General features: G+C 57.4%; 50 protein-coding genes. 16 read left to right on the top strand and 34 right to left on the bottom strand.

Going from position 1 to position 55,017, the window contains the following annotated elements; all coding sequences use genetic code 11:
- Positions 1-235: 235 nt before the first annotated feature.
- Positions 236-796, bottom strand: coding sequence for a D-glycero-beta-D-manno-heptose 1,7-bisphosphate 7-phosphatase (gmhB, locus tag ACUW6V_RS13970; RefSeq protein WP_097649910.1), 561 nt, complete (start codon positions 794-796; stop codon positions 236-238).
- 190 nt (positions 797-986) lie between these two features.
- On the opposite strand from gmhB, the gene metN reads away from it, so the two are divergent.
- From metN to proS, 6 genes are all read left to right on the top strand, one after another.
- Positions 987-2,018 carry a methionine ABC transporter ATP-binding protein MetN gene (metN, locus tag ACUW6V_RS13965; RefSeq protein ID WP_004385436.1) on the top strand — a complete coding sequence of 344 codons (1,032 nt, stop codon included), beginning with the start codon at positions 987-989 and terminating at the stop codon, positions 2,016-2,018.
- On the top strand, positions 2,011-2,664 hold the full coding sequence (locus tag ACUW6V_RS13960; RefSeq protein WP_004385437.1) for a methionine ABC transporter permease MetI: 654 nt from the start codon (positions 2,011-2,013) through the stop codon (positions 2,662-2,664). The genes metN and ACUW6V_RS13960 overlap by 8 nt, the downstream gene beginning before the upstream one ends.
- 42 nt (positions 2,665-2,706) lie before the next feature.
- Complete coding sequence (locus ACUW6V_RS13955) at positions 2,707-3,522, top strand: MetQ/NlpA family lipoprotein (RefSeq protein WP_004385438.1); 816 nt, start codon at positions 2,707-2,709, stop codon at positions 3,520-3,522.
- A 112-nt stretch (positions 3,523-3,634) separates the two neighbouring features.
- Positions 3,635-4,039, top strand: a complete 405-nt coding sequence (gene rcsF / locus ACUW6V_RS13950; RefSeq protein ID WP_004385439.1) for an Rcs stress response system protein RcsF — start codon at positions 3,635-3,637, stop codon at positions 4,037-4,039.
- Positions 4,036-4,743 (top strand): tRNA (N6-threonylcarbamoyladenosine(37)-N6)-methyltransferase TrmO, encoded by a 708-nt coding sequence (tsaA, locus tag ACUW6V_RS13945; RefSeq protein WP_014729547.1) that lies wholly within the window; start codon positions 4,036-4,038, stop codon positions 4,741-4,743. The genes rcsF and tsaA overlap by 4 nt, the downstream gene beginning before the upstream one ends.
- A gap of 110 nt (positions 4,744-4,853) precedes the next feature.
- Positions 4,854-6,572, top strand: coding sequence for a proline--tRNA ligase (gene proS / locus ACUW6V_RS13940; RefSeq protein WP_097569809.1), 1,719 nt, complete (start codon positions 4,854-4,856; stop codon positions 6,570-6,572).
- 69 nt (positions 6,573-6,641) lie between these two features.
- On the opposite strand, the gene nlpE is transcribed toward proS, so the two are convergent.
- From nlpE to ACUW6V_RS13925, 3 genes are read right to left on the bottom strand one after another with little or no spacing between them, the layout of a single operon-like run.
- Positions 6,642-7,340 carry an envelope stress response activation lipoprotein NlpE gene (gene nlpE, locus ACUW6V_RS13935; protein WP_454038498.1) on the bottom strand — a complete coding sequence of 233 codons (699 nt, stop codon included), beginning with the start codon at positions 7,338-7,340 and terminating at the stop codon, positions 6,642-6,644.
- Between the two features lie 27 nt (positions 7,341-7,367).
- Positions 7,368-7,790 (bottom strand): alternative ribosome rescue aminoacyl-tRNA hydrolase ArfB, encoded by a 423-nt coding sequence (gene arfB / locus ACUW6V_RS13930; RefSeq protein WP_004385443.1) that lies wholly within the window; start codon positions 7,788-7,790, stop codon positions 7,368-7,370.
- Positions 7,787-8,332, bottom strand: coding sequence for a YaeQ family protein (locus ACUW6V_RS13925; protein WP_014729551.1), 546 nt, complete (start codon positions 8,330-8,332; stop codon positions 7,787-7,789). Before ACUW6V_RS13925 ends, arfB begins: the two co-directional genes overlap by 4 nt.
- A 206-nt stretch (positions 8,333-8,538) precedes the next feature.
- Between ACUW6V_RS13925 and ACUW6V_RS13920 the strand changes: the two genes are divergently transcribed.
- Both ACUW6V_RS13920 and rof read left to right on the top strand, forming a co-directional pair.
- On the top strand, positions 8,539-8,739 hold the full coding sequence (locus ACUW6V_RS13920; protein ID WP_004385445.1) for a YaeP family protein: 201 nt from the start codon (positions 8,539-8,541) through the stop codon (positions 8,737-8,739).
- Positions 8,726-8,986 carry a Rho-binding antiterminator gene (gene rof / locus ACUW6V_RS13915; protein ID WP_004385446.1) on the top strand — a complete coding sequence of 87 codons (261 nt, stop codon included), beginning with the start codon at positions 8,726-8,728 and terminating at the stop codon, positions 8,984-8,986. Before ACUW6V_RS13920 ends, rof begins: the two co-directional genes overlap by 14 nt.
- Positions 8,987-9,033: 47 nt before the next feature.
- Here the strand turns inward: rof and ACUW6V_RS13910 are convergent, their stop codons facing one another.
- The 22 genes from ACUW6V_RS13910 to rpsB all read right to left on the bottom strand — a co-directional run bounded on the left by ACUW6V_RS13910 (position 9,034) and on the right by rpsB (position 34,968).
- Complete coding sequence (locus ACUW6V_RS13910) at positions 9,034-9,348, bottom strand: c-type cytochrome (protein WP_029039290.1); 315 nt, start codon at positions 9,346-9,348, stop codon at positions 9,034-9,036.
- Entirely contained in the window at positions 9,341-10,645 is a 1,305-nt protein-coding gene (gene tilS, locus ACUW6V_RS13905) for a tRNA lysidine(34) synthetase TilS (protein WP_454038497.1), read from the bottom strand. The genes ACUW6V_RS13910 and tilS overlap by 8 nt, the downstream gene beginning before the upstream one ends.
- Positions 10,646-10,709: 64 nt before the next feature.
- Positions 10,710-11,099 carry a VOC family protein gene (locus tag ACUW6V_RS13900; RefSeq protein ID WP_007790895.1) on the bottom strand — a complete coding sequence of 130 codons (390 nt, stop codon included), beginning with the start codon at positions 11,097-11,099 and terminating at the stop codon, positions 10,710-10,712.
- 57 nt (positions 11,100-11,156) lie between these two features.
- Positions 11,157-13,295: a lysine decarboxylase LdcC gene (locus ACUW6V_RS13895; protein ID WP_104676783.1), complete on the bottom strand. Its 2,139-nt coding sequence runs from the start codon at positions 13,293-13,295 to the stop codon at positions 11,157-11,159.
- Positions 13,296-13,442: 147 nt separating this feature from the next.
- Positions 13,443-15,206, bottom strand: a complete 1,764-nt coding sequence (locus ACUW6V_RS13890) for a chitinase (RefSeq protein WP_085045804.1) — start codon at positions 15,204-15,206, stop codon at positions 13,443-13,445.
- A gap of 163 nt (positions 15,207-15,369) precedes the next feature.
- The gene (accA, locus tag ACUW6V_RS13885) at positions 15,370-16,329 is read right to left on the bottom strand and encodes an acetyl-CoA carboxylase carboxyl transferase subunit alpha (protein ID WP_004386121.1); all 960 of its coding nucleotides are present in this window, start codon (positions 16,327-16,329) and stop codon (positions 15,370-15,372) included.
- 103 nt (positions 16,330-16,432) lie between these two features.
- A complete protein-coding gene (gene dnaE, locus ACUW6V_RS13880) occupies positions 16,433-19,915 on the bottom strand; it encodes a DNA polymerase III subunit alpha (protein WP_004386122.1) in 3,483 nt (1,160 codons plus the stop codon).
- A gap of 29 nt (positions 19,916-19,944) precedes the next feature.
- On the bottom strand, positions 19,945-20,541 hold the full coding sequence (gene rnhB / locus ACUW6V_RS13875; RefSeq protein ID WP_007896690.1) for a ribonuclease HII: 597 nt from the start codon (positions 20,539-20,541) through the stop codon (positions 19,945-19,947).
- Complete coding sequence (gene lpxB, locus ACUW6V_RS13870) at positions 20,538-21,680, bottom strand: lipid-A-disaccharide synthase (protein ID WP_454038496.1); 1,143 nt, start codon at positions 21,678-21,680, stop codon at positions 20,538-20,540. Before lpxB ends, rnhB begins: the two co-directional genes overlap by 4 nt.
- Positions 21,680-22,468, bottom strand: a complete 789-nt coding sequence (lpxA, locus tag ACUW6V_RS13865) for an acyl-ACP--UDP-N-acetylglucosamine O-acyltransferase (RefSeq protein ID WP_007790874.1) — start codon at positions 22,466-22,468, stop codon at positions 21,680-21,682. The genes lpxB and lpxA overlap by 1 nt, the downstream gene beginning before the upstream one ends.
- 3 nt (positions 22,469-22,471) lie before the next feature.
- Entirely contained in the window at positions 22,472-22,927 is a 456-nt protein-coding gene (gene fabZ, locus ACUW6V_RS13860) for a 3-hydroxyacyl-ACP dehydratase FabZ (RefSeq protein ID WP_004386127.1), read from the bottom strand.
- 116 nt (positions 22,928-23,043) lie between these two features.
- Positions 23,044-24,069, bottom strand: coding sequence for a UDP-3-O-(3-hydroxymyristoyl)glucosamine N-acyltransferase (gene lpxD / locus ACUW6V_RS13855; RefSeq protein ID WP_454038495.1), 1,026 nt, complete (start codon positions 24,067-24,069; stop codon positions 23,044-23,046).
- A gap of 3 nt (positions 24,070-24,072) precedes the next feature.
- Complete coding sequence (gene skp, locus ACUW6V_RS13850) at positions 24,073-24,567, bottom strand: molecular chaperone Skp (protein ID WP_004386129.1); 495 nt, start codon at positions 24,565-24,567, stop codon at positions 24,073-24,075.
- 122 nt (positions 24,568-24,689) lie between these two features.
- On the bottom strand, positions 24,690-27,104 hold the full coding sequence (gene bamA, locus ACUW6V_RS13845; protein ID WP_004386130.1) for an outer membrane protein assembly factor BamA: 2,415 nt from the start codon (positions 27,102-27,104) through the stop codon (positions 24,690-24,692).
- A gap of 30 nt (positions 27,105-27,134) precedes the next feature.
- Positions 27,135-28,487 (bottom strand): sigma E protease regulator RseP, encoded by a 1,353-nt coding sequence (rseP, locus tag ACUW6V_RS13840; RefSeq protein WP_454038494.1) that lies wholly within the window; start codon positions 28,485-28,487, stop codon positions 27,135-27,137.
- Positions 28,488-28,498: 11 nt separating this feature from the next.
- Positions 28,499-29,356 carry a phosphatidate cytidylyltransferase gene (gene cdsA, locus ACUW6V_RS13835; protein WP_032988823.1) on the bottom strand — a complete coding sequence of 286 codons (858 nt, stop codon included), beginning with the start codon at positions 29,354-29,356 and terminating at the stop codon, positions 28,499-28,501.
- 12 nt (positions 29,357-29,368) lie between these two features.
- Positions 29,369-30,127 carry a (2E,6E)-farnesyl-diphosphate-specific ditrans,polycis-undecaprenyl-diphosphate synthase gene (gene ispU / locus ACUW6V_RS13830; RefSeq protein WP_004386134.1) on the bottom strand — a complete coding sequence of 253 codons (759 nt, stop codon included), beginning with the start codon at positions 30,125-30,127 and terminating at the stop codon, positions 29,369-29,371.
- A gap of 188 nt (positions 30,128-30,315) precedes the next feature.
- Positions 30,316-31,512: a 1-deoxy-D-xylulose-5-phosphate reductoisomerase gene (gene ispC, locus ACUW6V_RS13825; RefSeq protein WP_032989011.1), complete on the bottom strand. Its 1,197-nt coding sequence runs from the start codon at positions 31,510-31,512 to the stop codon at positions 30,316-30,318.
- A 124-nt stretch (positions 31,513-31,636) separates the two neighbouring features.
- Complete coding sequence (frr, locus tag ACUW6V_RS13820) at positions 31,637-32,194, bottom strand: ribosome recycling factor (RefSeq protein ID WP_004386136.1); 558 nt, start codon at positions 32,192-32,194, stop codon at positions 31,637-31,639.
- A gap of 168 nt (positions 32,195-32,362) precedes the next feature.
- Positions 32,363-33,088, bottom strand: coding sequence for a UMP kinase (pyrH, locus tag ACUW6V_RS13815; RefSeq protein ID WP_004386137.1), 726 nt, complete (start codon positions 33,086-33,088; stop codon positions 32,363-32,365).
- Between the two features lie 146 nt (positions 33,089-33,234).
- Positions 33,235-34,086, bottom strand: coding sequence for a translation elongation factor Ts (tsf, locus tag ACUW6V_RS13810; protein WP_004386138.1), 852 nt, complete (start codon positions 34,084-34,086; stop codon positions 33,235-33,237).
- 156 nt (positions 34,087-34,242) lie between these two features.
- A complete protein-coding gene (rpsB, locus tag ACUW6V_RS13805; protein WP_004386139.1) occupies positions 34,243-34,968 on the bottom strand; it encodes a 30S ribosomal protein S2 in 726 nt (241 codons plus the stop codon).
- A gap of 309 nt (positions 34,969-35,277) precedes the next feature.
- Between rpsB and map the strand changes: the two genes are divergently transcribed.
- The 4 genes from map (at position 35,278) to ACUW6V_RS13785 (ending at position 40,157) form a co-directional block, all read left to right on the top strand.
- A complete protein-coding gene (gene map / locus ACUW6V_RS13800) occupies positions 35,278-36,072 on the top strand; it encodes a type I methionyl aminopeptidase (protein ID WP_007864522.1) in 795 nt (264 codons plus the stop codon).
- A gap of 43 nt (positions 36,073-36,115) precedes the next feature.
- The gene (gene glnD, locus ACUW6V_RS13795; protein WP_041460969.1) at positions 36,116-38,791 is read left to right on the top strand and encodes a bifunctional uridylyltransferase/uridylyl-removing protein GlnD; all 2,676 of its coding nucleotides are present in this window, start codon (positions 36,116-36,118) and stop codon (positions 38,789-38,791) included.
- A gap of 42 nt (positions 38,792-38,833) precedes the next feature.
- On the top strand, positions 38,834-39,658 hold the full coding sequence (gene dapD / locus ACUW6V_RS13790; RefSeq protein WP_004386142.1) for a 2,3,4,5-tetrahydropyridine-2,6-dicarboxylate N-succinyltransferase: 825 nt from the start codon (positions 38,834-38,836) through the stop codon (positions 39,656-39,658).
- Between the two features lie 109 nt (positions 39,659-39,767).
- On the top strand, positions 39,768-40,157 hold the full coding sequence (locus ACUW6V_RS13785; RefSeq protein WP_004386143.1) for a DUF3461 family protein: 390 nt from the start codon (positions 39,768-39,770) through the stop codon (positions 40,155-40,157).
- Positions 40,158-40,235: 78 nt separating this feature from the next.
- Here the strand turns inward: ACUW6V_RS13785 and degP are convergent, their stop codons facing one another.
- Positions 40,236-41,663, bottom strand: coding sequence for a serine endoprotease DegP (gene degP / locus ACUW6V_RS13780; protein ID WP_105623038.1), 1,428 nt, complete (start codon positions 41,661-41,663; stop codon positions 40,236-40,238).
- Between the two features lie 140 nt (positions 41,664-41,803).
- Positions 41,804-43,318, bottom strand: coding sequence for a dGTPase (dgt, locus tag ACUW6V_RS13775; protein WP_454038493.1), 1,515 nt, complete (start codon positions 43,316-43,318; stop codon positions 41,804-41,806).
- 92 nt (positions 43,319-43,410) lie between these two features.
- Here dgt and mtnN point away from each other — a divergent pair, with 92 nt between their 5' ends.
- From mtnN to ACUW6V_RS13760, 3 genes are read left to right on the top strand one after another with little or no spacing between them, the layout of a single operon-like run.
- On the top strand, positions 43,411-44,109 hold the full coding sequence (gene mtnN / locus ACUW6V_RS13770) for a 5'-methylthioadenosine/S-adenosylhomocysteine nucleosidase (protein ID WP_454038492.1): 699 nt from the start codon (positions 43,411-43,413) through the stop codon (positions 44,107-44,109).
- A complete protein-coding gene (btuF, locus tag ACUW6V_RS13765) occupies positions 44,102-44,902 on the top strand; it encodes a vitamin B12 ABC transporter substrate-binding protein BtuF (RefSeq protein ID WP_454038491.1) in 801 nt (266 codons plus the stop codon). Before mtnN ends, btuF begins: the two co-directional genes overlap by 8 nt.
- Before the next feature lie 16 nt (positions 44,903-44,918).
- Positions 44,919-45,539, top strand: a complete 621-nt coding sequence (locus ACUW6V_RS13760) for a TRIC cation channel family protein (protein ID WP_004386148.1) — start codon at positions 44,919-44,921, stop codon at positions 45,537-45,539.
- A gap of 53 nt (positions 45,540-45,592) precedes the next feature.
- Here the strand turns inward: ACUW6V_RS13760 and erpA are convergent, their stop codons facing one another.
- Positions 45,593-45,937, bottom strand: a complete 345-nt coding sequence (gene erpA / locus ACUW6V_RS13755; RefSeq protein WP_004386149.1) for an iron-sulfur cluster insertion protein ErpA — start codon at positions 45,935-45,937, stop codon at positions 45,593-45,595.
- A gap of 81 nt (positions 45,938-46,018) precedes the next feature.
- Positions 46,019-47,422, bottom strand: a complete 1,404-nt coding sequence (gene clcA / locus ACUW6V_RS13750) for a H(+)/Cl(-) exchange transporter ClcA (protein WP_104658540.1) — start codon at positions 47,420-47,422, stop codon at positions 46,019-46,021.
- A gap of 171 nt (positions 47,423-47,593) precedes the next feature.
- Here clcA and hemL point away from each other — a divergent pair, with 171 nt between their 5' ends.
- Positions 47,594-48,874, top strand: coding sequence for a glutamate-1-semialdehyde 2,1-aminomutase (gene hemL / locus ACUW6V_RS13745; protein WP_454038490.1), 1,281 nt, complete (start codon positions 47,594-47,596; stop codon positions 48,872-48,874).
- 210 nt (positions 48,875-49,084) lie between these two features.
- Here the strand turns inward: hemL and fhuB are convergent, their stop codons facing one another.
- Genes fhuB through fhuA form a run of 4 tightly spaced genes read right to left on the bottom strand, consistent with a single transcriptional unit; the run spans position 49,085 to position 55,000 of the window.
- On the bottom strand, positions 49,085-51,070 hold the full coding sequence (fhuB, locus tag ACUW6V_RS13740; protein WP_171964447.1) for a Fe(3+)-hydroxamate ABC transporter permease FhuB: 1,986 nt from the start codon (positions 51,068-51,070) through the stop codon (positions 49,085-49,087).
- Positions 51,067-51,963, bottom strand: coding sequence for a Fe(3+)-hydroxamate ABC transporter substrate-binding protein FhuD (fhuD, locus tag ACUW6V_RS13735; protein WP_454038489.1), 897 nt, complete (start codon positions 51,961-51,963; stop codon positions 51,067-51,069). Before fhuD ends, fhuB begins: the two co-directional genes overlap by 4 nt.
- Entirely contained in the window at positions 51,963-52,760 is a 798-nt protein-coding gene (gene fhuC / locus ACUW6V_RS13730) for a Fe3+-hydroxamate ABC transporter ATP-binding protein FhuC (protein ID WP_007864480.1), read from the bottom strand. Before fhuC ends, fhuD begins: the two co-directional genes overlap by 1 nt.
- Before the next feature lie 47 nt (positions 52,761-52,807).
- Entirely contained in the window at positions 52,808-55,000 is a 2,193-nt protein-coding gene (gene fhuA, locus ACUW6V_RS13725) for a ferrichrome porin FhuA (RefSeq protein WP_004386156.1), read from the bottom strand.
- Positions 55,001-55,017 lie beyond the last annotated feature (17 nt).

Genomic DNA, 55,017 nt, shown 5'->3' with positions numbered 1-55,017 from the left:
AGCGGTGCGACGCGGCATTCAGCCTGCTGTCGCGAGGTGGCGTATATTACGCTTTCCTCTTTCAGAGTCAACCCTTAATTTCAGGATTTTTCTCTTCCCGACTCACCGTCGCTGTGGGATGTTTCTCATCAGCGCCGTGTCGATGGAGGCGCATTATAGGGAGCTCAGAAGTAATGGCAAGCGGAAAACTTAAAAAAAATCACGACCGCTCACCTTTTCATCATAACGCGTATTTTTAGCGCTTTTTGATAGCTTCTGGCAGCGCAGCGAGGCTATTTAACACCCAATCGGCCGCCGCTTCGGCTTCTGGCGTCACAGGTTTGCCGGTTCGCACCAGCACTTTGGTGCCTACACCCGCAGCGGAACCCGCCTGCATATCTTCTAATTTATCGCCCACCATATAAGAAGCCGCCATATCGATGTGCAGAAAATCGCGCGCGGAGATTAACATGCCCGGCTGCGGCTTGCGGCAGTCACAGTTCTGGCGAAACTCCTCCACTGCCCCTTCCGGGTGATGCGGGCAATAATAGATGCCGTCGAGGTCGACGCCGCGGTCCGCCAGCGACCAGTCCATCCATTCGGTCAGTTGCTCAAACTGCGCTTCGGTAAACTTACCCCGCGCGATGCCGGACTGATTGGTCACCAGCACCAGCGCAAAGCCCATGGCTTTAAGCTCGCGCATCGCATCGATAACGCCATCGATAAACTCGAAGCGGTCAATCTCAGAGACATAACCGTGATCGATATTAATAGTGCCGTCACGGTCGAGAAAAATTGCCGGTACAGATTTAGCCACCTGAAAAACTCCTGCCTTAAATAATGCCGCCTAGTATCGCATGATTCCTGGACTGAGAAAGTGCTCATTGCAGACAGCCAGATTGATTTAGACGTCTGGATGCCTTAACATCCATTCTGTTTACGGCCAACACCCGTATAAGGCAGAACAAAATGCCACGGCTAACTCCTATAAGATAATAAATAACCAGATGATCAAACTGTCGAATATCACCAAAGTGTTCCAGCAGGGAAACCGCACCATTCAGGCACTGAATAATGTCAGCCTGCATGTCCCGGCAGGACAGATTTATGGCGTGATTGGTGCCTCAGGCGCCGGTAAAAGTACGCTCATCCGCTGCGTCAATCTACTTGAACGCCCGACTCAGGGCAGCGTGCTGGTCGGCGGCCAGGAGCTGACCGCGCTTTCTGAATCAGAACTGACCAAAGCCCGTCGCCAGATTGGCATGATTTTCCAGCATTTTAATCTGCTGGCATCACGAACTGTTTTTGGCAACATCGCGCTTCCGCTGGAGCTCGATAACACGCCGCGTGACGAAATCAAACGCCGCGTAACCGAGCTGCTGGATCTGGTTGGCCTGAGTGAAAAGCAGGACGCCTATCCGGCAAACCTCTCTGGCGGTCAGAAGCAGCGCGTGGCGATTGCCCGAGCGCTTGCCAGCAACCCGAAAGTGCTGCTGTGCGATGAAGCCACCAGCGCGCTGGACCCGGCCACTACCCGCTCGATTCTGGAATTGCTAAAAGACATCAACCGCCGTCTGGGCCTGACTATTCTGCTCATCACGCATGAAATGGATGTCGTGAAGCGTATCTGCGACTGCGTTGCGGTGATCAGCAACGGAGAGCTTATTGAACAGGACAGCGTCAGCGAAGTGTTCTCGCACCCGAAAACGCCGCTGGCCCAGCAGTTTATTCAGTCCACGCTGCATCTGGATATCCCGGAAGATTACGCCGAGCGTCTTAACGCGCAATCTGATGATAACCGCGTACCGCTGCTGCGCCTTGAATTCACCGGCCAGTCGGTTGATGCACCGCTCCTCTCCGAAACCGCGCGTCGCTATAACGTGAACAACAACATTATCAGCGCGCAGATGGATTACGCCGGCGGCGTGAAATTCGGCATCATGCTGACGGAAATGCACGGCACACAGGAAGAAACGCAAGCGGCCATCGCTTACCTGCAACAACATCATGTAAAAGTAGAGGTTCTGGGTTATGTCTGAAGCAATGATGTGGTTACTGGTGCGCGGCATCTGGGAAACGCTGGCGATGACTTTTGTTTCCGGCTTTTTTGGTTTTGTGATTGGCCTGCCGGTTGGCGTATTGCTGTACGTAACGCGTCCGGGCCAGATTATCGAAAACGCGAAGCTCTATCGCATTCTTTCTGCGCTGGTGAATATCTTCCGTTCCATTCCTTTTATTATCTTACTGGTATGGATGATCCCGTTTACCCGCGCCATCGTTGGTACTTCCATTGGTCTGCAGGCGGCTATCGTCCCGCTGACCGTGGGTGCCGCGCCGTTTATCGCCCGTATGGTGGAAAACGCCCTGCTGGAGATCCCGTCAGGTCTTATTGAAGCTTCACGCGCGATGGGTGCCACGCCGATGCAGATTGTTCGCAAGGTGCTGCTGCCTGAAGCGCTGCCGGGCCTGGTGAATGCCGCAACCATTACGCTGATTACACTTGTCGGCTATTCCGCTATGGGCGGCGCGGTCGGCGCAGGCGGTCTGGGACAGATCGGTTATCAGTATGGCTACATTGGCTACAACGCGACCGTGATGAACACCGTATTAGTCTTACTGGTCGTACTGGTGTATTTAATTCAGTTCTCAGGCGATCGCATCGTCCGGGCTGTCACTCACAAGTAACGTTACACACAACATCAATATACTTTCAGTTAAGGAATGGTTATGTCTTTCAAGTTTAAAACCTTTGCGGCAGTAGGGGCCCTTCTCGGCACACTGGCTCTGGCAGGTTGCGGTCAGGAAGAAAAAGATCCGAACCATATTAAAGTGGGCGTGATTGTGGGTGCGGAACAGCAGGTTGCTGAAGTCGCCAAAAAAGTCGCCAAAGAGAAATATGGTCTCGATGTCGAGCTGGTGACTTTTAACGACTACGTTCTGCCGAACGAAGCGCTGAGCAAAGGCGATATTGACGCGAACGCGTTCCAGCACAAACCGTATCTGGATCAGCAGATCAAAGACCGCGGCTACAAGCTGGTTTCCGTCGGCAACACTTTCGTGTACCCGATCGCTGGTTACTCCCGCAAAATCAAATCACTGGATGAGCTGCAGCCGGGCGCGCAGGTTGCCGTGCCGAACGATCCGACCAATCTTGGCCGTTCCCTGCTGCTGCTGCAGAAAGTCGGTCTTATCAAGCTGAAAGACGATATCGGCCTGCTGCCGACCGTGCTGGATATCACCGAAAACCCGAAAAACCTGAAGATTGTCGAACTGGAAGCGCCGCAGCTGCCGCGCTCGCTGGATGACGACCAGATTGCACTGGCGGTAATCAACACTACTTACGCCAGCCAGATCAACCTGACGCCAGCGAAAGACGGCATCTTTGTGGAAGACAAAGATTCCCCGTACGTGAACATGATTGTGACCCGCGAAGATAACAAAGACGCGGAAAACGTGAAGAAATTCGTCAAGGCTTATCAGTCTGACGAAGTAAATGAAGCCGCGAACAAAGTCTTCAATGGCGGTGCCGTCAAAGGCTGGTAAGCCGTTTTGATTGCCAGTGGTTATAATTTCAGGACGGGCTTAAGCCCGTCTTGTTATTTCTGCAAGCTCCTGATTCAATAAGCCACGTTTTTATCACCGACGAGGAATTATTATGCGTGCTTTACCGATCTGTCTTTTAGCATTCATCCTGAGCGGCTGCTCCGTGCTAAGCAGATCCCCCGTAGAACCTGTTCAAAGCACCGCGTCGCCGCAAAAATCCGAGCCAGTTCGCCAGAAGACGGTTCGCCCTGCTCCGGTAAAAATCTACACCAACGCAGCCGATCTGGTTGGTAAACCCTTCCGCGATCTGGGCGAAGTGAGTGGCGAATCCTGCCAGGCTTCTAACCAGGATTCTCCGCCGAATATCCCGACGGCCCGTAAGCGCCTGCAGATTAACGCCTCTAAAATGAAAGCGAACGCCGTTCTGCTGCACAGCTGTGAAGTGACCAGCGGCACGCCGGGCTGCTACCGCCAGGCAGTTTGCTTAGGGTCAGCCCTTAGCGTTCCGACCAAATGACGACTTTTGCGTTTGAGCAAATCGGCGTCATCCGCTCGCCTTATAAAGAAAAATTCGCCGTGCCGCGCCAGCCAGGACTGGTTAACAGCGCGCACGGCGAGCTGCATTTAATCGCGCCTTATAACCAGCCTGACGCCGTGCGCGGGCTGGACGCGTTTAGCCATATCTGGATCGTGTTTGTTTTTCATCAGACGATGGAAGGCGGCTGGCGGCCTACCGTGCGTCCGCCACGGCTTGGCGGCAACGCCAGAATGGGCGTTTTCGCCACGCGCTCTACCTTTCGCCCGAACCCCGTTGGCATGTCGCTGGTGGAACTTCAGGGCATCCGCTGCGAAAAAGACCGCGTGATCCTGACGCTCGGCGGGCTGGATCTGGTGGACGGCACGCCGGTCATCGATATCAAACCGTATTTGCCCTTTGCCGAAGCGCTGCCCGATGCGCGCGCGGGCTATGCACGGGAAGCACCGGAGGCGGCGATATCCGTCTTTTTTACCGATGAGATTGCGAAGGCCCTGCCGCCGCTTGAGAAACGCTACCCACGGCTTGGCCAGTTTATTTGTGAAGTGCTCGCCCAGGATCCGCGTCCGGCTTATCGTAAAGAGGAAGAAACCGGCAAGAGCTACGCCGTCTGGTTGCTTGATTTCAACGTCCGCTGGCGCGTAACGCCGCAGGGCTTTGAGGTCTATGCCCTGGAGCCGCGTTAATTTCCATAGCCTCTCTTTTGGCGGCCCATTCTCACTGGTACACTAAACCACTTTTTTGTGTCAGGCTTTAGCGTGCCTGAATTCACACGTTCAAACGGAACCGTAACAACATGCGTACTAGCCAATATCTGCTCTCCACTCTGAAGGAGACACCTGCCGACGCGGAGGTTATCAGCCACCAACTGATGCTGCGCGCCGGGATGATCCGCAAGCTGGCCTCCGGGTTATACACCTGGCTGCCAACCGGCCTGCGCGTCCTGAAAAAAGTCGAAAATATCGTGCGTGAAGAGATGAACAACGCCGGTGCTATCGAGGTGTCGATGCCAGTGGTTCAGCCTGCTGAACTGTGGCAGGAGAGTGGCCGCTGGGAGCAGTACGGTCCGGAACTGCTGCGTTTTGTCGATCGCGGCGATCGCGCGTTTGTGCTCGGCCCGACGCACGAAGAAGTCATCACCGATCTGATCCGCAATGAGCTGAGCTCTTATAAACAGCTGCCGCTCAACTTCTATCAGATCCAGACCAAATTCCGTGACGAAGTGCGCCCGCGTTTCGGCGTGATGCGCTCGCGCGAGTTCCTGATGAAAGACGCCTACTCTTTCCATACCACGCAGGAATCGCTGCAGCAGACCTACGACGCGATGTATGAGGCCTACAGCAAAATCTTCACCCGCATGGGGCTCGATTTCCGCCCGGTGCAGGCAGATACCGGCTCAATTGGCGGCAGCGCATCGCATGAATTCCAGGTGCTGGCGCAGAGCGGCGAAGACGATATCGTCTTCTCTGACTCTTCTGACTTCGCGGCCAACATTGAGCTTGCAGAAGCGGTCGCCCCGCTGACCCCGCGCGCGGCAGCAACCCAGGAGATGACGCTGGTCGATACGCCGAACGCCAAAACCATCGCCGAGCTGGTTGAGCAGTTCAACCTGCCAATTGAAAAAACCGTGAAAACCCTGCTGGTGAAAGCGGCTGAAGGCAGCGAGTTCCCGCTGGTGGCGCTGCTGGTGCGCGGCGATCATGAACTGAACGAAGTAAAAGCCGAGAAACTGGCGCAGGTCGCCAACCCGCTGACGTTCGCGACCGAAGCCGAAATCCGCGCCGCGGTTAACGCCGGTCCGGGTTCGCTTGGCCCGGTGAATATGCCAGTGCCGGTTGTGATTGACCGCAGCGTGGCCGCGATGAGCGATTTCGCCGCAGGTGCGAACATCGACGGTAAACACTATTTCGGCATCAACTGGGATCGCGACGTGGCGACCCCGCAGGTTGCGGATATCCGTAACGTGGTAGCCGGCGATCCAAGCCCGGATGGTCAGGGCACGCTGCTTATCAAACGCGGTATCGAAGTGGGTCACATTTTCCAGCTTGGCACCAAATACTCCGACGCGCTGAAAGCTTCCGTACAGGGCGAAGATGGCCGTAACCAGGTGCTGACGATGGGCTGCTACGGCATCGGCGTTACGCGCGTGGTGGCGGCGGCGATTGAGCAGAACCACGACGAACGCGGCATCGTCTGGCCGGACGCCATTGCGCCGTTCCAGGTCGCGATTCTACCGATGAACATGCACAAATCCTTCCGCGTGCAGGAACTGGCGGAGAAACTCTACGCTGAGCTGCGCGCCAAAGGCATCGACGTGCTGATGGATGACCGTAAAGAGCGTCCGGGCGTGATGTTTGCGGATATGGAGCTTATCGGCATTCCGCACACTGTGGTGATTGGCGATCGCAACCTCGACAACGACGAAATTGAATACAAATACCGTCGCGACGGCGAGAAGAAGATGATCAAAACCGGTGACATCCTCGATTACCTGGTCGCGAATGTGAAGCGCTAAGCGCTCTCCACATTGCATTAAAAAGGCCCTCAGTAGAGGGCCTTTTTCTTATTGGCTTACCTGTCACCGTTACGGATGATCGCAATCTTTACCGGGCCTGAACGCCACTTTCCGATCGGCGACCAGACGCTTTTGCACCGCGCCGCTCGCCGGATCGACCGTCATGGTAAAGTGCGCTTCCACCACCAGCAGCACCGGTTTCTGGCTCACGCCACCCGCGCTCTGATAGTCATGCGCCAGCACGGCATGGTTTTCTACGTTCGTCTCGCGCCCGGTGGCGCAGTCGGTAAAGGTGGCGGCGCTTGCATTGTGCTGGTACATCCCCGTCATGGTCATCGGCGTTTTCGGCAGCGGATCGCTGACCGGATCCAGCCGGTAATTCAGCGACGACTCAATCGGGTTACCTTCCCGGTCAAGCATCTCCAGCGCCTCACCGCGCGCGCGGAAATAGGTTTTCTCGCCCGCGCTGTCAGTGAGCACCAGCTTATCGGCGGTGCGCGCCCAAGTGCCGTAAGCCGCAAACACCGCCTGCCCCTTCGCCCCCAGATAGCGTTGATTCATCACCCAGGTGCCGTCTTTTTCTAAAAACAGCGCGGTCTCGATGCCTTCGCAATCGGCGCAGGGCAGCACGCCCTTCCAGCTCTGCTGCATCGGCTTCAGCTCCGCGGCGCTGGTCGGCGCTAAGGTCTGCATTTCTGCCCGGTTGTTACAGCCAAACAGCGTAAACAGGCTTAACGCCGCCGCTGCGCAAAATATGATTTTTTTCACCGTATTTCCTTATTGTTCGTGGTGCTTTTAATCCGGCATACCGCGCACTTTCCCCCGCAGGGCTTTGGTGGCGGACTTATGGGTTTTCGCCTCCAGGCGGCGCACTTTCGAAGCGCGCGTCGGGCGTGTCTCCTTTCGACGCTTTTGGGTGGCGGTAAGTTCCCGCACCAGCATCACAAGACGCGCCAGCGCCGCCTCGCGGTTCATCTCCTGGCTGCGATACTCCTGCGCCTTGATAACCACCACACCCTCGGCGGTGATCAGATGATGACTCGCCGCCAGCAGGCGCGCTTTCCACTCATCCGGCAGGCTGGAGGCGTTGATATCAAACCGCAGGTGAATGGCCGTCGAGCTTTTATTCACATGCTGCCCGCCCGCGCCCTGCGCCCGGATTGCGCTGAACGTCACCTCGTCATCGGGCACCGCCACGCTTCGTGAAAACGTAATCATGCCTGAGCTTGCCAGACGGTCGGGAGAAGCTCCAGGTTTTGCTCTGCACCGGACAGCCAGATAACGCCTTCCTGCAACGTGGCCTGTAACGTCATGGTTCTCTGTGCCAGCGCGCTCAGCTGGGCGAGCTGTTCATCATTGATATACCAGATAGTCAGGTTTTTATACTGCCGCAGTTTGTCCTGATTCTGCTGCCACCAGATCTGCGCGGCGCGATCATTATAGGTAAACAGCGCCACCTGCTGCGACTGGCTCACCGCCTTCTTAAGGCGTCGCTCTTCCGGCAGCCCGAGCTCAATCCAGAGATCGATGCCGAGATGATCGTTGCGCAGCCAGATCTCCGGCTCGTCATCGGCGCACAGGCCACGGGTAAACTGCAACCGCTCGTCGGCGTACATCATCCAGGCCAGCAGGCGCAGCATCATCCGCTCCTGCGTTTCCGAAGGATGGCGCGCCAGCGTCAGGTTGATGTCGAGAAACTGCTGCCGGTCGAGGTCGGCCACATTGACCGCCGCTTTATAAATGGTTGCTTTTAACGCCATAGGGCCCCCTGAAAAGTTGGGGGGTATTGTAGCGTAATACGTGTCGGCTGGCTGCCGCTTCAAGCGCAGCGCGGTAACGCTGCGAGAGCCTGCGCTATGGCTCTGATGACTATGGTATAGTCACCTTGCTAAACAGAGTTTAACTACGTAGGCTTAGACTTGCATCCCGCGGTGAAGTCTGTCGTCAGGCTCTGACAGGAGGGCATGTGGATAAATATTGTGAATTAATACGACAGCGCTATTCGCAGATAGCCAGCGGCGAACTGGGGTACATTCCCGACGCGCTGGGCTGCGTATTAAGGGCTCTGAATGAGGTGGCCTCTGACGAAGCCCTCTCGGAGTCGGTCAGGGAACAGGCGGCGTATGCTGCCGCGAACTTACTGGTGAGCGATTATGTCAATGAATGATGCCTATCAACCCATCAACTGCGATGACTATGACAACCTTGAGCTCGCCTGCCAGCATCACTTATTACTGACGCTGGAACTCAAAAACGGCGAGGTCATGAAGGCCAAAGCGCAGGATCTGGTTACGCGCAAAAACGTCGAATATTTGATTGCCGATGAAGCCGGTGCCGTACGCGAAGTACGTCTCGACAAAATTGCGAGCTTCAGCCATCCACAAATCGGTACGGTGGTCGTCAGCGAATCCTGACGCGCACGTCACCCTGACGGGCAGCCCTGGCGGCTGCCCGTTTTTTTTCAGGGCTTCTGCCCGGCGTAGTAAGCCGCCAGATTCGCGATATCCTCATCCGACAGCCCACTGACATACGCCTTCATGATTTCCGCCTGCCCGCCGCTGCGCTCGCCTTTTTTGTACGCCTGAAGCGCATGTTCAAGATACGCCTCATTTTGCCCCGCGAGATTCGGGTAAATGGGCGCGCTGGCTTTGCCGGACGCGCCGTGACACGCGACGCACATGACTGCTTTCTCTTCGCCTGCCGCCGCGTCGCCTTTGGCCTGCGCCGTCACGCTTAACGCCATCAGGCTCGCCAGCCATACGCCATGTTTAATCATCGTTGTGCTCCTTGTGCCAGACCAGACTCAAGCCCGGTTCGTTCTGCGCCTGGCCTTCACGGGTAATGAACAGGCCGGGGGCGCAAATGGGTTGCTTATCATAAAACAGGATTGGCGTTATCTCTCGCTGCCAGGGCGGCACCTGCAGTTCCTGCCAGAGTTTTTTCAGCGTTCGTCCGCGATCGCGCCCGACGATATACAACATCCCTGGCGCGCTGAAGCGCACCGAGACCGTTTCGCCGGGGCGCGGCGGTCGCACCGTGTCGCCTGCCTCACCGAAACGCAGGCAGCCCAGCGATTCCGGCAGGGGCAATGCCTCATGCGGATCGGGCCAGGCAAGCACCGTCTGGCGCTGCCCCTGCCGCGCTCTCACCCACCACAACCGCCCCTGATAACGCCGTGCTTCATAGTCGCCGCATTTCAGGCGCGGCGCGGCATCCTCACGGCTTTGAGCCACTTCATCCCAGATCCGTTGCAGCGTGGCGCGCGAAGGCATCGCCGCGTTCAGCGCGGCCAGCCAGCGGCGCAACAGCGCGGCGCGTTTCAGCGCGCTCATGGTTTCAAGCGGCGCAATCGCGAGCGTTTTGCCATCCATCAGCGCGGCAAGCTCCGGCGTCAGCAGTTCATCCAGCAGTTGCTCCTGCTCGCCACAAAGCTGCGCGCTGCGCGCCGCCGCCTGGGTGAAGTGCGGCCAGCGCGCTTCCAGCTCAGGCAGAATGCGCAAGCGTAAAAAGTTGCGATCGAAGCGATCGTCCTCGTTGCTTTCATCGTCGATCCACACAAGCTGGTGGCGAGAGGCCCACGCCTCCAGCTGCGTGCGCGGCGTGTTCAGCAGCGGGCGCAGAAGAACGCTGCCCGCAAACGGCAGTTCGGCAGGCATCGCCGCCAGCCCCGCCGGGCCGCTGCCGCGCTTGAGCGCCAGCAGCAGGGTTTCGCACTGGTCGTCGAGATGCTGCGCCGTCACCAGCGCTTCGCCCGGCAGAAGTGCAGCTTCAAACGCCTGATAGCGCGCCTTGCGGGCCTGCGCCTCAAGACCGAGACCGTCCTGCGCCAGCTCCACATACGCCAGCTCAAATGGCACCTGCCAGCGGTGACAGAGCGCCTGACAATGCGCCGCCCAGCGGTCGGCATTCGGGCTGATACCGTGATGAACGTGAATGGCGCGCAGACGCATTTCAGGGTGCGCCTCGCGCAGCCGCACCAGTTGATGGAGTAACACCGTCGAATCGAGCCCGCCGCTGTATGCCACCAGCAGCTGGCGTCGGCCCCGCAGGGCTGAGAGCAGAGAAGTGTCCATTGCATCGCAAGAAAGAAGAGCCATTGCCGGGCAACTTACCGGGCAATGGCGTCGGGAGCAAGCGTTACTGCTGGTAGAGCTCCAGCGGCAGGCCATCCGGATCGTTGAAGAACGTAAAGCGCTTGCCGGTGAGCGGATCCACACGTACCGCCTCGCACGTCACGCCGCGGCTTTCCAGAAACGCCACCGCCGTGTCGACATCGTCCACGCTGAATGCGAGATGGCGCAAACCGCAGGCTTCCGGGCGGCTCGGCCGCGCGGGCGGAAACGGAAAAGAAAAGAGCTCGATCACGTACTGTCCGTTCAGCGCCAGATCGCCCTTCCAGGAATCGCGCGCCTCACGATAAACCTCTGACTGCAGGGTAAAGCCCAGCGTATCGCAGTAGAACGCTTTGCTGCGGTGGTAATCCGTCGCGATAATGGCGATATGGTGAATCTGTTTTAAACCCAGCATAATCCCTCCTTATGATTGTCTGGCACGTTACTGAGCCTCATGCGGCAAAACAAGGGGTTACTCGCTTTTTAGGACACGTACCCTATAGACGCCGTCTTCGCCGCACTTCGCGCCGTGGATATCCGTTTCAAAACCGGGATAGTGCCTGCCGATGGAGCAGAGCATAAGCAGGAAATCGAGCACCGCGCGCGAATCTTCGGTGATCATCTCGCCAGGCATCACCAGCGGCACGCCGGGCGGATATGGCAGGATCATATTGGCAGACACCCGCCCGATCAGCTTTTCGATCTCCACCGTTTCCACATTGCCCTTCACCTGCTGCTGATACATTTCATGCGGCGTCATTTTCATCTCCGGCAGCACGTCAAACGCCCGCAGCATCAGATCCGGCAGATCGTGCTGCTGGATAAGCTTGTGGATCCCCTGCGCCAGCTCCTGCACGCGCATATTGCGGTAGAAATCGGGATCTTCCGCCCAGAGATCGGGCAGCATGTTTTTCACCCGCAGGTTGAGATCGTAGGCGCGCTTAAACTCCGTCAGGCCGCGCAGCAGGCCCATCGCGCGGGTTTTATCGATGCCAATGCTAAACAGGAACAGCAGATTGTACGGGCCGGTTTTCTCGACCACCACGCCGCGCTCGTCAAGAAACTTCGCGACCAGCGCCGCAGGAATACCCTCTTTCTCCATATTGCCCTGCGCGTCCATGCCCGGCGTCAGGATCGTGACCTTCACCGGATCGAGATACATATGATCGCGGTCGGCATGGGTAAAACCGTGCCAGTCGTCGCCGGGCGTAATCGGCCAGCAGTCCGCTTCGTCAATCTCCTCTGGCTGCCAGATATTAAAGAACCAGCTGTCACTCTCCTCGCGAAGACGCTGCACCTCTTTGCGAAAATGCAGCGCGCGCTCCACCGAGCGGTTAATCAAGCGGCGGCCCGGATTACCGCGCAGCATCGCCGCGGCGGTTTCAATCGACGCCACCAGCGGATAACTCGGCGAGGTGGTGGTGTGCATCATATACGCTTCGTTGAACGTCTCTTCGTCATAGTCGCCCTTAATATGGATAAGCGACGCCTGCGACAGCGCCGCCAGCATTTTGTGGGTCGACTGAGTTTCAAAGAACACTTTCCCGGGCACACGTTCGCCGCTCATGCCGCTCTTGCCCTTGTAGATCGGGTGAAAATGGGTGTAAGGCACCCAGGCGGAGTCGAAATGGATCGAGGGAACGTCCAGCGTCTGCTTGATCCAGTTGGTGTTATACAGCAGCCCGTCGTAGGTGGAGTTGGTGATGACCGCATGGACCGGCCAGCTCGCGTCCGGCGTCTGCGCCACTTTTTGGGCGATCGACTCGCGGGTAAATTCCCGCTTCGGAATGCCGCCGAGAATACCGAGCGCATTACGCGTGGGCTTGAGCCATAGCGGCACAATATCGCTCATCATCAGCAGATGCGTCAGCGATTTATGGCAGTTGCGATCGATAAGCACCGTGCTGCCGGCGTGCGCGGCGTACATCCCGATGATTTTATTCGACGTGGATGTGCCGTTGGTCACCATATAACTTTGCTCGGCCCCGAAAGTGCGGGCGATATACTCTTCCGCCTCCAGATGCGGCCCGGTGTGATCGAGCAGCGATCCAAGCTCGGTGACGGAGATAGACACATCTGCCTTTAACGTGTTGCCGCCAAAAAAATCGTAAAACAGGCAGCCGACCGGGCTTTTCTGATAGGCCGTGCCGCCCATATGCCCTGGCGTGCAGAACGTATATTTGCCCTCTTTCACATAGGTAAACAGCGCTTTGGTAAACGGCGGCGTGATGTTGTCGAGATATTCCTGGGTGTACTGGCGAATGCGCGTCGCGATGTCGTCGGCAATGCCCAGCGAATACTCGAAAAACCAGAGCGCCATGCGCATCTCGTTGGCGCTGACATCCAGCGTCGAGTGCGTATTGATAAACGCGTACAGCGGCAAATATTCGTTGAGCTGATTGATTTCACAGCATAAATCGAGACTGTACTCATCCCAGTCGAAAATGACCCCGCAAATACGCGGATTGTGCTCGATAAACTTCAGCAGATCGTTGCTGTTTTTCGGCCAGATTAGCTGAAAGCCCTGCTGCTGGAGCGCCGCCTGCAACTCTTTCATCGGCTCGTCTTTATAAAAAACGCCGTGCGGCCCCATGATGGCGATGATATTCACTGCTTACCCCCTGGCAAAAAAAACCGTCTGGTAAGCATAGTTGAGCGAAGCGGAACGACGGGCGAGAAGGCAAAAAACCTGCAATCCGCCGTTTGCCTTCTCGCGGTAATAATCCAAAAAGCCAGCCCGCAGGCTGGCTTTTTACGCTTACAGCGCGTTCCAGGCATCCTGCCAGTTAAGGCCCGCGCCTGGCTCATAGTAAGCAGGCGCCACACTGCACCAGCCGCCAGCCGGGAACGGCTTGCACTGATAAAGCGCGCCCTTGTTGAGCACGATGTCGCCCGGCTTCCAGCTATGGCCCGCGGTCCATGACGGGTAGCTCACGGGGCCAGCATCCGGCGTTTTCGCTTTCGCTTTCACGTTGAGGATATAGCTGGTGGTGTCGCTCAGTTTACCGTCGTCCACTTTCAGGCTGATGGTGTACTGCGCGTCGCTGGTGCTCTCTGGCGCGTTAAAGGTCACTACGCTCTTGTCTTTACCGCTCAGCGTCTGCCCGTTTTGCGCCATCCAGGTGTAGGTCAACGCGTCGCCGTTCGCATCGCTGGAGCCCGTCGCGCTCAGCGAGACTTTGCTGCCCGACTCAACCGCGCCCACCGGACCGCTGATACGCGCAACCGGCGCGACATTCCCTGAAGGCGTCGGAGACGGTTGTGGTTGCGGCTCAGGCTGCGGCGCGGGCGTGCTACCGCCGGAGGCGTCGTTAACGATATTCACGTTAAAGTGGTTCTGCACACATTTGGCATAATCCCCCTCTTTGAACGCGCTGAACGGCGTCTGGTAGCCCACCAGCTGACAGGCATAAGCCTGACCATCCGGCGTGGTGGTGCTCCAGCTCCAGTCCATTTCCCAGTAAATTGGCAGCGCGCCTGCCCCGCCTGCGTCAAACTGCTTCATTTTCTTACAGCCGAGCACTTCATCCGCCGGCACCGGCACTTTCAGGTATTTGGCAAACTCTTTGTAATACGCGATACGGTTCAGCGACTGGGCATTTTCCGCGTCACCGCCACACTCAACGCCGCCGTTGATTATCTGGATGGTCACGCCAAAGCCGGGCACCAGCCCGTTCTCTTTATCGTGTTCGTTCGGCACCCAGGTGCCATCAATCACATGCAGCATGCCAGGCTTAGGCGGTTGCGGATAAACAAAGAAAAAGATCGCGCTGGCGAGATTCAGCCAGGTATCGGCGACCATTTCTGGTTTATCGAGTAGCGGACGGACATCGCCGTACATCGCGTCGGAGAACGGCCCGTAGTTGTAGTTATAGGAGAGCTGCTTGGCGCCACGCCCGAAATAACTCACATAATCGCCGTCTTTATCCTTGCCGCAGGGCCAGGTCTGCCCCTGCCAGGTATCCGGATTACATTCGCCGTTATAACCGCCCTTCTGCCCTTCGCTCCAGCCCATTTCGCGCAGATAGACCAGCGCCTGCCGCCACTCCGGCTGCTCGCGCCAGCTCTCATGGCCGCCGGTCTCCTGTGCGAAGTGCGCAAACATGGTGGCGAGCGATTTCCGGCAAATAGCGTCAGCGTCGCGTCCGTCGCTGTAGCTGCCGCACACCGCCGGGAATTTGCCGACGGCTTTCAGAAAGTTGATGTAGGTGTATTCCGGCGCACGCAGCGGAAAGAGATATTCCCAGTCCTGCGCGCTCAGGATTTTCTCGACCCGCTTAACGTTGTCCGGGTTCGCGGCGCGCCCCGGCGCTATCTGCTCGACCTGCGCGTTATCCAGCGTGCGGATAGCGCTTTTTACCGACTGCATCAGTGGAAAATTGGTCAGCTCCTGCTCTTTTTTAGTGAGGTCGCTGGCGTTAAGGGTGTAAGGCGTGCTGCTGGTGAGCAGCGGCGCGGCCAGCGCCTGAGCGCCTGCAAGAACCCCTGCGGCACCAATCGCCGCGATTTTTGCTATTTCCATTCCGGTGTCCCCTTGTGGTTGTGGTTCACAAGCGAGTGTAGGAAGGGAGAAAGACGCGTCACCTCACGTTAACTCATTGCAAAAATCACATTTCATCAGCGACGAGCGACCATAAAAAAGGGCCGCTATCGCGACCCTCATTGAGATTTTTATCTGCCGTTTATCAGGCGTAACCGTAGCTCATCAGACGCTGATAACGGCGGTTGAGCAGATCGTCTTTGCTCAGCACGTCGAGATCGGCGAGATCGGCAAGCAGCTGGGTTTTCAGCGACTGCGCCATGGCTTCCGGATTGCGGTGCGCGCCGCCCAGCGGTTCCGGGATAACGCTGTCGATAAGCTTCAGCTCTTTCAGGCGCGGCGCGATGATGCCCATCGCTTCTGCCGCAAGCGGCGCTTTATCGGCGCTTTTCCAGAGAATGGAAGCACAGCCTTCCGGCGAGATAACGGAATAGGTGCTGTATTGCAGCATATTCACTTTGTCGCCAACACCGATGGCCAGCGCGCCGCCGGAGCCGCCTTCACCGATAACGGTGCAGATAACCGGCACCTTCAGGCGAGACATTTCACGCAGGTTGCGGGCGATAGCCTCTGACTGACCGCGCTCTTCCGCGCCCACGCCCGGATACGCGCCAGGGGTGTCGATGAAAGTAATGATGGGCATGTTGAAACGCTCAGCCATTTCCATCAGGCGCAGCGCCTTACGGTAACCTTCCGGGGCGGGCATACCAAAGTTACGACGGATTTTCTCTTTGGTTTCACGGCCTTTCTGGTGGCCGATGATCATCACCGGACGCCCATCCAGACGCGCGATGCCGCCGACGATTGCTTTGTCGTCAGCGTAAGCGCGATCGCCTGCCAGTTCGTCAAATTCGTCAAACGCCAGGCGGACATAATCCAGGGTGTACGGACGCTGTGGATGACGCGCCAGTTGGGCAATCTGCCATGCGCCGAGATCGGCAAAGATTTTGCGCGTCAGTTCTACGCTTTTTTCACGCAGACGATGCACTTCTTCGTCGATGTTAATATCCAGTTTCTCATCCTGACGGCTAACCGCAGTCAGGGAATCGATTTTCGCTTCCAGCTCTGCAATCGGCTGTTCAAAATCAAGGAAATTCAGACTCATAGTATTCCTGTATTAGTCAAACTCCAGTTCCACCTGCTCCGAACCTGGCAGGCCACGCGGATTGAATCCAGCGATTCAGGGGCCTGGCACCTGATGCAACGCATCAGTCAAACTCCAGTTCCACCTGCTCTGAACCAATCAGGCCACGCAGATCGTTGAGTAAACGATCGTTCGGAGAGACACGCCACGTCGCGCCAAAGCGCAGCCGGGCGCGTGCATCCGCCCTCTGATAGTAGAGATGCACTGGAATGGTTCCCGAACGGTGGGGTTCCAGAGACTGACGGAGTCGGTTTAAAAGCTGGTCATCAATTTGCCTGTCCGTCAGCGAGATAGCAAGCCCACGCGCATACTTTTCGCGGGCTTCGTCAATGTCCATGACTTCGCGGGCGGTCATTTTAAGGCCACCGCTGAAGTCATCAAAGCTGACCTGTCCGCTGACGATAAGGATTCGGTCTTTTTCCAGCAGATGCTGGTATTTTTCCAGAGCGTCGGTGAACAACATCACTTCAAGACGCCCGGAACGGTCATCCAGCGTACAGATGCCGATACGATTGCCGCGCTTGGTGACCATAACCCGCGCGGCAATTATCAAACCCGCCGCCGTGGTCACTTTGCCACGTTCGGTAGGATGCATATCCTTTAAGCGCATGCCGCCGACATAACGCTCGATCTCTTTCAGGTACTGGTTGATGGGGTGACCGGTGAGATACAGCCCCAGCGTTTCGCGCTCGCCATCCAGCACCACCTGCTCCGGCCACGGCTGACAGCTGGCGTAGGATTGCTCGATTTGCTCCGGCTCTTCCGCCAGCACGCCGAACATATCCGCCTGGCCGATGGCCTCGGCTTTCGCATGTTGATCCGCCGCTTTCAGCGCGTCGCCGAGCGAATTCATCAGCGCGGCGCGGTGCGGCCCGAGGCGGTCAAACGCCCCGGACATGATCAGTTTTTCCAGCACGCGGCGGTTAAGCTTTTTGGTGTCGGTACGGGCGCAGAGATCGAACAGCTCGCGGAAGTAGCCGTCTTTATTACGCGCCTCGATGATGGCCTCGATAGGGCCTTCGCCAACGCCTTTGATCGCGCCAATACCGTAGACAATCTCCCCGTCGTCGTTGACGTGGAAATGGTACAGCCCGGAGTTGATATCCGGCGGCAGGATCTTAAGCCCCATGCGCCAGCACTCATCCACCAGCCCCACCACTTTATCGGTGTTGTCCATATCGGCGGTCATAACCGCTGCCATAAACTCCGCCGGATAGTGGGCTTTGAGCCACAGCGTCTGGTATGACACCAAAGCATAGGCGGCAGAGTGCGATTTGTTAAATCCGTACCCGGCGAATTTTTCCACCAGGTCGAAGATTTTCATCGCCAGTTCGCCGTCGATGCCGTTGTTTTTCGCGCCGTCTTCAAAGATGGAGCGCTGCTTGGCCATCTCTTCGGGTTTCTTTTTACCCATCGCACGACGGAGCATATCCGCGCCGCCAAGGGTATAACCCGAGAGCACCTGGGCTATTTGCATCACCTGTTCCTGATACAGAATGATGCCGTAGGTCGGCTCCAGCACCGGCTTCAGGCTCTCGTGCTGCCACTGAATATCCGGGTAAGAGATAGCTTCGCGTCCGTGTTTACGGTCGATAAAGTTATCCACCATGCCCGACTGCAGCGGCCCCGGACGGAACAGCGCCACCAGGGCTATCATATCTTCGAAGCAGTCTGGCTGCAGACGCTTGATGAGATCTTTCATGCCGCGCGATTCAAGCTGGAAGACCGCAGTGGTTTCCGAGCGCTGAAGCATGTCGAAGCTTTTCTTGTCATCCAGCGGAATGGCCGCGATGTCGATAGGCTCAAGCCCCTGCTTCGCGCGGCGGGCGTTAATCATCTCCAGCGCCCAGTTGATAATGGTGAGCGTGCGCAGGCCTAAGAAGTCGAACTTCACCAGGCCCGCGTATTCCACGTCGTTTTTATCAAACTGGGTGACCGGATGGTGGCCCATCTCATCACAATAGAGCGGCGCGAAATCGGTAATTTTCGTCGGCGCGATCACCACGCCACCGGCGTGTTTACCGGCGTTACGCGTTACGCCTTCGAGCTTGCGCGCCATGTCGATGAGGGCTTTGACCTCTTCATCGGCATCGTAAATTTCCTGCAGCTGCGGTTCGGCTTCAAACGCTTTGGCAAGCGTCATGCCCGGATCGGGTGGCACCAGTTTAGAGATGCGATCGACAAATCCGTAAGGATGCCCGAGCACGCGGCCTACGTCGCGGATCACCGCTTTCGCCGCCATGGTGCCGAAGGTAATAATCTGGGAAACCGCGTCGCGACCGTACATGTCGGCCACGTGCTCAATCACCTGGTCGCGTTTTTCCATGCAGAAGTCGACGTCGAAGTCGGGCATGGAGACACGTTCCGGGTTAAGGAAACGTTCGAACAGCAGGTCGAATTCCAGCGGATCGAGATCGGTGATTTTCAGCGCATACGCCACCAGCGACCCCGCGCCCGAACCACGGCCTGGCCCTACCGGAATACCGTTATCCTTCGACCACTGGATAAACTCCATAACGATCAGGAAGTAACCAGGAAAGCCCATCTGGTTAATCACCTGGAGTTCAATATCCAGGCGCTCATCATATTCCGGGCGTTTCTGCGCGCGGACTTCCGGATCGGGAAACAGGAACTCAAGACGCTCTTCCAGACCCTCTTTCGATTTCATGACCAGGAAATCTTCGGTGGTCATATCGCCAGTCGGGAATTTCGGCAGGAAATATTCGCCAAGACGAACCGTCACGTTACAGCGACGGGCGATCTCCACGCTGTTTTCCAGCGCCTCCGGGAGATCGGAGAACAGCTCGCACATCTCCTCTTCGGTACGCAGGTATTGCTGCGGCGAATAGTGGCGCGGCCTTTTCGGATCATCGAGCGTGAAGCCATCGTGGATGGCGACGCGGATTTCATGCGCGTCAAAATCGCCAGGCTCGATAAAGCGCACGTCGTTGGTGGCGACGACCGGTATACCTTTTTCTTCCGCCAGCGCGACGGCAGCATGCAAATACCGCTCTTCATCCGGACGGCCGGTACGCACCAGCTCCAGATAGTAGCGGTCCGGGAAATGCTCCTGATAAAACGCCAGCGCCTGCTCGGCCATAACGTTATTACCACGAAGTAAACACTTACCAACATCACCCTGACGACCGCCGGAGAGCAGGATCAGCCCTTCGCCCAGCTCCGCCAGCCATTGCTGGTCTATCCACGGGCCAGCCGCGCCGTAACCGCGCTGGTAGGCGCGTGAGATAAGCAGCGTCAGGTTCTGATAGCCGGTATTGTTCGCCGCCAGCACGGTGATATGCGAGAAATCGTCGCCCAGCAGCTCGCACTGCATGTTAAAGTCGGCGCCGATAATCGGCTTGATGCCGACGCCATGCGCGCCGCCGTAGAATTTGACCAGCCCGCACAGGTTGGTGAAGTCAGTAATGGCAAAGGCAGGCATGCCAAGCGCGGCCGCCTTTTTTACCAGCGGCCCCGTTTTTGCCAGTCCATCAATCATGGAATAGTCACTGTGCACTCGCAGGTGCACAAAACGCGGTTCAGCCATTTCTGTTTCCGGTTAACTCTGTTTCGTCGTTAAGAGGCAATGCCCAGCGCGCGTCTGACCGGCGCAAAGCTACGCCGATGATGCGCCGTCGCGCCGTGCTCGGCAAGCCGCTCAAGGTGAAAGGCGGTCGGATAGCCCTTGTGCTGAGCAAATCCATATTGAGGAAAGGTGAGGTCCAGTTCAGCCATTTCCGCATCGCGCGTTACTTTAGCCAGTATCGACGCGGCGCTGATTTCCGCAACGCGGCTGTCGCCTTTGACGACGGCCATGCTCGGCATCGGCAGGGCCGGGCAGCGGTTACCGTCTACCAGCACATATTCCGGCGTAACGGCAAGCCCCGCCACGGCGCGCTGCATGGCGAGCATCGTGGCGTGAAGAATATTGAGCTCGTCAATCTCGTGCGGTTCCGCGCGCCCGAGACTCCAGGCGATCGCTTTCTCTTTGATTTCATCAAACAGCGCGAGGCGACGTTTTTCAGACAGCTTTTTGGAATCCGCCAGCCCGACGATGGGCTTGAGCGGATCGAGGATCACCGCTGCGGTGACTACGGCACCGACCAGCGGGCCGCGGCCCACTTCATCAACGCCCGCCACCAGGTGCGTGTGGGGATAGATAAATTCCATCATTGCGCCAGTTCCAGCACCGCGTCCGCCGCCTGTTCATCGGCATTGCAGCGGATCTGCTGATGCAGTTTACGGAAAGTGTCGTGCATCTCATGGCTCTGCTTGCCGTCAGCGAGCAGCGGCAACAGCGCGTCGGCGAGCTTCTGCGGCTCGCAGTCATCCTGGAGCAGCTCTTTCACCAGCTCGCGCCCCGCCAGCAGATTAGGCAACGACACAAATTCAGTTTTCACCAGCCGTTTCGCCATCCAGAAAGTGAACGGCTTCATGCGATAACCGACGACCATCGGACATTTCGCCAGCATACATTCGAGCGCGGCGGTGCCAGAGGCAAGCAGCGCCGCGTCGCTTGCGATCATCGCTTCGCGCGCGTGACCGTCAAGCAGATGCGCGGTCAGCTCTGGCGCGACTTCCGCTTTGATGCGCTCGAACTGCTCGCGCCGCTTCGCATTGACCAGCGGCACGACGATTTCGAGATCCGGGTAATGCTCGCGTAAACGCTGCGCGGTTTTCAGGAAGTCGGCACTCAGCATCTCGACTTCCGCGCTGCGACTGCCCGGCAACAGGGCCAGACAACGGGCGTCGTGGGCGATACCGAGCACATCACGCGCCGCGTTTTTGTCCGGGTCCAGCGGCATCGCGTCCGCCATGGTATGGCCGATAAAGCGACACGGCACGTTAAATTTGTCATAAAACGCTTTTTCGAAAGGCAGAAACGCGAGCACCAGATTGGTGGCTCTGCCTATTTTGAAAACGCGTTTCTGACGCCAGGCCCAGACTGAAGGGCTGACGTAGTGAATCGTGCGAATGCCCTGCTTTTTCAGGTTGCCTTCCAGCGTGATGTTGAAATCCGGCGCGTCGATACCGACAAACACATCCGGTTTCAGCGCGGTAAAGCGCTCGGTGAGATCGGCGCGGATATGCAGCAGGCGGCGCAGGCGGCCCAGCACTTCCACAATCCCCATCACGGCCAGCTCTTCCATCTCATACCAGGCTTCGCAGCCTTCGGCCTGCATACGCGGGCCCGCGACGCCGACAAAACGCGCGTTCGGCACGCGTGCTTTGAGCGCACGGATGAGACCGGCACCAAGAATATCGCCGGAGGTTTCTCCGGCGACCAGGGCAATCGTCAGCGGACGGGTCATTAACGAATCAGACCACGCGTGGAACGGGCGAAGAAATCGTAGAACGGCTGCACTTCAGGATGCTTTGCAGCAATCTCTGCGATTTCCGGCTTCACTTCGTCCAGCGTCTTACCGCTGCGATAAAGCAGCTTGTAAGCGTTACGAATAGCGTGCAGCGCTTCTTTGCTGAAGCCGCGACGCTTAAGCCCTTCAATGTTCACACCAAACGGGGTCGCGTGGTTGCCCTGCGCGATAACGTATGGCGGCACGTCCTGCGCGACGCCGGAGCAGCCGCCGACCATCACGTGCGCCCCGATGATGCAGAACTGATGCACGGCCGTCATGCCGCCGATGATTGCGAAATCATCCACGGAAACATGCCCGGCAAGCGTAGCGTTATTGGCAAGAATGCAGCGATTGCCTACTGTGCAGTCATGCGCGACGTGCGCATTAATCATCAGCAGGTTATCGCTGCCCACCTTCGTCAGACCACCACCCTGTGCCGTGCCGCGATGAATGGTGACGCTTTCGCGGATGCGGTTGCGATCGCCAATTTCAACGCGGGTCGGTTCGCCAGCATATTTCAGATCCTGGTTTACCTCGCCGATAGAGGCGAACTGATAGATCTCGTTATCGCGGCCGATCGTAGTATGACCATTCACGACAACGTGCGATTTCAGTACGGTACCTTCACCGATTTTGACATCAGGGCCGACAATACAAAACGGACCAATGTGGGCGTTAGCGCCGATGACGGCACCCTCTTCCACAATGGCGGTGGGATGAATAAAGGCGGTCTTATCAATCACGTATCAGGCCTCCCGGCTCCGTGCACACATCATGGTGGCTTCACACACCACTTTACCGTCAACCAGCGCGACGCCTTTGAAGCGGGTCACTCCACGGCGCGTTTTTTCAAAGGTAACTTCCATCACCATCTGGTCGCCTGGCACGACAGGGCGCTTAAAGCGCGCTTCATCGATGCCTGCAAAATAGTAAAGTTCACCCGGTTCCAGTTTGCCAACGCTTTTGAATGCCAGAATACCGGTGGCCTGCGCCATGGCTTCTAAAATCAACACGCCCGGAAAAATGGGTTTACCAGGAAAGTGACCCTGGAAAAAAGGCTCGTTTACAGAGACATTTTTTACTGCGCGTAGAAAACGACCTTCCTCAAAATCCAGCACGCGATCCACCAGCAGGAATGGATAACGGTGCGGCAGAAGCTCTAAAATCTCTTCAATGTGCAGAGTATGAGTTTCAGTAGTCAAAATACTCTTCCTGTCTAAAAATATACTGAATGGGCAATAATAACACGGCCTGCGGCGATTCTGGATCGCTTGCAGGCCGCGGTTCTGTTGGCGGGCAGGCTTTATATACCGGCGAGTTAGTCTTGCTGAGTGACTTTACGCTCAACTGCTTTTAAGCGTTTGTTCATTTCATCAATATTCATCACCAGCGCCGCCGTTTTGCGCCACACTTTGTTCGGTTGCAGCGGTATGCCTGAAGAGTAGACCCCAGGTTCAGTAATAGGACGCATAACCATCCCCATCCCTGTTACCGTTACTTTGTCGCAGATTTCCATATGGCCGTTAATCACGCTGGCGCCGCCAATCATGCAATAGCGGCCGATTTTCAGGCTACCAGCCATGATGACACCGCCTGCGACCGCCGTATTGTCGCCAATCACGACGTTATGTGCAATCTGGCACTGATTATCAATGATCACGCCATTGCCGATAATGGTGTCATCAAGCGCGCCACGGTCAATCGTGGTACAGGCACCAATCTCAACGCGGTCACCGATAATGACACGGCCAAGCTGCGGAATTTTAACCCAATTGCCGCGATCGTTGGCGTAGCCAAAGCCGTCCGCGCCGATAACGGTGCTGGACTGAATCAGGCAATTTTCGCCAATCTGAATATCGTGATAAATACTGACGTTCGCCCACAGGCGAGTACCGGCACCGAGCTTGCTGTTCTTACCAATAAAACAGCCTGGGCCGATAACGATGTTGTCGCCAAGCTCTACGCCGGATTCAATCACAGCGTTAGCGCCAACGGAGACGTTATTGCCAAGCCGTGCGGAGGCGTCAATCACCGCGCTCGGCGCGATGCTGGACGCAGGCTGCGGCGTGGTATCAAGAATCTGAGCCATGCGCGCGTAAGTCAGGTAGGGATTTTTCACTACCAGCGCGGCGCTGTTGGCAAAAGGAAGATCGGCCTCGGTCATGACGACCGCAGAGGCCTGGCAGTGCGCCAGTTGTTCACGGTAACGCGGGTTTACCATGAACGTGATTTGCCCTTCCTGCGCAGATTGCATGGAAGCGACGCCGGTGATGGCGATATCGCCATCACCGTGTAACTCCGCATCCAACTGCCGGGCTAAATCAGCCAGTCGAATTGAAGGCATTACTTATTTAACCTGTTTCAGCACATCGGCGGTGATGTCTTTTACATCGTTGCTGGTGTAAGCCACCGTATTGGCGTCTACCACCAGATCGATATCCTGGTCAGCAGCCACTTTTTTCACAGCGCTCTGAATACGAGTCACCAGCTTGCCACGTTCTTCGTTAGAACGACGTGCACGATCCTGTTCGAACTGCTGCGCTTTGCTGGAGAACTCCTGGCGACCCGCCATGACGTCTTTCTCCAGTTTGCTGCGCTCGCTCGCCTTCATGGTAGAGCCGTCACGCTGCAGACGCTGCATTTTAGCCTGCAGGTCGGTTTCCATGCGCTGCAGTTCGCCGGCACGGCCTTTGAACTCATTTTCCAGCGTTTTAGAAACGCCAGTGCTCTGTGCAACCTGCTGGAACAGATTACCCATGTTAACTACAGCGATCTTGTCAGCAGCCTGAGCTGATGCTGCCATTGCCAGGCCAAGACCTGCAGCGAATAACCACTTTTTCACAATAAACTCCTTACCATCCCATATGTGCCCGAGAGCACTATTCTTTGCGTGGCCCGGATGCGTGCTATGCGCACGCACCGAAAGTCATCGCGACTGCTAAACGCATTCCCTTGTAATGAACATTACCAGGTCTTGCCAATATTGAACTGGAACTGTTCTGCTTTGTCTCCCTCGTATTTCTTGAACGGCTGGGCATAAGAGAACACCAGCGGCCCAAGTGGAGACATCCATTGTAACGCAATACCCGCGGACATACGGATGTTGCTTGGATCGCTATAATCCGGCACGCCTGCCGCACGCATTGCTGCGGTGTTTTTCCAGTTGGTATCCCAGACGGAACCCGCGTCGGCAAACAGCGAGGTACGAACGGAGTTCGCGTACTTCTCGCTCAGGAACGGCGTCGGGGTAATGAACTCAAGGCTTGCGACGCCCATCGCGTTACCGCCGACGGCATCATCGGAAGAACAATAGCCACCCACCGCTTTGTCACAGTTATCCAGACCCGGACCGCTGTAATACACCGCTTTAGGACCGATGTTATTGGACTGGAAACCACGCACGGTGCTTGAACCACCTGCATAGAAGTTTTCATAGAACGGCATCTCTTTGCCGCCCAGGCCATCGCCGTAACCCCAGCGCGTACGACCCAGAACCACCCACTTATGGTCGTCATCGATAGGCACATAGGTTGCTGTATCGAGCGTGACTTTATAGAACTCGTTATCCGAGCCCGGAATCGTCACTTTACCGTTCAGGTTCACACGAGAGCCGGACGTCGGAAAGAAGCCGCGGTCAAGGTGGTTGTAAGTCCAGCCGTAGTTCAGCGTGAAGTCGTCCGCCGAGAAACCGTTGTCATCGGAGGTCGTTTTCGCGCTCTGGCCTAAGGAATCCAGGTAACGCCACATCGCCACCTGCGGTTCCATATTCGACAGGTCGTTGTGTACGTAACCTAAGCCGAGGCGCAGCGTGTTGTATTCGTTAACCGGGAAGCCCAGCGTGCCATCCACACCATAGCTTTTGTTGGTGTAGGAGGAGAGATCGGCATCGTCCGCTTTAAAGTCGTTGTAGAAGATGCGCCCGCCGAGGCTCACGCCATCAACCGTAAAGTACGGGTTGGTGACGGAGAATTCAGAATACGTCTGGTAGTCGTTTTTGGTGCCGTTGATGCCAACGGAATAACCGGTACCGAGCCAGTTATCCTGCTGCACGCCAACCTGGAAGCTGACGCCGCTTTCGGTGCCGTAGCCCACGCCGAAGTTAAAGCTGCCGGTATTGCGTTCTTTAACTTTGTAGACCACATCAACCTGATCCGGGCTGCCGGAAACACGCTGGGTATCCACATCCACGGTCTCGAAATAGCCGAGACGGTTCAGACGCTCTTTACCCTGATCGACCAGATCGCTGCCAAGCCACGCGCCTTCCATCTGACGCATTTCACGGCGCAGTACGGCATCTTTGGAGGTGTCGTTACCTTCAAAGCGAATTTTACGTACATAGAAACGGTTGCCGGAATCGACATTCACATGCAGCTTAACGGTCTTATCGGCGTCGTTGATTTCCGGCTGCGTCTGTACGCGCGGATAAGCATAACCGTAACGGCCAAGCAGTTTTTTGATGTCGTCTTCCATACGGGTCACTTTCGTGCCGTTGTAAAGCTCGCCCGGCTGCATTTTGGTCAGCGACTCAATTTCAGCGGAGTGGCCGGCCAGGTTGCCGCTCACTTCAACGCCAGCAATCTTGTACTGATCGCCTTCGGTCACGTTGATGGTGACATAAATGCCTTTTTTATCCGGCGTCAGGCTGACCTGCGTGGAGTCGATATTGAAGCGCGCGTAACCGCGATCGAGGTAGTAGCTACGCAGCGTTTCGAGATCGCCCTGAAGTTTTTGCTTCTGGTATTTGCGATCGCCCACCACGTTCCACCACGGCACTTCGTCACGCAGCTGGAAGTTGGAAATCAACTCTTCGGTGCTGAACGCACGGTTGCCGACAATGTTGATCTGCTGGATTTTGGCGGAGACGCCTTCCTGGAAGACAAGCTTCAGGTCAACGCGGTTACGCGGCAGCGGCGTGACCACGGCTTTTACGCTGGCGCTGTATTTACCAACGCTGTAGTAAAAGTCTTCCAGACCTTTTTCGATATCGGAAAGCGTGGTGCGGTCAAGGGATTCACCGACGCGCACGCCGGAGGCCTCGAGGTTCTGCTTGAGCATGTCATCTTTCACCGACTTGTTGCCGGAGAAAGTAATGCTGGCTATTGTCGGGCGCTCTTTCACCTGAACGAGCAGCGTATCGCCGTCGCGCAGCACCCGAACATCCTCGAAGTTGCCGGAGGCAAACAACGCACGGATAGTATTACTGATATCCTCGTCATTTACCGTGTCGCCAACGCGAACCGGCATGCTGAGGAGGGCCGCACCAACGGCGACTCGCTGCAGGCCTTCGAAATGAATGTCCTTCACTACGAACCCGTCTGCACCGTATACGGTGGCGCTGCTAAACAGCAGCGACGCTATGAGCAACTTTTTCATCGCCATCGTTGTTATGCGTTCTTCCTAACCTGCTCTCTATAGCCGAGAGAAATCATTGAAAAGTGCAAGCCCCATTAACAGCACCAGCAACATTGAGCCAATGCGATAACTAAAGTCTTGAACTCGCTCGGAAACCGGCCCGCCTTTAAGCTTCTCAATCGCCAGAAACAGCAGATGTCCCCCGTCGAGTACGGGTAGCGGGAACAGATTGATAATCCCTAAGTTCACGCTGATCAGCGCCAGAAACATCAGGTAGTAAATCAACCCGAACTCCGCTGACATCCCTGCTCCCTGGGCTATCGAGATTGGCCCACTGAGGTTGTTCAGTTTAACGTCGCCGGTCAGTAATTTTCCCAGCATGTTGACCGTCAGCTTCATCAGCTGCCACGTTTTCTCCGTGGCTTCTGCTATCGCGTTAAACGGCCCATACTGGCGCACTGTTTTGTACTCATCAGGCAGCGGCGCAATTTTCGGCACTACGCCTGCAAACCCTTCCGCCTTTTCATTACCGGGTTTTGTATCCGGTATCAGCGTCAAAGACAAGGGGCTGCCCTGTCTTTCTATTTCGATTGCGAGCGGGCGCGCCGGATTATCGCGCACCATCGTCACAAAGGTCGACCACTCACTGAGCGGCTGACCATCGACTTTAACGATCCTGTCCCCGGCTTGCAAACCCGCTTTACTGGCGGCCGACTTCGGCTGAATCTGCGCAAGCACCGGTTCAATCTTCGGACCAAACGGCCTGATACCAAGCGACGCGACCGGATCTTCTTTATCCGGTTCGAACTGCCACTGACGCAGATCGAGCACTTTATCCGTGGTCGCCGTGTCGCCTGGCGAGGCAATACTGAGCGTCACGTTCTTGTCGCCGATACGGCCAACCAGCTCAAGACGCACTGCATCCCAGTCTGGCGTTTCGATGCCATCTACAGCTTTTAGTTCCGTGCCAGGTTCGATTTGTGCCTTCGCCGCGATGGAATTGGGCGTTATTTCACCAATTACCGGTTTAAGGCCCGGCACACCCATCATGAAAACGAGCCAGTAGGCGAAAATAGCGAAGAGAAAATTGGCGATGGGTCCGGCGGCGATAATTGCTGCACGCTGCGACACGGTTTTATTGTTGAAGGCTTCGTGGCGTCGTTCCGGCGCAACCGGCTCCACGCGCTCGTCAAGCATTTTGACATAGCCGCCGAGCGGGATCAGGGCAATGACATATTCGGTGCCGTGGCGGTCAGTGCGCCGCCACAACGCCTTACCAAAGCCGACGGAGAAGCGCTCTACACGCACGCCGACTTTACGGGCAACCCAGAAATGGCCGAACTCATGCACCGTGATAAGAACGCCCAGTGCGATAATAAAAGCCGCCAGATTCCAGAGTATGCTCAACATAATTTATTCCGTTAAATCGTCCTGAAGACCAACAGCAGCAGACAGGCGAAAACCGGCACCGCTGCCGTCAGGCTGTCGATGCGATCGAGAATGCCGCCGTGGCCTGGGATCAGATGTCCGCTGTCTTTAATGCCCGCCTCGCGCTTAAACATGCTCTCGGTCAGGTCACCCAGTACAGAGGCCAGCGCAGCGACAATAGAACAGGTCAACAGCGTAACCGGCGCAACGTTCAGATCCGCCCACGCGCCGTAAATCCAGGAGATGATCGCAGCTGTTACGAGGCCACCGATAAAGCCCTGCCAGGTTTTCCCCGGAGAGACTTTCGGCGCAAGTTTATGCTTGCCGAACATTTTACCGAACATATACGCGCCGGAATCCGCTCCCCAGACGAGGAACATGACATACAGCAGCCAGAGCGCGCCGCTGTAGTGATTCGCGTCGTAATGCCAGGCGCGCAGCGCCACCATGCCCCAGAAAAAAGGGACAATCGTCAGTAAGCCAAACACCAGACGCAGCGCTTTTGAATGCCGCCAGAATGCCGCGGATTTCGGGTAGAACAACACCAGCAACAGCGCGACCACCCACCAGCCCAGCGACGCCCAGAGCGCGCCTTCGACCAGCGGAACGCTAATTGGCGCCTGGTAAATCGGCAGAAAAAAGAGCATCAGCGCCAGAAGCAGCCCGCAAAGCAGCGCCAGCCATACCCGCTGAGATCGGGAAGTAAAACCGCTCAGTTGCCCCCATTCCCAGGCGGCCAGCACGCAGACGACCAGCGTCGCCATCGCGAACCCCATCGGCGGCAACAAAAACAGCGCGGCGATAACAACCGGTATTAAAACAAACGCAGAAATCAGGCGATACTTCAGCAAAAGCTACCCCCATCAGGCATCGATGCCGCCAGGTGCCGTGCCGCCGAACCGTCTTTCCCGGTTGGCAAAGGCATTTAGCGCACCTTCAAAGTCTTGTTCATCAAAATCAGGCCAGAGAACATCGGTAAAATAGAGCTCTGCATAGGCAATTTGCCACAGCAGGAAATTACTGATTCGATGCTCTCCCCCTGTCCTAATCACTAAATCTACGGGAGCCAGCTCATGCATGCAGATTTGCTTACTGAGCATCTCTTCATCAATCTGGTCAGGACGTAATAATCCTTCCTGGACCTGCGCCGCTAACTGCTGCACTCCCTGAATAATATCCCAACGTCCGCCATAATTCGCGGCGATATTCAGCGTCAGGCCAGTATTCTGGCTGGTTAACGCTTCGGCTTTGTGGATACGATCCTGCAAACGAGTATTGAAACGGCTAATATCGCCGATAACCCGCAGACGCACATTATGGCGATGCAGGCTTTTAACTTCGCTGTCGAGCGCCCAGACAAATAACTCCATCAGCGCGCTGACTTCCTGGGCAGGACGGTTCCAGTTTTCGCTGCTGAATGCGTAAAGCGTCAGTGCCTCAATACCATTGTTTGCAGCGAAAGAAACCGCGCGGCGAACCGACTTCGCCCCCGCTTTATGACCAAAGGCTCTGATTTTCCCTTGTCTTTTCGCCCAGCGGCCGTTGCCATCCATAATAATGGCAACATGGCGCGCGCCATGTGCGGGCAAGTTTTCGCTTAATGGAAGGTTTACAGACAACATAACGCGTATTTATTCCCTGATAAGGATTAAGCGGTACTCAGGAATACTGAAGCCTTTGCATAAAAAAGCCGTGACAACCACGGCTCGCCCGACAGGCCAGGCTCACCCACCCGTATTCAGGTGGCGCAGACTATATCACCGAAGCAGAGCGCTCACAAATAACCTCGCCTTCACCGTATGATTAATCATCAGCTTGCGAGACGCGTCACCCGCTTCTGCGCAACAACACGCGCTTCGGCGTCGACGGTGAGCACTTCATCCACACTTTGCGGTTCGCGAAGATCCATTTCATCCAGCACCGCCTGATTAAGCGCTGCGATATCCGTAAAACGAATCTCTCCGGCAAGAAAAGCGGCGACCGTAATTTCATTCGCCGCGTTAAGCGCTGTCGTCGCCGCCTGCCCTTTTTCGAAGGCATCAATGGCAAGCTTCAGACAGGGATAACGCTGATAATCCGGCTCACCGAAGCTCAACGTCGCTATCTTGCAAAAATCCAGGTGCTGTACGCCGGAAGGAACGCGCGCCGGCCAGGCCATCGTATGCGCGATGGGGGTGCGCATATCGGGTTCGCCCAGTTGTGCCAGCACGCTGCCGTCAGCATAACGTACCATGGAATGAATCACCGACTGTGGATGAATCAATACTTCCATCTGGTCTGCCCGGGCATTAAAAAGCCAGCGAGCTTCAATGTATTCGAGACCTTTATTCATCATGGTAGCCGAATCGACGGATATTTTACGCCCCATCGACCAGTTAGGATGACGGCACGCCTGGTCCGGCGTCATTGCGGCCAGTTCAGGCAAAGGCGTCTGTCGAAACGGTCCACCAGATCCGGTGAGGATAATCGAAGAAACTCCGCTTTCCTCAAGTTTAGCGTACCCCAGGTTGTGTTGAATTGTTGCCGGTAAACTCTGAAAAATCGCGTTGTGCTCGCTGTCCACCGGCAGCAGTTGCGCCCCGCTCTGCGCGACCGCGTCCATAAAAAGTCGCCCGCAGGTCACCAGCGATTCTTTATTCGCCAGTAACACTTGCTTACCGGCGGCGATAGCCGCAAGCGTCGGCAGAAGCCCGGCGGCACCGACAATGGCCGCCATCACCTGGGTCACATCGTCGAGCGCCGCCATCTCGCAGGCGGCGTCGCGCCCTGCTAATACTTCAGTGCGGCTGCCGTGCTGGCGCAGCGTTTCACGCAACTCACGGGCGCTCGCCTCGTCATCCATTACCGCGAAACGGGGGCGAAACTCCAGGCATTGCTCAACCATTCTGGCGACATTCTTTCCCGCCACCAGGGCGGTCACCGAAAATTCTTCCGGATTATGGCGGATAACATCAAGGGTGCTGCAACCGATAGAGCCGGTTGAGCCGAGAATGGTTAAATGCTTCATGAGGCGCTCAACGTGAAATAAGAATAAACGCATCGCGCAGGCGCGCGATCCAATGCAAAACGCCGCCAGCGAAAACCGCGATGCGGCTCTCCTGTACGGCGTTTACAGTATCATCAGAAAGGGCTTAGAACTGCATCAGCTCGGCTTCTTTATCAGCCAGCGCCGCGTCCACTTTCTTGATGGCGGCGTCAGTCAGTTTCTGAACGTCGTCCTGAGAGCGGCGATCTTCATCTTCACCGATCTCTTTATCTTTCAGCAGCGCTTTGACTTTATCGTTCGCGTCGCGACGGACGTTACGGATAGCGACGCGCGCCTGCTCGGCTTCGCCACGCACCACTTTGATGAGGTCTTTACGACGCTCTTCGGTCAGCGGCGGCAGCGGAACGCGGATATCGCTGCCCGCGGAGCTTGGGTTCAGACCGAGGTCAGATGCCATAATCGCTTTCTCAACGGCCGGGCCCATGGAGCGATCGAACACGTTGATTTTCAGCGTACGGGAGTCTTCTACGGTGACGTTAGCCAGCTGACGCAGCGGCGTCGGCGTGCCGTAGTATTCCACCACGATCCCGTCCAGCAGGCTCGGGGAAGCGCGGCCGGTACGCACTTTGCTGATTTGGGTTTTGAATGCTTCAACGCACTTGTCCATGCGTACTTCAGCATCTTTTCTGATATCGCTAATCACGTTACGAATCCTTGAAAACTGGTTATCAGGCAGACCACACCCGCGCCACGATGCCTTGCGGCTGCGTGCTAAGTATAGCCTTCTTTATCTTGCGGCACCCGACGGGTCGCCTGGTCACGGAAACTGATTTTAAAGCGGAATCTTACCCTGATTCCCTTCAAACGAAAATTATTCCGTAATCAAAGTGCCTTCTTTTTCGCCCATTACCACGCGGCGCAGCGCGCCCGGCTTATTCATGTTGAAAACACGAATCGGCAATTTGTGGTCGCGTGCGAGCGTAAAGGCCGCCAGATCCATGACTTTCAGCTCTTTTTCGAGCACTTCCTGATAGGAAAGCTGATCGTAGAGCGTCGCGGTCGGATCTTTCATCGGGTCTGCGGAGTAGACGCCGTCTACTTTCGTCGCCTTCAGCACCACTTCCGCTTCGATTTCGATGCCGCGCAGGCAGGCGGCGGAATCGGTGGTGAAGAACGGGTTGCCGGTACCGGCGGAGAAAATAACCACGCGGTTGTTACGCAGCAGGCTGATAGCTTCAGCCCAGCTATAGTTGTCGCACACGCCGTTTAACGGGAAGGCAGACATCAGGCGAGCGTTAACATAGGCGCGATGCAGCGCGTCGCGCATCGCAAGGCCGTTCATTACGGTCGCGAGCATACCCATGTGGTCGCCCACGACACGGTTCATACCGGCTTTGGCAAGGCCAGCGCCGCGGAATAAGTTGCCGCCGCCGATCACCACCCCGACCTGGATGCCCAGCTCCACCAGCTCTTTAATTTCCTGCGCCATGCGATCCAGAATGCTCGCATCAATACCGAAGCCTTCTGCTCCTTGCAGCGCTTCGCCACTCAGCTTGAGCAGAATGCGTTTATAGACGGGTTTTGCATTGGTAGCCATGTTTCTTTCCTGGAACTGTCAACGAATGGGATGGTTAATTCAGGCGACATGATGCGTCGCATTCCGGCTCCGGCTATATAAGAGCAGGCCGAAATTTATGAATGACGGATAAAAAGGAGCCGCCCTCAGGCGGCTCTTTTACACCATTAAGACTGGCGGGACATGGCAGCAACTTCTGCTGCGAAGTCAGTCTCAACTTTCTGGATGCCTTCACCCACTTCAAAGCGGATGAAGTTAGTTACATCAGCGTTGTGCTCTTTCAGCAGCTGAGCAACGGTTTTGCTCGGGTCCATAACGAACGGCTGACCGGTCAGAGAAACTTCGCCGGTGAATTTCTTCATGCGGCCTTCAACCATTTTCTCTGCGATTTCTTTCGGCTTGCCAGACTGCATGGCGATGTCCAGCTGTACCTGGTACTCTTTTTCTACCACGTCAGCAGACACGTCTTCCGGCTTAACGAATTCCGGCTTGCTTGCAGCAACGTGCATCGCCAGCTGTTTAACCAGCTCTTCGTCAGCGTTTTTAGCCGCAACCAGAACGCCGATACGCGCGCCGTGCAGGTAGCTTGCCAGAACGTCGCCTTCCAGGGATGCGATACGACGGATGTTGATGTTCTCGCCGATTTTAGCAACCAGTGCAACGCGCTCTTCTTCGAACTGCGCTTTCAGCGCTTCAACGTCGGTGATTTTGCCCGCAAAAGCCGCGTCCAGCACTTTGTCAGCGAACGCCTGGAAACCGCCGTCTTTAGCAACGAAGTCGGTCTGGCAGTTAACTTCCAGGATCACGCCGTAGTTGCCTTCGATCTTGGTTTTGATCACGCCGTCAGCAGCTACGTTGCCTGCTTTTTTCGCCGCTTTGATCGCGCCAGATTTACGCATGTTTTCGATAGCCAGCTCGATGTCGCCATTAGCTTCAACCAGAGCTTTTTTACATTCCATCATGCCTGCGCCAGTACGTTCGCGCAGCTCTTTTACCAGGGAAGCGGTAATTTCAGCCATTCTATAATCCTCGGTTATCTCGTGCGGGGAGATAAGTCCAGGCCTGTCGGATACTACCGACACACCCGACTCAAACAAAAAAGGGAGCCTGAGACAGGCCCCCTAACCAAACTTGTTACTACCTGGTTAATAAGGGCTCTAAACGAGCATGCCTTATTATTCAGCTTCTACGAAGCTTTCTTCCGCCTGAGCAGCCAGATCCTGAGAACGGCCTTCACGAACGGTTGCAGCAACAGCATTCAGGTACAGGCTGACGGCACGGATGGCGTCATCGTTACCCGGGATAACGAAGTCAACACCGTCCGGATCGGAGTTGGTATCAACGATAGCAAATACCGGGATACCCAGGTTGTTTGCTTCTTTGATAGCGATGTGCTCGTGGTCAGCGTCGATAACGAACAGTGCGTCCGGCAGGCCGCCCATGTCTTTGATACCGCCGAGGCTGTTTTCCAGCTTTTCCAGCTCACGGGTGCGCATCAGCGCTTCTTTTTTGGTCAGCTTATCGAAGGTGCCGTCCTGAGACTGAGTTTCCAGATCTTTCAGGCGCTTGATGGACTGACGAACGGTTTTCCAGTTAGTCAGCATACCGCCCAGCCAGCGATGGTTCACGAAGAACTGGTCGCAGCTGTTAGCAGCTTCTTTCACCGCTTCGCTTGCAGCGCGTTTGGTACCGACGAACAGAATCTTACCTTTACGGGAAGAAATTTTGCTCAGCTCAGCCAGGGCTTCGTTGAACATCGGTACGGTTTTCTCAAGGTTGATGATGTGAACTTTGTTACGCGCACCGAAGATGAACGGCTTCATTTTCGGGTTCCAGTAACGGGTCTGGTGACCGAAGTGAACACCAGCCTTGAGCATGTCGCGCATGGAAACAGTTGCCATGATTTAAAACCTCTGTTTAAAAGTTGGGGTTATGCCTCCACGTATCCCATATTACCGACCCCGAAGGGCACCCCGGAATATGTGCCGATACGTGTGTGTTATTACACAAAGTGAGAGTAGTCGCCTCTGTGCCAGGATTCTGGTACAGAAGTCCGGCGCGCTTTATATCACAAATTCGGCCAGGACTCCAATAGTTGTTCACAGGACGTGCCCTTAATGATTCTCAATTTGGCACCTTCCTGATGCCCTGATACCATTGTTTTACATTTATCAGTATTGCCGACTTTTCCGGCACCAGCGGACCAGATTATGGCTATTTCAATCAAAACCCCTGAAGAAATCGAAAAAATGCGCGTCGCGGGCAGGCTTGCCGCTGAAGTGCTTGAAATGATCGAAGAACATGTGAAGCCGGGCGTCAGCACGGGCGAGCTGGATCGTATCTGCCACGATTACATTACCAATCACCAGCATGCGATCTCCGCGTGCCTGAACTACCACGGTTTCCCGAAATCCGTGTGCATCTCCATTAACGAAGTGGTGTGCCACGGGATCCCTGATGACGGCAAGCTGCTGAAAGATGGCGACATCGTTAACATCGACGTGACCGTCATTAAAGATGACTACCACGGCGACACGTCCAAAATGTTTATCGTCGGCAAACCGACCATTCTGGGCGAGCGCCTGTGCCGCATTACGCAGGAAAGCCTCTATCTGGCGCTGCGTATGGTGAAACCCGGCATTCGCCTGCGCACGCTCGGTGCCGCCATTCAGAAATTCGTCGAAGCGGAAGGCTTTTCTGTGGTGCGCGAGTATTGCGGACACGGCATTGGCCGCGGCTTCCATGAAGAGCCGCAGGTGCTGCATTACGATGCCGACGACGGCGGCGTGGTGCTGCAACCGGGCATGACCTTTACGGTCGAGCCGATGGTGAACGCCGGCGACTACCGCATCCGCACCATGAAGGATGGCTGGACGGTGAAAACCAAGGATCGCAGCTTGTCTGCACAGTACGAGCATACTATTGTGGTGACGGATAACGGCTGCGAAATTCTGACGTTGCGTAAAGACGACACCATACCCAACATCATTTCGCATAACGACTAATAAGAAGCCGGCAAACGCCGGCTTTTTTTATGGGTGGCGCATGATGAGTAACACATTACCCGAGCAGTCTGTGAATACCACGCTTGCTCCTCTTCCCGGACAGCCTGATTACCCCGCCACCTGGCCTGCCGACGCGCTTAACTGCGCGCAAATCAAACAGCATCTCGACGCTTTTCAGCAGTGGCTGGGCGCGGCGTTTGACGACGGCTACACCGCCGAACAACTCATTGAAGCCCGCACTGAATTTATTGACCAGCTCCTGCAACGGCTGTGGATTGCCGCGGGCTTTGGCGACACTCCGGACACCGCGCTGGTCGCGGTCGGCGGTTACGGGCGCGGCGAGCTGCACCCGCTATCCGATATCGATCTGCTGATCCTGAGCCGCAAGCGCTTAAGCGAAGCGCAGGCGCAAAAAGTGGGCGAGCTGCTGACGCTCCTGTGGGACGTGAAGCTGGAAGTGGGCCACAGTGTTCGCACGCTGGAAGAGTGTCTGCTGGAAGGGCTTTCGGATCTCACCGTTGCCACAAACCTTATCGAATCACGCCTGCTGATTGGCGACGTGGCGCTTTTCCTTGAGCTGCAAAAGCACATCTTCAGCGACGGCTTCTGGCCTTCGGAGAAATTTTTCGCCGCCAAAGTGGAAGAGCAAAATGAGCGCCACCAGCGCTATCACGGCACCAGCTACAACCTGGAGCCGGACATCAAAAGCAGCCCTGGCGGCCTGCGCGATATCCACACGCTGCAATGGGTGGCGCGCCGCCACTTTGGCGCCACATCGCTGCGTGAAATGGTCGGCTTCGGCTTTCTGACGGAAGCCGAGCGCAACGAGCTTGACGAGTGCCAGCATCTGCTGTGGCGCATTCGTTTTGCGCTGCATCTGGAACTCAACCGCTACGACAACCGCCTGCTGTTTGACCGCCAGTTGAGCGTAGCTCAGCGCCTGCGTTATGAAGGCGAAGGCAACGAGCCGGTTGAGCATATGATGAAGGATTTTTACCGCGTCACGCGCCGCGTCGGCGAGCTCAACCAGATGCTGCTGCAACTGTTCGACGAAGCGATTCTCGCGCTCACCACCGATGAAAAGCCGCGCGTGCTGGATGACGATTTCCAGCTGCGCGGCACGCTTATCGATCTGCGCGACGAGACGCTATTTATTCGCGAGCCGCAGGCTATTCTGCGCATGTTTTATATGATGGTGCGTAACCGCGACATCACCGGGATCTACTCCACCACCCTGCGCCATCTGCGCCACGCGCGCCGCCACCTCAAACAGCCGCTGTGTTACATCCCGGAAGCCCGCTCGCTGTTTCTGGCGATGCTGCGCCATCCGGGCGCGGTAAGCCGCGGCCTGCTGCCGATGCATCGCCACAGCGTGTTATGGGCTTATATGCCGCAGTGGTCGCATATCGTCGGTCAGATGCAGTTCGACCTTTTCCACGCCTATACGGTGGATGAACACACCATCCGCGTGCTGCTGAAGTTGGAAAGCTTCGCTAAAGAAGAGACGCGCGCGAAACACCCGCTCTGCGTGGATCTCTGGCCGCGCCTGTCGCACCCGGAACTGATCCTCATCGCCGCGCTGTTCCATGATATTGCCAAAGGCCGTGGCGGCGATCACTCGGTGCTGGGCGCGCAGGACATCCTGAAATTTGCCGAGCTGCACGGCCTCAACTCGCGTGAAACGCAGCTGGTCGCCTGGCTGGTGCGCCACCATCTGCTGATGTCGGTCACGGCGCAGCGCCGCGATATTCAGGACCCGGAAGTCATTAAGCAGTTTGCCGAAGAAGTGCAGACCGAAAACCGGCTGCGTTTTCTGGTCTGCCTGACGGTGGCGGATATCTGCGCCACCAACGAAACGCTCTGGAACAGCTGGAAGCAGAGCCTGCTGCGCGAACTCTACTTCGCGACCGAAAAACAGCTGCGTCGCGGCATGCAAAGCACGCCCGACATGCGCGAGCGGGTGCGTCATCACCAGCTTCAGGCGCTGGCGCTGCTGCGTATGGAAAACATCGACGAAGAGGCGTTGCATCACATCTGGGGACGCTGTCGCGCCAACTACTTTGTGCGACACAGCCCCAATCAGCTCGCCTGGCACGCGCGGCATCTGCTCCATCACGATCTCAGCAAGCCGCTTATCCTGTTAAGCCCGCAGGCGACGCGCGGCGGCACCGAGATATTTATCTGGAGCCCGGACCGCCCTTACCTCTTCGCCGCTGTCTGCGCCGAGCTTGACCGGCGCAACCTGAGCGTACACGACGCGCAGATCTTCACGACCCGCGACGACATGGCGATGGATACCTTTATTGTACTGGAGCCGGACGGCAGCCCGCTCTCCCCCGACCGCCACGAGGCGATTCGCCACGGTCTTGAGCAGGCGATCACCCAGCGCACCTGGCAGCCGCCGCAGCCGCGCCGTCAGCCGGCCAAACTGCGGCACTTTACGGTGGAAACCGAGGTTAATTTCCTGCCAACGCATACCGACAGAAAATCGTTTCTGGAGCTTATCGCGCTCGATCAGCCCGGCCTTCTGGCGCGCGTCGGGCAGGTCTTCGCCGACCTCGGCATTTCGCTGCACGGGGCCAGGATCAGTACAATCGGGGAGCGAGTAGAAGATTTATTTATAATCGCGACAGCGGACCGGCGTGGCCTTAATAATCTGCTCCAGCAAGAGGTGAGACAACGGTTGACAGAGGCCCTCAATCCAAACGATAAAGTGTAGTGAATTTTTAATACCCAAAAGTTATCAGGAAAGAAGCTAATTATGCAGCAGCTACAGAACGTTATTGAATCCGCTTTCGAGCGCCGCGCCGACATCACGCCGGCGAACGTCGATGCCGTCACCCGCGAGGCGGTCAACCAGGTTATCGCCCTGCTGGACAGCGGCGAACTGCGCGTCGCAGAGAAGATCAACGGCGAGTGGGTCACCCACCAGTGGCTGAAAAAAGCGGTGCTGCTCTCCTTCCGCATTAACGACAACCAGGTGATTGAAGGCGCGGAAAGCCGCTACTTCGACAAAGTGCCGATGAAATTCGCTAACTACGACGAAGCCCGCTTCCAGAAAGAAGGCTTTCGCGTGGTGCCGCCTGCGGCCGTGCGCCAGGGCGCGTTTATCGCCCGCAACACCGTACTGATGCCGTCTTATGTCAATATCGGCGCGTATGTCGATGAAGGCACCATGGTGGACACCTGGGCGACCGTCGGCTCCTGCGCGCAAATCGGTAAAAACGTTCACCTCTCCGGCGGCGTCGGCATCGGCGGCGTACTGGAGCCGCTGCAGGCCAACCCGACCATCATTGAAGACAACTGCTTTATTGGCGCGCGCTCCGAAGTGGTGGAAGGCGTTATCGTCGAAGAAGGCTCTGTTATCTCGATGGGCGTTTACATCGGCCAGAGCACCAAAATTTACGACCGCGAAACCGGCGAAGTCTTCTACGGTCGCGTGCCGGCAGGCTCCGTGGTGGTTTCCGGCAACCTGCCGTCGAAAGATGGCTCATACAGCCTCTACTGCGCGGTGATTGTGAAGAAGGTCGACGCGAAAACCCGCGGTAAAGTGGGTATCAACGAACTGCTGCGCACCATCGACTAAGCAGAACGAAAAAAGGCGGGCCTGGCCCGCCTTTTTCGCATCTGAGGGTGGCGCGATGGGATCTTTTCATTAATTATCTAAAGGTTATTATTTCCCCAGGGGGATCGCTATGTACGACAACCTTAAGAGTCTTGGCATAACCAATCCTGATGAAATCGACCGTTACAGTCTGCGCCAGGAAGCGAACAACGATATCCTGAAGATCTACTTCCATAAGGATAAGGGCGAGTTCTTCGCCAAAAGCGTGAAGTTTAAATACCCACGCCAGCGCAAAACCGTGGTCGCCGACGGCGTCGGTCAGGGTTACAAAGAAGTGCAGGAGATCAGCCCTAACCTGCGCTACGTGATAGACGAGCTGGATCAACTCTGCCAGCGCGACCGCACCGAAGTGGATCTCAAACGCAAAATCCTGGACGATCTGCGCCATCTGGAAAGCGTCGTGGCGAACAAGATCTCAGAGATCGAATCCGACCTCGAAAAGCTCACCCGCAACAAATAAGCGTCGCCCGCGCGTTTCGCGCCGGGCATTGGGCGTAAAAAAGGCCGCAATCGCGGCCTTTTGTTTTCAGAGCATCGGTTACTGCATCAGCAGATAGATGGAGCTGTCGCCACGCTGAATATTCAGCGCCAGCACCGACGGCTTGCTGTCGAGGATTTTGCGCAATTCAGCGATATTGCTCACCGGCTGCTGGTTCGCGCCGACGATAACATCGCCTTTTTTCAGGCCAATACGCGCCGCAGGCGAGCCCGCTTTGACGCTGTTCACCACTACGCCTTTCTGTTTACCTGCGCGGTTGCTCATCTCCGCCCCTTCAATACCGCTGAAGATGGAAGAGGAGTCTACCTGCGTCTGGCTGCTCTGCTGCAGCACCAGATCGACATTCACCGGTTTGCCGTCGCGCAGCAGGCCGAGCGTCAGTTTCGTGCCGACCGGCATGGTGCCGACCTGCGCACGCAGCGCGGCGAAGCTGCTAATCGGTTTGCCGTTCAGCGACACAATCACGTCGCCCGCTTTCACACCCGCTTTGGCGGCGGAAGAGTTCGCCAGCACCTGGCTTACGAACGCGCCGCGCTGGGCGTCCACTTTCATCGCTTTAGCGAGTTCAGAGTTCAGCTCGGTACCCATGATGCCCAGCTCGCCGCGTTTCACCTGGCCATATTCGACCATCTGCGACGTCAGGCTTTTCACCATATTGCTCGGAATAGCAAAGCCGATACCGATGTTGCCGCCGTCCGGCGCCAGGATCGCGGTGTTGATGCCGATAAGTTCGCCGTTCAGGTTCACCAGCGCGCCGCCGGAGTTCCCGCGGTTAATCGCCGCATCGGTCTGAATAAAGTTCTCGTAGTTTTCCGCGTTCAGGCCGCTGCGGCCCAGCGCCGAGACGATACCGGAGGTCACCGTTTCGCCAAGACCGAACGGGTTGCCGATAGCCACGGCGTAGTCGCCGACGCGCAGGCTGTCGGAGTCGGCAAGTTTAATCGCCGTCAGGTTTTTCGGATCCTGAATCTGGATAAGCGCGATATCGGAGCGCGGATCTTTACCCACGATTTTCGCATCCAGCTTACGGCCATCGCTCAGCTGCACTTTAATGGTGGTGGCGTTATCCACTACGTGGTTGTTGGTAACCACATAACCTTTGGCGGCATCGATAATCACACCGGAGCCGAGGGCCATAAATTTCTGCTGCTGGCCGCCGTCATCCGCGCCGCCAGGGCCGCCCTGGCAGAAAGGCGAACTCTGGAACGGTGAGCCTTCCTGGCAGAACGGCGAATCATCACCGAAGAATTGCTGGAAGTTGCGCGGCATACGCGGCGTATTCACCGTGGTGCTGCCTTCAACGTTAATGCTGACGACAGAAGGCATGACTTTTTCCAGCATCGGCGCCAGGCTCGGCATCGCCTGCGACGTCACGGCGGACGCGGTTTCAGCGGCGAAGGAAGCCGGGCTTAAAGCCAGCCCCAGGCTCAGGGCCAGCGCACTCATTGCTAACGTGGTTTTTTTCATCGATTCATTCTCAACTAACAAGTAACGCAAATAAATTGCTGTGAAGGTGTCTGTCAGAGTCGATTTATAGCGCGAAGTTCCGTCGTTAATTTTCTGAAAAAAGTAAAAATTTATTGTCCGTCTTTACAAAACGAAGCGGCTTATTCTACCGCCATCAGTTTGCGATATTCATCCCAGGCGTAGAGATCGGTCATGCCGCTGATATAGTCCTGAATGAGTCGGCAACGATAATAATATTCCCAAACCGGGAAATCTGCCGCCTGCGGATGCAAATGACTGACAGCCTCGATATAAGCCAGCCGGTGCCGGGAAGAAAGTTTATGGTAAAGACGCGATTCAATCGGCAGCGACCGCACGCTCTCTTTGTCCACCAGCTCGCGAAATTGCGCGAGCGTCAGTGCAAGCAGCGGGCTGTAAATATCCAGCAACCCGCTAATAACCCGGTAGCCCTGCAACTCCAGCTGCTCGACGTCAGGGTGGTTAAATACATGACGCACCGCGACATTTTTATACAGCTCCAGCAGGCGGCTGTACGGGCTGTCATCCTCCAGCAGCGCATGATTAAACGAACCGTTAAAGACGTCCGGCAAATTATCAATAAAGCGCTGCGCGGCGTAAGGCGCCAGCCGATTTAATGTATTCACGCGCAGATACATAAAGAACTGATCTTCCGCGCTGTGGTGCAATTGATTAGTGCCCGATTTATCCCAGGCGTTTTGCACCACCAGATTAAAGAGATCGCCCGGCGCATGTTCACCCCAGGCGTCATAGAGATGCTGATATAACTGCTCAACGCTGAAAATACGTTTTTCAACCGCATCTTCAAGATCCGCCACGCAATAAGAAATATCGTCAGCCGCTTCCATAATCCAGGCGAGCGGGAAGCGACTGTAAGTGTCTAATTGCAGTTCTTTACGCAACCGCGAAATATATTGATCTTCGGAGAGATAAAACCCCGGCTTTTTCATCAGGTAGCTATGGGTTTCCGGCACCGGGCCGTGGTGCCAGGCCGGGCGCGTATATTTGAGGATACCGCCAACCTGCGCCCAGGTGAGATTCATGCGCAACAGCGTATGCACCAGCCGAATGCCCTGCGCGTTCCCCTCGAAATGACACAGATCGCGGCGCACGTTGCCGCGCAGGGCGTTAAGCGCTTCTTCACCCTCCTGCAGGCGCAGCGTCTGCACCGTGCAGCGGTCCTGGCTTACGGGCAGGTTTTCGGCATCAGCCGGAAAGAGCCGCTGGTTGAACCAGTCGTTAATCGCGGCCTCACCGAAGTGACCGAACGGCGGATTGCCGATGTCATGCATCAGGCACGACATCTCAACAATGCTCTCAAACGGCCCGGTCAGCTCCGCCAGGCCATACGCCTCAAGCAGCCCCTGCTCTTTCAGGCGGCTCAACACTTCTTTGGCGATATAGCGCCCCACCTGTTGCACTTCCAGAGAGTGCGTAAGGCGCGTGCGCACCGCGGCGTTGCGCTCAAGGGGAAAAACCTGGGTTTTCTGTTGCAGGCGGCGGATCGCGGGCGAGTTGATAATACGGCCGCGATCGCTTTCAAAAATACGCAGGATCTCGTGTTCACTCTTCACGCCCTGCGGCGAGCGATACCGGCGATGCCAGTTGATTTTGTTTCGGAAATCGATTTTCTCCATCCGCCCTCCCGGTCTGCGCGCACGCGAATTAAATCCTTGCTGTCTGCCATGATAGACTATGCCTCTGAATCCATCATTTAGCGAGTATCTCTATGAAAGCAGGCATTATTGGCGCAATGGAAGAAGAAGTGACGCTGCTGCGTGACAAAATCGACAACCGCCATACCCTGAATATCGCCGGCTGCGAAATTTACACCGGCACCCTCAACGGCGTGGACGTGGCGCTGCTGAAATCGGGCATCGGTAAAGTTTCCGCCGCGATGGGCGCGACGCTGCTGCTGGAGCACTGCAAACCTGACGTGATTATCAATACCGGCTCGGCGGGCGGTCTCGCGCCCTCGCTGAAAGTGGGCGACATTGTGGTCTCCGACGAAGTGCGCTACCACGACGCCGACGTCACCGCGTTTGGCTACGAATATGGTCAGATGGCGGGCTGCCCGGCGGCGTTCAAAGCCGATGAAAAACTGATCGCGGCGGCGCAGGAAACCATCGAAAAACTGAACCTGCACGCGGTGCGCGGGCTGGTGGTGAGCGGCGACGCCTTTATCAACGGCTCCGTGAACCTTGCTAAAATCCGCCACAACTTCCCGCAGGCGATCGCCGTTGAGATGGAAGCGACCGCCATTGGCCACGTCTGCCATAACTTCGGCGTGCCGTTTGTCGTCGTGCGCGCTATCTCTGACGTTGCCGATCAGCAATCACACCTGAGCTTTGAAGAGTTCCTGGCGGTGGCGGCGAAGCAGTCGAGCCTGATGGTCGAGACGCTGCTCACGAGCCTGAACCGTGGCTAAACGCTGGCTTACCGGGGCGCTTGTCGCCCTGTTGGTTCTCCCGGCGTGGCTTTTTGCCGCGCCGCGGGTCATTACCCTCTCCCCTGCCAATACCGAACTCGCCTTTGCCGCCGGGATCACGCCGGTTGCGGTAAGCGCTTACTCTGACTACCCCGACGCCGCGCGTCAGCTCGAACAGGTGGCAAACTGGCAGGGGATGAACGTGGAGCGTATCGCGGCGCTTAAACCCGATCTGCTGGTCGCCTGGCGCGGCGGCAACCCGGAGCGGCAGATAAACCAGCTCAAATCGCTCGGCATTCATGTGCTCTGGCTCGATCCGCAAAATGTCGCGCAGGTGGCCGACGCGCTGCGCGCGCTCGCCCCTTACAGCCCGACGCCGGAAAAGGCACAGGCCGCGGCGCGCGAGCTGGAACAGCGCTGGCAAGCACTTACTGCGCGATATAAAAGCCAGCCGAAAAAGCGCGTGTTTTTACAGTTCGGCACGCGTCCGCTTTTTACCACCAGCAAAGCCTCCATCCAGAATGAAATCGTCGAAGCCTGCGGCGGCGAGAATATCTTCGCCGACAGCCCCGTTCCCTGGCCGCAGGTGAGCCGCGAACAGGTGCTGGCGCGCCATCCCGAGGCCGTCGTCATCACCGGCGGCGAGAAGTCCATCGCCGCCACGCGGCAGTTCTGGCAGCCTCTGCAAAATGTTCCTGTCATAAGCATTAACGATGACTGGTTTGAGCGCGCCGGCCCGCGTATTATCCTCGCCGCGAATCAGCTCTGTCAGGCGCTGGCAGAGGTAAAATAACGAGTCGAGGAACATCATGCTGGTTTACTGGCTGGATATTATTGGCACTGCGGTGTTTGCCATCTCCGGCGTTTTGCTGGCGGGCAAACTGCGTATGGATCCTTTCGGCGTACTGGTGCTGGGCGTCGTCACTGCGGTGGGCGGTGGCACGATCCGCGATATGGCGCTCGATCACGGCCCAGTGTTCTGGGTGAAAGATCCTACCGATCTGGTGGTGGCGATGGTGACGTGTCTGCTGACGATTGCACTGGTGCGCCAGCCGCGTCGCCTGCCGAAGTGGGTACTGCCGGTGCTGGACGCCGTAGGCCTCGCGGTGTTTGTCGGCATCGGCGTGAATAAAGCGTTTATGGCCGGCACCGGGCCGCTGGTGGCGATTTGCATGGGCGTGGTAACGGGCGTCGGCGGCGGTATTATTCGTGACGTGCTGGCGCGTGAAATCCCGATGATCCTGCGAACCGAAATCTACGCCACGGCGTGCATCGTGGGCGGCATCGTCCATGCGACGGCGTTTTACACCTTTGAAGTGCCGCTGGAGCAGGCGAGCATGATGGGCATGGTGGTGACGCTTGCGATCCGTCTTGCCGCGATCCGCTGGCACCTGAAGCTCCCCACCTTCGCGCTGGACGAAAAAGCGTAAGCCATAAAAAAAGCCGTGTCGCAAAACACGGCTTTTTTATTTCAGCAAGGCAATCAGATGCTGAAGGAAGAACCACACCCGCAGGTGCTGGTGGCGTTCGGGTTATTCACCACAAAGCGCGAGCCTTCGAGGCCTTCGGTGTAATCCACCGCGCCGCCCACCAGGTATTGCAGGCTCATCGGGTCTACGACCAGCGACACGCCCTGCTTCTCGATAGTCATATCGCCATCGTTAATCTGGTCATCAAAGGTAAAACCATACTGGAAGCCGCTGCACCCACCACCGGTGATGTAGACGCGCAGCTTGAGATTCGGGTTGTCCTCGTCTGCGATCAGGCTTTTTACTTTATTGGCGGCTGCGTCGGTAAACTGCAGCGGCAGCGCTACGTCATCACTCATTTTTTGCTCCCGTTGAAACCAGCAATCGGGCAAAGAATAACCCGATCTTTAGGGCCATTATCTATTACCCTGGTAAATCGTTCAAGTATTCCGCCCGTCGGTCTGCGCCTGTCGTTCCGCCTCCTGTTTCGCAAGCGTTCGCGCGAGGATAGTGGAATAGAGCGGCTTGCCGCCGAGGAACTGGGCGAGCAGTGTCGCGCCGAGGCAGGTAATAATCATTGGCAAAATGAGCTGGTAATTATCCGTCATCTCCAGCACCAGCACGATACCGGTAATCGGCGCCCTGACCGAGGCGGCAAGCAGCGCGCCCATGCCCGCGATGGCGAACGTCCCCGCCTGTAAGTGCCACTGCGGGAACCACGCGGCGCAGGCCATACCGAACGCGCTGCCAAGCAGCGTGCCGAGCGCCAGCATCGGGGCGAAAATCCCGCCCGGCGCGCCGGAGGAGAAACAGAACACCGTCGTCACCACGCGCGCAATGAAAATAAACAGCAGCATCCCGACGGTAAAATTACCCGCCGCGGCAATGGGGATTAACCCAAACCCGCCGCCCGCTGCCGCAGGCTCCCACAGCGCAAGCAGACCACACGCGCCGCCAATCGCGCCACCGAGCAACACCCAGCGGGTAGTATTGCCGCCATGAATACGTGCGAACACATCCTGCATCCCGAGCACCAGACGGTTAAACAGCGGCCCCACGGCACCGAAAATAATCCCCAGCAGCAGATAGAGCCAGAGCGTATAAACTGGCGCGTCGGTCAATTGCCCGACTTCAATCACCGCTCGTTCGCCATTGAAGATGCGAAAGACGATGGTCGCCATAATGACCCCGGTAAACACTGCTTTAATGGAAATCAGGTTGTAGTGAAACTGCGTGCGCATCTCTTCAATAATGAACAGAATGCCCGCGAGCGGCGCGTTAAAAGCCGCCGCCAGACCTGCCGCCGCCCCCGTCGCCAGCAACGTATGGCGCGCCTCGGCATCCGGGCGATGAAAAATATCCAGCACCATGCGCCCGATATTGCCGCCCATCTGCACCATCGGGCCTTCGCGGCCGAGCACCATGCCTGCGCCAAGCGTGCCCATCCCGCCGAAAAACTTCACCGGCAGCACGCGCCACCAGCGCACCGGGCGTAACTCCTCCAGCGCGCCTTCGATTTCAGGAATACCCGAACCGCCCGCCTCCGGCGCGAAGCGGCGCACCAGAAAATAGCCCACCATCGCCAGCAGCGCGGAAAACAAAAACGCCAGCAGCCAGACGAGCCACGGGATGTGCGCCACCTGCGCCAGGCCTTCAATGCGATGCGCCGTCACCCAGGCGACCGCTTTTTCAAATGCTACGCCCGCAAGCCCCGCCAGTACGCCAGTGAGAGACGCCAGCAGCAAAATCGTCAGCGGCGTTTTGTCGCGCGACAATAACTGGCGGATAACCGCGGCATGTTGAAATCCTCTGACGCGGCGGTTGGGTGTCGTCTGCGGGGTCATACGAACAGTTCTCCGAAAAGCATTCAGGCCGCGCATTATACGTCGCGCGGCCGCGTCATTCAAAAAAGCCCTGCCCGCTGTCTGGGTTTAATCGGGCAAAACTTTCATAACGTGGAAGGGATGACTTAGAATAACCCGTTATCCCTCTTTTCCCGAATCAGGAGCCGATTCATGAGTAAGTCTGAAAACCTCTTTGCCGCCGCCCGCGAACTTATCCCAGGCGGCGTTAACTCGCCGGTGCGCGCCTTTACCGGCGTGGGCGGCACACCGCTCTTTATCGAACGGGCGGACGGGGCTTATTTCTATGACGCCGACGGCAAAGCTTATATCGACTACGTTGGCTCCTGGGGCCCGATGGTGCTAGGCCATAACCACCCGGCGATTCGCAACGCGGTGATTGAAGCAGCAGAGCGCGGCCTGAGCTTCGGCGCGCCGACGGAAATGGAAGTGAAAATGGCGCAGCTCGTTACCGAACTGGTGCCGACGATGGATATGGTGCGTATGGTGAACTCCGGCACCGAAGCGACCATGAGCGCCATCCGTCTGGCGCGCGGTTTTACCCGTCGCGATAAAATCATCAAGTTCGAAGGCTGCTACCACGGTCACGCGGATCACCTGCTGGTGAAAGCGGGCTCCGGCGCGCTGACCCTCGGCCAGCCAAACTCACCGGGCGTACCGGCAGATTTCGCCAAACATACCCTGACCTGTACCTATAACGATCTCGCCTCTGTGCGTGAGGCCTTCGAGCTTTACCCGCAGGATATCGCCTGCATTATCGTTGAGCCGGTAGCGGGCAACATGAACTGCATCCCGCCGCAGCCCGATTTCCTGCCGGGCCTGCGCGCGCTGTGCGACGAATTCGGCGCGCTGCTGATTATCGATGAAGTGATGACGGGTTTCCGCGTCGCGCTGGCGGGTGCGCAGGCGTACTACAACGTGATGCCGGATCTGACCTGTCTTGGCAAAATCATCGGCGGCGGTATGCCGGTGGGCGCGTTCGGCGGACGCCGCGAAGTGATGGAAGCGCTGGCGCCGACTGGCCCGGTTTATCAGGCGGGCACGCTCTCCGGTAACCCGATTGCGATGGCGGCGGGCTTCGCATGTCTGAGCGAAGTGGCGCAGCCTGGCGTTCACAGCACCCTCGACGCGCTGACGACCCAACTGGCGGAAGGCCTGCTCGACGCCGCGCAGGAAGCCGGCGTGCCGCTGGTGGTGAACCACGTCGGCGGGATGTTCGGCTTCTTCTTTACCGATGCCGACAGCGTGACCTGCTATCAGGATGTGGTGAAATGCGATGTCGAGCGCTTTAAGCGTTTCTTCCATCTGATGCTGGAAGAAGGGGTTTATTTCGCGCCGTCAGCGTTTGAAGCGGGCTTTATGTCTGTCGCGCACAGCGAAGAAGATATCAACAACACCATCGACGCTGCGCGCCGGGTGTTTGCGAAGCTGTAATCGTTTTTTGACCGTGGCGGGTGCGCATACGCTTACCCGCCCTACAATGCATCAACAAAGGTCAGTCAATGTAAGGTGGGTAAGCGCAGCGCACCCACCTTTCACCCGCACAGCACCTTACGTAGGGTGGGTAAGCGAAGCGCACCCACCTTTCATCCATCAAACGCCCCACCGTTCCCCAGGCAACCCACCACGATTTCCTGCCTCTGATTAACGGCTCTGCTTACGCAACAAATACACGAAATACGGCGCGCCGATAAACGTCGCCAGCAGCCCCGCCGGGATCTGGTACGGGAACATCACCATCCGCCCTGCCCAGTCCGCCAGCATCATCAACATACCGCCCAGCAACGAAGCGATAACGAGCTGCGGCAACGCGCGACGAAAACCGAGCATCCGCGTAATGTGCGGCGCCATCAGCCCGATAAAACTCAGCGGCCCGATGGTCAGCGTCGCCGCGGCGGTCAGCGCTGAAGCCAGCAACAACAGCACAATACGGGTCGGCGTCAGCGCCATCCCGACCGCGCGCGCGGTCTCGCCGCCAAGCGGCAGCACCGTCAGCCAGCGGCGGCACAGCGGCGTCAGCGCCAGTAATACCAGCATTACCCACAGCGAATTTCGCGCCTGCTGCGGCGTCACGCTGTAAGTGGAGCCGGAGATCCAGGTGATCACCTGCGCCATACGCGGATCGCCGCTCGCCTGCAACATTACCAGCAGCATCGTAAACGCGGTGCTGAGCGCCATCCCCGCGAGCAGCATCCGGTGCGGCGAAAACCCGCCGCGTCCGGCGGCAATCAGAATAATCATCAGCGTCGCCGCCGCCCCGACGCTGCCCGCCGGCAGCAGCCAGCCGAACGCATCGCCCGGCACGAACAGCAGCATCAACACCACGCCGAACGCCGCGCCGGAGCTAATGCCCAGCACTTCAGGGCTTGCCATCGGGTTGCCGGTCAGCCGCTGGATAATACAGCCCGCCGCCGCCAGCATCGTGCCTGCGCATAGCGCCGCCAGCACGCGCGGCCAGCGCCAGCCCAGCAGCTCGCGCAGCACGTCGCCCTGCGCCCACACCCAGCTGTGCGCGTCGCGGCCAAAACAGAGCGCCAGCGCCGCCACGCCCAGCAGCAGTAACATCCCCGCCAGCGTCCAGCGCGCCACATGGCCACGCTCGGCCGGGATCGTGTCGCCCGCATTCATCGCCGGCGCGCTCATGGTACGCAGACGCGGCAGGAGCCACAGCAGCAGCGGCGCGCCAAACAGCGCCGTCGCCATCCCGGTGGAGACTTCCAGCCAGACGCGGGAGAGCCAGAGGATAAACTGATCCGACAGCCACAGCAGCAGCGCGCCGATAAACGACGCCAGCAGCAGCCGCGCCAGCAGCCGACGCGCGCCGAGCATTTTCGCGAGCAGCGGCGCGAACAGCCCGATAAACCCGATAATCCCGACCGCGTTGACCAGCAGCGCGCTGATAACAATCGCCAGCGTCAGCGTCGCGAGCCGCGCCAGGGACAGCGCAAGCCCAAGATTGCGCGCCACGCCATCATCCAGCCCCATTAGCGTAAGCGGGCGCAACAGCAGCAGCGTCAGTAAAAAACCCGCCAGCAGTTGCGGCCAGAGCCGCGCCGCCACGCTCCAGTCGTTCTGGTTAAGCGCGCCGGTGCTCCACAAAAACATGCTTTGCAGCTGATCGTGATGGAACAGCACCAGCAACTGATTGACGGCACCGCAGTAGAGGCTCACTACCAGGCCCGCCAGAATCAGCGTGACCGGCGAGAGACGTTTACCCCAGGCGACGCCAAACACCAGCAACCCGACCACGCAGGCACCGGCCAGCGCCGCGAACTGGGCGGTCAACACGCCGCCCGGCAGCGCCCAGAGCGTCGCCACGGTCACGCCAAGCTGCGCGCCGGTCGCCACGCCGAGCGTGGTCGGCTCCGCCAGCGGGTTACGCAGTACCTGCTGGAACAGTACGCCAACCAGCCCAAGCCCGGCACCGACCAACAGCGATACCACAAAGCGCGGCAGCAGGCTGTAATGGAAAAGCATCTGATCGATGGCGTCGATATTGGGGCGCCACAGCGCCTCTTGCCACTGCGCGCGCGGCAGCCAGGCGTTCAGGTTGGCCCAGCTCAGGCCGAGCGCCAGCGCGAACAGCAGCCCCAGCAGCAGCGCCGGGAAAAGCAGATGATGTCGCCTCATGCCCGGCCTCCCAGCGCGTTTTCCAGCACGCGGCCAAAGCGCATCGCCGAGAGCGTCGCGCCGTAAAACCAGACGGCGGGCACGCGCTGAAAACGGCCCTCGCGCACAAACGGCATCGCCTGCCAGAGCGGCGTGGCGGCAAGCTGGCGCATCGCCTGATCATCGCCATGCTCAAAGCAGATAACGTCAGCCTCGCGGAACTGCGCAAGCCGCTCAATGCCGACAATCGCGCTGCCCCAGAAGTTGGTCTTATCCTGCCAGGCGTTGGGGATCTTCACCGCGTCCAGCACCGGCTGAAACAGGCTGTTAGTGCCAAGCGTCAGCGCGTGGCGTGAGTCCAGCAGCGACATCATCAGCAGCGGACGCTGCCCGCGTCCCGCCAGGCGCGCTTTCATCTGTGTAAGAAACTGTTCGAATTCATCAAGGTGATCATGGGCCGCTTTCTCAAGGCCCAGCCGTTCGGCCAGCGTCAGCAGCGACTGCCGCGCCATCGCGAGCGGCGCTTTACCGTCGGTAAACGTCACGCCCATGCCAGGCGCGATACGCTTAAGCTGCGCTTCCGATGGGCCATAACCCGCCGACCAGATCATCAGCGACGGCTTAAGCTCAGTGAGCAGCTCCAGATTGGGCTCGGTACGCAGCCCGACGTCGATGACGGCATCCGGCAGCGGCGGATAATCAACCCACAGGCGGTAGTTCGGCACATCCGCCACCGCGTAAGGCATCACGCCAAGCGCGATCAGCTGTTCGACGGGCAGCCATTCGAGCGCCACGATACGTTTGAGATCCACCGATGCCGCACGGGCTTTCGCCATGTGCCACATCAGCGGCGAGAGAGCCATCGCCGTCATCAGACGCCGACGGCTGAAAGGGGTTGAGAGAACGTCGCGCATCAGCAGACAAAGCTCACGGGTGCGAGGCCCGCCGGATGCGGCAGGATGCCCATCGGAATGCCATAAATCTGTTTGAGCGTTTCGCCGTTCATCAGTTCCAGCGGGCTGCCCTGGGCTATCATCTCCCCGCCGCGCAGCGCCACCAGATGGTCGCAGTAACGCGCGGCCATGTTGATGTCGTGCAGTACCGCAATCACGGTTAACCCGCGCTGCTGGCTTAAACGGTGGATCAGCGCCAGCACGTCCACCTGATGAGCGATATCCAGCGCCGAGGTCGGTTCGTCGAGCAGCAGACAGCGGCTGTTCTGCGCCACCAGCATGGCAATCCAGGCCCGCTGGCGCTCGCCGCCGGACAGGCTGTCTACCAGCCGGTGCGCAAGCGGTTTAAGCCCCACCAGGCTAATCGCCTCCTCCACCCGTTCACGGTCTTCCGCCCCAAAGCGCCCAAGCGCGCCGTGCCACGGATAACGACCAATCGCCACCAGTTCGCGCACCGTCATGCCTTCGGCGGCGGGCAACTGCTGCGGCAGATATGCGACTTCACGCGCGAACGCTTTGCTGTTCCAGCCCGCCAGCGGCTCGCCGTTTAGCAGGATGTCGCCACCGGAGGGTTTCTGGTGACGACCAAGCATTTTCAGAAGCGTCGATTTGCCGGAGCCGTTATGGCCGATAAGGCCGGTGACTTTGCCCGCCGGAAAGGTGAGCGACAAGGGGTGCAGCAGCGTACGTCCGGGCACGCGAAAAGTGACATCTTTTAACGAAAAACCAGCATCGGGCGGGGAAATTTTGTCCTGCATGGTAGCCAACTTGTTGAAGGGCACGCCAAAGCGTGCCCAAAGACGGATCAGAAGCGGAATGTGGCGGTCGCCGTAACCTGACGTTCCGCGCCCCAGTAGCATGCGTAGTCTTTGTAGCAGCTGGAGACATACTCGCGATCAAACAGGTTATTGACGTTTAAGGCGACAGACGAGCCCGGCAGGCCTAAACGCGCCAGATCGTATTTCACCATCGCATCCGCCACGGTGTAGCTTGCAACGTTAAACGGTTGGTTCTGTTTATCACCGTAGGCGTAATAGCTGACGGTATTGCCGACATAGCGGCCGCCAGCGCCGACAGTCAGGCCGCTCAGCGCGGTATCGTGGAAGGTGTAATCCGCCCACAGCGACGCCATATTGCGCGGCACTTCCGCCGGACGCTTGTCTTCAAAGAGCGTGTCATGCGTATATTTCGCATCGGTAAAGCTATAAGACGCGGTCACATTCACATTCGCTGACACGGCCGCTTTCGCTTCCAGTTCAATGCCGCGGGAACGGATTTCACCGCCCTGGACGCTGAAGCTGTTATTCGCCGGATCGGCCGTCAGGTTTTTATCTTTCGTGAGCTGATATACCGCGGCCGTCAGCACGACCGGCATATCCTTCGGCACATATTTCACGCCCGCTTCATACTGCTTGCCGCGTGAGGGCTCGAACGGTTTGCGGCCTAAGGTGGAACCAGAAACAGGCTCAAACGATTCGCTGTAGCTGAAGTACGGCGATACGCCGTTATCGAACAGATAGTTGATGCCGCCGCGCCAGGTGAACTGCTGATCGTTAATCTCAGCAAGCGCGCCGGAGGAGCGGGTATAAGTGGACGTTTTCGCGAAATCGTAACGGCCGCCTAAAGTCATTACCCACTTGTTCCACTCTGCCTGATCCTGCACATACAGGCCCGTTTGCTCCTGACGATTAATCACGTCATAGAGGAAGTTCACGTTAATGTCAGGGTTGCCGTACTGCGGATCCAGCATATTGAGCGGGCTGGCGGTGCCGTAGTCCGCGTTAATGTCGTTGCGCATGCGGGAGTAATCAACGCCGGTCAGCAGCTTATGATCCACCGCGCCAGTCGCGAAATCAGACTGCAACTGCGTATCGACGCTGAAGGCGTTCATGTCTTCATCGGAACGGACATACGCGCGGTTAATCGTGGACGGCGCAACAAACGCATTGCCGTACACCGAGCGGTAAAGCGTGTGCTCGCGGGTGTAACGCAGGTTCTGGCGCAGCGTGAAGGTGTCATCGAAGGCGTGCGAGAAGCTGTATCCAACCATCTGCTGGCGGCGAGACATCTTGTTATTTTCTTCGCCTTCGTTGAAATCAGTCGGCAGTTTATGCGCCTTACCGTTAGCATCGTAATACGGCACGATCGTGCCGGAGCGCGGCAGCCAGCCGTAGAAACCGGCGTACGGGTCGCTCTGGAAGTTACTCAGGAACGTAAAATCGGTGTTGTTATCCGGACGCCAGCTGAACGAAGGGGCAATCGCGTAACGCGACGATTTCGCCATCTCCTGCTGGGCATTTTGGCTGCGGCCTAAACCGGTCAGGCGATAAGACCAGACACCCGCGTCATCAATCGCATCGCTGAAGTCAAAACCGGTCTGCCAGAGATTGTGGCTGCCCATTTTGAACTGCACTTCGCGCAGCGGCTCGGTGGTCGGACGTTTGCTGACCATGCTGACGATACCGCCGGGGTTGCTGTTGCCATAGAGCACGGAAGTCGGCCCGCGCATCAGCTCCACGCGCTCCAGGAAATAAGGATCCATGGAAATTTCAGAGTAGTTGTTGCCCTGAAGCTTCATACCGTCGAGGTACTGGTTAGTGTTTACCGTGGTCGAGGTTGTGAAACCGCGAATGGTCACGACGTCATAAGTTGAGGAACTGCCGCGTGTGGAGAAAACGCTCGGGCTATAGCTCAACGCTTCTTTCACGGTGGTCGGCTGACGGGTATCCATCTCTTCGCGCGTCACGACGGACACGGACTGCGGCGTTTTTTCAATCGGGGTATCGGTTTTGGTGGCGGTCGCGGAACGCTTCGCCGCAATGGTCGGGGCCGGGCCCCAGGCGCTTTCCTGCGCAGCAGCAGCGGAAACGGTAATGGTTTCCTCTTTCTGGCCGTCAGCGGCTAACGCGGAAGCGGCAAAGCCGCCGCACGCCGTGGCAACAAGAACCGCCAGTCTGCAAATCCTGGTATTGATCTGAGTGTGAATAGAACGCGCCATGCTAATTTCTCTGAGTG

This window comes from Cronobacter sp. 153480017-3, from assembly GCF_053627815.1.
Note: the sequence above shows the minus strand (reverse complement) of the source record. Positions and strands in the feature narration are given on the sequence as shown.

Coding starts and splice junctions, on each gene's coding strand:
- metN (WP_004385436.1), top strand. CDS start 987: ATGATCAAACTGTCGAATATCACCAAAGTGTTCCAGCAGGGAAACCGC.
- ACUW6V_RS13960 (WP_004385437.1), top strand. CDS start 2,011: ATGTCTGAAGCAATGATGTGGTTACTGGTGCGCGGCATCTGGGAAACG.
- ACUW6V_RS13955 (WP_004385438.1), top strand. CDS start 2,707: ATGTCTTTCAAGTTTAAAACCTTTGCGGCAGTAGGGGCCCTTCTCGGC.
- rcsF (WP_004385439.1), top strand. CDS start 3,635: ATGCGTGCTTTACCGATCTGTCTTTTAGCATTCATCCTGAGCGGCTGC.
- tsaA (WP_014729547.1), top strand. CDS start 4,036: ATGACGACTTTTGCGTTTGAGCAAATCGGCGTCATCCGCTCGCCTTAT.
- proS (WP_097569809.1), top strand. CDS start 4,854: ATGCGTACTAGCCAATATCTGCTCTCCACTCTGAAGGAGACACCTGCC.
- arfB (WP_004385443.1), bottom strand. CDS start 7,790: ATGATTACGTTTTCACGAAGCGTGGCGGTGCCCGATGACGAGGTGACG.
- ACUW6V_RS13925 (WP_014729551.1), bottom strand. CDS start 8,332: ATGGCGTTAAAAGCAACCATTTATAAAGCGGCGGTCAATGTGGCCGAC.
- rof (WP_004385446.1), top strand. CDS start 8,726: ATGTCAATGAATGATGCCTATCAACCCATCAACTGCGATGACTATGAC.
- ACUW6V_RS13910 (WP_029039290.1), bottom strand. CDS start 9,348: ATGATTAAACATGGCGTATGGCTGGCGAGCCTGATGGCGTTAAGCGTG.
- tilS (WP_454038497.1), bottom strand. CDS start 10,645: ATGGACACTTCTCTGCTCTCAGCCCTGCGGGGCCGACGCCAGCTGCTG.
- ACUW6V_RS13900 (WP_007790895.1), bottom strand. CDS start 11,099: ATGCTGGGTTTAAAACAGATTCACCATATCGCCATTATCGCGACGGAT.
- ACUW6V_RS13890 (WP_085045804.1), bottom strand. CDS start 15,206: ATGGAAATAGCAAAAATCGCGGCGATTGGTGCCGCAGGGGTTCTTGCA.
- accA (WP_004386121.1), bottom strand. CDS start 16,329: ATGAGTCTGAATTTCCTTGATTTTGAACAGCCGATTGCAGAGCTGGAA.
- dnaE (WP_004386122.1), bottom strand. CDS start 19,915: ATGGCTGAACCGCGTTTTGTGCACCTGCGAGTGCACAGTGACTATTCC.
- rnhB (WP_007896690.1), bottom strand. CDS start 20,541: ATGATGGAATTTATCTATCCCCACACGCACCTGGTGGCGGGCGTTGAT.
- lpxB (WP_454038496.1), bottom strand. CDS start 21,680: ATGACCCGTCCGCTGACGATTGCCCTGGTCGCCGGAGAAACCTCCGGC.
- lpxD (WP_454038495.1), bottom strand. CDS start 24,069: ATGCCTTCAATTCGACTGGCTGATTTAGCCCGGCAGTTGGATGCGGAG.
- bamA (WP_004386130.1), bottom strand. CDS start 27,104: ATGGCGATGAAAAAGTTGCTCATAGCGTCGCTGCTGTTTAGCAGCGCC.
- rseP (WP_454038494.1), bottom strand. CDS start 28,487: ATGTTGAGCATACTCTGGAATCTGGCGGCTTTTATTATCGCACTGGGC.
- ispU (WP_004386134.1), bottom strand. CDS start 30,127: ATGTTGTCTGTAAACCTTCCATTAAGCGAAAACTTGCCCGCACATGGC.
- ispC (WP_032989011.1), bottom strand. CDS start 31,512: ATGAAGCATTTAACCATTCTCGGCTCAACCGGCTCTATCGGTTGCAGC.
- pyrH (WP_004386137.1), bottom strand. CDS start 33,088: ATGGCTACCAATGCAAAACCCGTCTATAAACGCATTCTGCTCAAGCTG.
- tsf (WP_004386138.1), bottom strand. CDS start 34,086: ATGGCTGAAATTACCGCTTCCCTGGTAAAAGAGCTGCGCGAACGTACT.
- rpsB (WP_004386139.1), bottom strand. CDS start 34,968: ATGGCAACTGTTTCCATGCGCGACATGCTCAAGGCTGGTGTTCACTTC.
- map (WP_007864522.1), top strand. CDS start 35,278: ATGGCTATTTCAATCAAAACCCCTGAAGAAATCGAAAAAATGCGCGTC.
- glnD (WP_041460969.1), top strand. CDS start 36,116: ATGAGTAACACATTACCCGAGCAGTCTGTGAATACCACGCTTGCTCCT.
- dapD (WP_004386142.1), top strand. CDS start 38,834: ATGCAGCAGCTACAGAACGTTATTGAATCCGCTTTCGAGCGCCGCGCC.
- ACUW6V_RS13785 (WP_004386143.1), top strand. CDS start 39,768: ATGTACGACAACCTTAAGAGTCTTGGCATAACCAATCCTGATGAAATC.
- degP (WP_105623038.1), bottom strand. CDS start 41,663: ATGAAAAAAACCACGTTAGCAATGAGTGCGCTGGCCCTGAGCCTGGGG.
- dgt (WP_454038493.1), bottom strand. CDS start 43,318: ATGGAGAAAATCGATTTCCGAAACAAAATCAACTGGCATCGCCGGTAT.
- mtnN (WP_454038492.1), top strand. CDS start 43,411: ATGAAAGCAGGCATTATTGGCGCAATGGAAGAAGAAGTGACGCTGCTG.
- ACUW6V_RS13760 (WP_004386148.1), top strand. CDS start 44,919: ATGCTGGTTTACTGGCTGGATATTATTGGCACTGCGGTGTTTGCCATC.
- erpA (WP_004386149.1), bottom strand. CDS start 45,937: ATGAGTGATGACGTAGCGCTGCCGCTGCAGTTTACCGACGCAGCCGCC.
- clcA (WP_104658540.1), bottom strand. CDS start 47,422: ATGACCCCGCAGACGACACCCAACCGCCGCGTCAGAGGATTTCAACAT.
- hemL (WP_454038490.1), top strand. CDS start 47,594: ATGAGTAAGTCTGAAAACCTCTTTGCCGCCGCCCGCGAACTTATCCCA.
- fhuB (WP_171964447.1), bottom strand. CDS start 51,070: ATGAGGCGACATCATCTGCTTTTCCCGGCGCTGCTGCTGGGGCTGCTG.
- fhuD (WP_454038489.1), bottom strand. CDS start 51,963: ATGCGCGACGTTCTCTCAACCCCTTTCAGCCGTCGGCGTCTGATGACG.
- fhuC (WP_007864480.1), bottom strand. CDS start 52,760: ATGCAGGACAAAATTTCCCCGCCCGATGCTGGTTTTTCGTTAAAAGAT.
- fhuA (WP_004386156.1), bottom strand. CDS start 55,000: ATGGCGCGTTCTATTCACACTCAGATCAATACCAGGATTTGCAGACTG.